General features: G+C 44.3%; 55 protein-coding genes, 2 tRNA genes and 4 pseudogenes (1 of these 61 running past the window's edge). 52 read left to right on the top strand and 9 right to left on the bottom strand.

Annotated elements, in window-relative coordinates:
* Both ACESON_RS04350 and ACESON_RS04345 read left to right on the top strand, forming a co-directional pair.
* On the top strand, nt 1-884 hold the 3' portion of the coding sequence (locus ACESON_RS04350; RefSeq protein ID WP_373108674.1) for a MarR family transcriptional regulator. 76 nt of this gene lie to the left of the window's left edge; the window shows 884 of its 960 coding nt (coding positions 77-960); the start codon falls outside the window, past its left edge; it ends in the stop codon at nt 882-884.
* The gene (locus ACESON_RS04345) at nt 868-1,056 is read left to right on the top strand and encodes a hypothetical protein (protein WP_373108672.1); all 189 of its coding nucleotides are present in this window, start codon (nt 868-870) and stop codon (nt 1,054-1,056) included. The genes ACESON_RS04350 and ACESON_RS04345 overlap by 17 nt, the downstream gene beginning before the upstream one ends.
* Nucleotides 1,057-1,145: 89 nt before the next feature.
* Here the strand turns inward: ACESON_RS04345 and ACESON_RS04340 are convergent, their stop codons facing one another.
* On the bottom strand, nt 1,146-1,484 hold the full coding sequence (locus ACESON_RS04340; protein WP_373108875.1) for a hypothetical protein: 339 nt from the start codon (nt 1,482-1,484) through the stop codon (nt 1,146-1,148).
* Between ACESON_RS04340 and ACESON_RS04335 the strand changes: the two are divergent.
* Nucleotides 1,479-2,099: pseudogene (locus ACESON_RS04335) on the top strand (HAD-IC family P-type ATPase); the annotation flags it as partial. The gene ACESON_RS04340 and the pseudogene ACESON_RS04335 overlap by 6 nt on opposite strands.
* A 37-nt stretch (nt 2,100-2,136) precedes the next feature.
* Nucleotides 2,137-2,379: a hypothetical protein gene (locus tag ACESON_RS04330; RefSeq protein WP_373108671.1), complete on the top strand. Its 243-nt coding sequence runs from the start codon at nt 2,137-2,139 to the stop codon at nt 2,377-2,379.
* On the opposite strand, the gene ACESON_RS04325 is transcribed toward ACESON_RS04330, so the two are convergent.
* The 4 genes from ACESON_RS04325 to ACESON_RS04310 all read right to left on the bottom strand — a co-directional run bounded on the left by ACESON_RS04325 (nt 2,371) and on the right by ACESON_RS04310 (nt 6,576).
* A complete protein-coding gene (locus ACESON_RS04325) occupies nt 2,371-2,688 on the bottom strand; it encodes a helix-turn-helix transcriptional regulator (protein ID WP_373108670.1) in 318 nt (105 codons plus the stop codon). The genes ACESON_RS04330 and ACESON_RS04325 overlap by 9 nt on opposite strands.
* 100 nt (nt 2,689-2,788) lie before the next feature.
* Nucleotides 2,789-4,768, bottom strand: coding sequence for an FAD-dependent oxidoreductase (locus ACESON_RS04320; protein ID WP_373108669.1), 1,980 nt, complete (start codon nt 4,766-4,768; stop codon nt 2,789-2,791).
* 66 nt (nt 4,769-4,834) lie between these two features.
* Entirely contained in the window at nt 4,835-5,383 is a 549-nt protein-coding gene (locus ACESON_RS04315; RefSeq protein WP_373108668.1) for a peroxiredoxin-like family protein, read from the bottom strand.
* 2 nt (nt 5,384-5,385) lie between these two features.
* On the bottom strand, nt 5,386-6,576 hold the full coding sequence (locus ACESON_RS04310; protein ID WP_373108667.1) for a MalY/PatB family protein: 1,191 nt from the start codon (nt 6,574-6,576) through the stop codon (nt 5,386-5,388).
* 298 nt (nt 6,577-6,874) lie between these two features.
* On the opposite strand from ACESON_RS04310, the gene ACESON_RS04305 reads away from it, so the two are divergent.
* Both ACESON_RS04305 and ACESON_RS04300 read left to right on the top strand, forming a co-directional pair.
* On the top strand, nt 6,875-7,990 hold the full coding sequence (locus tag ACESON_RS04305) for a hypothetical protein (RefSeq protein WP_373108666.1): 1,116 nt from the start codon (nt 6,875-6,877) through the stop codon (nt 7,988-7,990).
* A gap of 120 nt (nt 7,991-8,110) precedes the next feature.
* Complete coding sequence (locus tag ACESON_RS04300; RefSeq protein WP_373108665.1) at nt 8,111-8,611, top strand: MarR family winged helix-turn-helix transcriptional regulator; 501 nt, start codon at nt 8,111-8,113, stop codon at nt 8,609-8,611.
* Between the two features lie 631 nt (nt 8,612-9,242).
* Here ACESON_RS04300 and ACESON_RS04295 read toward each other — a convergent pair.
* Nucleotides 9,243-9,444, bottom strand: a pseudogene (locus ACESON_RS04295) (ATP-binding protein); the annotation flags it as partial.
* A gap of 193 nt (nt 9,445-9,637) precedes the next feature.
* On the opposite strand from ACESON_RS04295, the gene ACESON_RS04290 reads away from it, so the two are divergent.
* From ACESON_RS04290 to greA, 20 genes and pseudogenes are all read left to right on the top strand, one after another.
* On the top strand, nt 9,638-9,991 hold the full coding sequence (locus tag ACESON_RS04290; protein WP_373108664.1) for a hypothetical protein: 354 nt from the start codon (nt 9,638-9,640) through the stop codon (nt 9,989-9,991).
* Nucleotides 9,992-10,447 carry an AAA family ATPase gene (locus ACESON_RS04285; protein WP_373108662.1) on the top strand — a complete coding sequence of 152 codons (456 nt, stop codon included), beginning with the start codon at nt 9,992-9,994 and terminating at the stop codon, nt 10,445-10,447.
* Nucleotides 10,448-10,452: 5 nt separating this feature from the next.
* On the top strand, nt 10,453-11,109 hold the full coding sequence (locus tag ACESON_RS04280; RefSeq protein ID WP_373108661.1) for an HNH endonuclease: 657 nt from the start codon (nt 10,453-10,455) through the stop codon (nt 11,107-11,109).
* Nucleotides 11,110-11,886: 777 nt separating this feature from the next.
* Nucleotides 11,887-14,832, top strand: a complete 2,946-nt coding sequence (locus ACESON_RS04275; protein ID WP_373108660.1) for an ATP-dependent helicase — start codon at nt 11,887-11,889, stop codon at nt 14,830-14,832.
* A gap of 317 nt (nt 14,833-15,149) precedes the next feature.
* Nucleotides 15,150-15,839: a GntR family transcriptional regulator gene (locus ACESON_RS04270; protein ID WP_373108659.1), complete on the top strand. Its 690-nt coding sequence runs from the start codon at nt 15,150-15,152 to the stop codon at nt 15,837-15,839.
* 295 nt (nt 15,840-16,134) lie between these two features.
* Complete coding sequence (locus tag ACESON_RS04265; RefSeq protein ID WP_373108658.1) at nt 16,135-16,929, top strand: acyl-CoA dehydratase activase; 795 nt, start codon at nt 16,135-16,137, stop codon at nt 16,927-16,929.
* A gap of 30 nt (nt 16,930-16,959) precedes the next feature.
* The gene (locus ACESON_RS04260; protein ID WP_373108657.1) at nt 16,960-18,195 is read left to right on the top strand and encodes a 2-hydroxyacyl-CoA dehydratase subunit D; all 1,236 of its coding nucleotides are present in this window, start codon (nt 16,960-16,962) and stop codon (nt 18,193-18,195) included.
* Between the two features lies 1 nt (nt 18,196).
* The gene (locus tag ACESON_RS04255) at nt 18,197-19,309 is read left to right on the top strand and encodes a 2-hydroxyacyl-CoA dehydratase subunit D (protein WP_373108656.1); all 1,113 of its coding nucleotides are present in this window, start codon (nt 18,197-18,199) and stop codon (nt 19,307-19,309) included.
* Nucleotides 19,310-19,474: 165 nt separating this feature from the next.
* Entirely contained in the window at nt 19,475-20,596 is a 1,122-nt protein-coding gene (locus ACESON_RS04250; protein ID WP_373108654.1) for a hypothetical protein, read from the top strand.
* A gap of 38 nt (nt 20,597-20,634) precedes the next feature.
* Complete coding sequence (locus ACESON_RS04245; RefSeq protein ID WP_373108653.1) at nt 20,635-21,927, top strand: GntP family permease; 1,293 nt, start codon at nt 20,635-20,637, stop codon at nt 21,925-21,927.
* Between the two features lie 26 nt (nt 21,928-21,953).
* Nucleotides 21,954-23,237: a hypothetical protein gene (locus ACESON_RS04240; RefSeq protein WP_373108652.1), complete on the top strand. Its 1,284-nt coding sequence runs from the start codon at nt 21,954-21,956 to the stop codon at nt 23,235-23,237.
* Nucleotides 23,238-23,323: 86 nt separating this feature from the next.
* Entirely contained in the window at nt 23,324-24,958 is a 1,635-nt protein-coding gene (locus tag ACESON_RS04235; RefSeq protein WP_373108651.1) for an AMP-binding protein, read from the top strand.
* A gap of 12 nt (nt 24,959-24,970) precedes the next feature.
* Nucleotides 24,971-26,110 (top strand): acyl-CoA dehydrogenase family protein, encoded by a 1,140-nt coding sequence (locus tag ACESON_RS04230; protein WP_177959715.1) that lies wholly within the window; start codon nt 24,971-24,973, stop codon nt 26,108-26,110.
* Nucleotides 26,111-26,124: 14 nt separating this feature from the next.
* Complete coding sequence (gene etfB / locus ACESON_RS04225; protein ID WP_373108650.1) at nt 26,125-26,910, top strand: electron transfer flavoprotein subunit beta; 786 nt, start codon at nt 26,125-26,127, stop codon at nt 26,908-26,910.
* Between the two features lie 20 nt (nt 26,911-26,930).
* Nucleotides 26,931-28,112 carry an FAD-binding protein gene (locus ACESON_RS04220; RefSeq protein ID WP_177994284.1) on the top strand — a complete coding sequence of 394 codons (1,182 nt, stop codon included), beginning with the start codon at nt 26,931-26,933 and terminating at the stop codon, nt 28,110-28,112.
* Nucleotides 28,113-28,159: 47 nt separating this feature from the next.
* Nucleotides 28,160-29,401, top strand: coding sequence for a CoA transferase (locus ACESON_RS04215; protein WP_177959718.1), 1,242 nt, complete (start codon nt 28,160-28,162; stop codon nt 29,399-29,401).
* An 8-nt stretch (nt 29,402-29,409) separates the two neighbouring features.
* Complete coding sequence (locus ACESON_RS04210; RefSeq protein ID WP_373108649.1) at nt 29,410-30,384, top strand: MBL fold metallo-hydrolase; 975 nt, start codon at nt 29,410-29,412, stop codon at nt 30,382-30,384.
* A 121-nt stretch (nt 30,385-30,505) separates the two neighbouring features.
* Nucleotides 30,506-30,882, top strand: a pseudogene (locus tag ACESON_RS04205) (IS1182 family transposase); the annotation flags it as partial.
* A gap of 329 nt (nt 30,883-31,211) precedes the next feature.
* Entirely contained in the window at nt 31,212-32,567 is a 1,356-nt protein-coding gene (locus ACESON_RS04200; RefSeq protein WP_373108648.1) for an MATE family efflux transporter, read from the top strand.
* 54 nt (nt 32,568-32,621) lie between these two features.
* A complete protein-coding gene (greA, locus tag ACESON_RS04195; RefSeq protein WP_373108647.1) occupies nt 32,622-33,122 on the top strand; it encodes a transcription elongation factor GreA in 501 nt (166 codons plus the stop codon).
* Between the two features lie 84 nt (nt 33,123-33,206).
* Here greA and ymfI read toward each other — a convergent pair whose 3' ends face one another.
* The gene (gene ymfI / locus ACESON_RS04190) at nt 33,207-33,938 is read right to left on the bottom strand and encodes an elongation factor P 5-aminopentanone reductase (protein WP_373108646.1); all 732 of its coding nucleotides are present in this window, start codon (nt 33,936-33,938) and stop codon (nt 33,207-33,209) included.
* 152 nt (nt 33,939-34,090) lie between these two features.
* Here ymfI and ACESON_RS04185 point away from each other — a divergent pair, with 152 nt between their 5' ends.
* Genes ACESON_RS04185 through ACESON_RS04175 form a run of 3 tightly spaced genes read left to right on the top strand, consistent with a single transcriptional unit; the run spans nt 34,091 to nt 37,770 of the window.
* Nucleotides 34,091-35,113, top strand: a complete 1,023-nt coding sequence (locus ACESON_RS04185) for an NAD(P)/FAD-dependent oxidoreductase (RefSeq protein ID WP_373108645.1) — start codon at nt 34,091-34,093, stop codon at nt 35,111-35,113.
* Nucleotides 35,114-35,128: 15 nt separating this feature from the next.
* A complete protein-coding gene (locus ACESON_RS04180; RefSeq protein WP_373108644.1) occupies nt 35,129-36,568 on the top strand; it encodes an NlpC/P60 family protein in 1,440 nt (479 codons plus the stop codon).
* A 14-nt stretch (nt 36,569-36,582) separates the two neighbouring features.
* Complete coding sequence (locus ACESON_RS04175) at nt 36,583-37,770, top strand: acyltransferase family protein (protein WP_373108643.1); 1,188 nt, start codon at nt 36,583-36,585, stop codon at nt 37,768-37,770.
* 56 nt (nt 37,771-37,826) lie between these two features.
* On the opposite strand, the gene hpf is transcribed toward ACESON_RS04175, so the two are convergent.
* On the bottom strand, nt 37,827-38,354 hold the full coding sequence (gene hpf, locus ACESON_RS04170) for a ribosome hibernation-promoting factor, HPF/YfiA family (RefSeq protein WP_373108864.1): 528 nt from the start codon (nt 38,352-38,354) through the stop codon (nt 37,827-37,829).
* 664 nt (nt 38,355-39,018) lie between these two features.
* Here hpf and secA point away from each other — a divergent pair.
* From secA to ACESON_RS04145, 5 genes are all read left to right on the top strand, one after another.
* Nucleotides 39,019-41,589, top strand: coding sequence for a preprotein translocase subunit SecA (gene secA, locus ACESON_RS04165; RefSeq protein WP_373108642.1), 2,571 nt, complete (start codon nt 39,019-39,021; stop codon nt 41,587-41,589).
* A gap of 227 nt (nt 41,590-41,816) precedes the next feature.
* Nucleotides 41,817-42,954 (top strand): peptide chain release factor 2 gene (prfB, locus tag ACESON_RS04160; protein ID WP_373108863.1). Its coding sequence is split into 2 segments (ribosomal slippage): nt 41,817-41,891 and nt 41,893-42,954, totalling 1,137 coding nucleotides; the frame shifts between segments, so codons are not numbered across the junction.
* Between the two features lie 204 nt (nt 42,955-43,158).
* Nucleotides 43,159-43,605, top strand: coding sequence for an ACT domain-containing protein (locus tag ACESON_RS04155; RefSeq protein ID WP_373108641.1), 447 nt, complete (start codon nt 43,159-43,161; stop codon nt 43,603-43,605).
* A gap of 38 nt (nt 43,606-43,643) precedes the next feature.
* Nucleotides 43,644-44,885, top strand: a complete 1,242-nt coding sequence (locus tag ACESON_RS04150; protein ID WP_373108640.1) for a homoserine dehydrogenase — start codon at nt 43,644-43,646, stop codon at nt 44,883-44,885.
* A gap of 12 nt (nt 44,886-44,897) precedes the next feature.
* Nucleotides 44,898-45,254: a DUF2752 domain-containing protein gene (locus ACESON_RS04145; protein WP_373108639.1), complete on the top strand. Its 357-nt coding sequence runs from the start codon at nt 44,898-44,900 to the stop codon at nt 45,252-45,254.
* Between the two features lie 16 nt (nt 45,255-45,270).
* Here ACESON_RS04145 and ACESON_RS04140 read toward each other — a convergent pair whose 3' ends face one another.
* Complete coding sequence (locus ACESON_RS04140; RefSeq protein WP_373108638.1) at nt 45,271-45,621, bottom strand: hypothetical protein; 351 nt, start codon at nt 45,619-45,621, stop codon at nt 45,271-45,273.
* Between the two features lie 219 nt (nt 45,622-45,840).
* On the opposite strand from ACESON_RS04140, the gene ACESON_RS04135 reads away from it, so the two are divergent.
* The 18 genes and pseudogenes from ACESON_RS04135 to ACESON_RS04050 all read left to right on the top strand — a co-directional run bounded on the left by ACESON_RS04135 (nt 45,841) and on the right by ACESON_RS04050 (nt 57,341).
* Nucleotides 45,841-47,982, top strand: coding sequence for a Tex family protein (locus ACESON_RS04135; protein WP_373108637.1), 2,142 nt, complete (start codon nt 45,841-45,843; stop codon nt 47,980-47,982).
* Nucleotides 47,983-48,000: 18 nt separating this feature from the next.
* Nucleotides 48,001-48,585, top strand: coding sequence for a YcxB family protein (locus ACESON_RS04130; RefSeq protein WP_373108636.1), 585 nt, complete (start codon nt 48,001-48,003; stop codon nt 48,583-48,585).
* Nucleotides 48,586-48,750: 165 nt separating this feature from the next.
* A complete protein-coding gene (gene tsaE / locus ACESON_RS04125) occupies nt 48,751-49,182 on the top strand; it encodes a tRNA (adenosine(37)-N6)-threonylcarbamoyltransferase complex ATPase subunit type 1 TsaE (RefSeq protein WP_373108635.1) in 432 nt (143 codons plus the stop codon).
* The gene (tsaB, locus tag ACESON_RS04120; RefSeq protein WP_373108634.1) at nt 49,179-50,036 is read left to right on the top strand and encodes a tRNA (adenosine(37)-N6)-threonylcarbamoyltransferase complex dimerization subunit type 1 TsaB; all 858 of its coding nucleotides are present in this window, start codon (nt 49,179-49,181) and stop codon (nt 50,034-50,036) included. The genes tsaE and tsaB overlap by 4 nt, the downstream gene beginning before the upstream one ends.
* Nucleotides 50,033-50,467, top strand: coding sequence for a ribosomal protein S18-alanine N-acetyltransferase (gene rimI, locus ACESON_RS04115; protein ID WP_373108633.1), 435 nt, complete (start codon nt 50,033-50,035; stop codon nt 50,465-50,467). The genes tsaB and rimI overlap by 4 nt, the downstream gene beginning before the upstream one ends.
* A gap of 162 nt (nt 50,468-50,629) precedes the next feature.
* Nucleotides 50,630-50,785, top strand: a complete 156-nt coding sequence (locus ACESON_RS04110; RefSeq protein WP_373108632.1) for a hypothetical protein — start codon at nt 50,630-50,632, stop codon at nt 50,783-50,785.
* Nucleotides 50,766-51,008 carry a hypothetical protein gene (locus tag ACESON_RS04105; protein WP_373108631.1) on the top strand — a complete coding sequence of 81 codons (243 nt, stop codon included), beginning with the start codon at nt 50,766-50,768 and terminating at the stop codon, nt 51,006-51,008. The genes ACESON_RS04110 and ACESON_RS04105 overlap by 20 nt, the downstream gene beginning before the upstream one ends.
* A gap of 51 nt (nt 51,009-51,059) precedes the next feature.
* A complete protein-coding gene (locus tag ACESON_RS04100; RefSeq protein ID WP_373108630.1) occupies nt 51,060-51,971 on the top strand; it encodes a ribonuclease Z in 912 nt (303 codons plus the stop codon).
* A 46-nt stretch (nt 51,972-52,017) separates the two neighbouring features.
* Nucleotides 52,018-53,052: a tRNA (adenosine(37)-N6)-threonylcarbamoyltransferase complex transferase subunit TsaD gene (gene tsaD, locus ACESON_RS04095; RefSeq protein WP_373108629.1), complete on the top strand. Its 1,035-nt coding sequence runs from the start codon at nt 52,018-52,020 to the stop codon at nt 53,050-53,052.
* Nucleotides 53,053-53,086: 34 nt separating this feature from the next.
* Nucleotides 53,087-53,806 (top strand): 2-C-methyl-D-erythritol 4-phosphate cytidylyltransferase, encoded by a 720-nt coding sequence (gene ispD, locus ACESON_RS04090; protein ID WP_373108628.1) that lies wholly within the window; start codon nt 53,087-53,089, stop codon nt 53,804-53,806.
* Between the two features lie 355 nt (nt 53,807-54,161).
* Entirely contained in the window at nt 54,162-54,908 is a 747-nt protein-coding gene (locus tag ACESON_RS04085) for a copper homeostasis protein CutC (protein ID WP_373108862.1), read from the top strand.
* Nucleotides 54,909-54,916: 8 nt separating this feature from the next.
* Nucleotides 54,917-55,530: pseudogene (locus ACESON_RS04080) on the top strand (YitT family protein); the annotation flags it as partial.
* 326 nt (nt 55,531-55,856) lie between these two features.
* Nucleotides 55,857-55,942: transfer RNA gene (locus tag ACESON_RS04075), tRNA-Ser, on the top strand.
* A 68-nt stretch (nt 55,943-56,010) separates the two neighbouring features.
* Nucleotides 56,011-56,099: transfer RNA gene (locus ACESON_RS04070), tRNA-Ser, on the top strand.
* Nucleotides 56,100-56,171: 72 nt separating this feature from the next.
* Complete coding sequence (locus tag ACESON_RS04065) at nt 56,172-56,417, top strand: hypothetical protein (RefSeq protein ID WP_373108627.1); 246 nt, start codon at nt 56,172-56,174, stop codon at nt 56,415-56,417.
* A gap of 117 nt (nt 56,418-56,534) precedes the next feature.
* A complete protein-coding gene (locus tag ACESON_RS04060; protein ID WP_373108626.1) occupies nt 56,535-56,816 on the top strand; it encodes a helix-turn-helix domain-containing protein in 282 nt (93 codons plus the stop codon).
* A 25-nt stretch (nt 56,817-56,841) separates the two neighbouring features.
* Nucleotides 56,842-57,126, top strand: coding sequence for a hypothetical protein (locus tag ACESON_RS04055; protein ID WP_373108625.1), 285 nt, complete (start codon nt 56,842-56,844; stop codon nt 57,124-57,126).
* A gap of 5 nt (nt 57,127-57,131) precedes the next feature.
* The gene (locus tag ACESON_RS04050) at nt 57,132-57,341 is read left to right on the top strand and encodes a hypothetical protein (protein WP_373108624.1); all 210 of its coding nucleotides are present in this window, start codon (nt 57,132-57,134) and stop codon (nt 57,339-57,341) included.
* Nucleotides 57,342-57,671 lie beyond the last annotated feature (330 nt).

The following is a 57,671-nucleotide window of genomic DNA, read 5'->3' as shown; positions in this document are numbered from 1 at the left end:
TAGCCACAAGATACCGTTTACAGATGGTGTCAATGAATGAACAGAAGATGATTTTTCTTTATCCTAAGACAGAACTGGAGCAGATTGAAGTACTGAAAAAACATATTGCTCGGATACAGAAAAATGAGAACTTGCCTGTTGTGCTGGTGCTAAAAGAACTTAGCTTTCGCCAGAAAGAATATTTGATTCGTGAGAAGATTCCATTTATTGTAGATGGAAAGCAAATTTATTTGCCCTTTATGGCAGTGTATTTGCAGGAACGGTGCAGCGCCGAAAAAAAGACAAGGGAAGAAATACTTCCATCGGCGCAGATGCTTCTACTGCATTTCATTTATGGAGGCGTACAGGAACTATCTACAAGTCAAGCTGCGAAAGACTTGGAACTGACGCCTACTTCTATATCAAGGGCATCAAGACAGCTTGAAGAAATGGGATTGCTGCATATCAGAAAAGTCGGTGTGCAGAGGATCATGCAATCTGAGGATTCTCCGAAAACACTGTTCCAAAAAGCAGGAGACAAGTTGCTGAATCCAATAAAACGAACGGTTTATATTCCGAAAGAATTGGTGGGAACAGAGCTGTTGGAAAGTGGATATTCGGCGTTGGCAGAGTATTCCATGCTGAACACACCGAATGTCAGATGTTATGCGGCAGAAAGAATCTCTCAATGGAAAGATGTTATGACCAATAGCTTGCAGAATTCGCAGGTGCAAGTGGCCGTAGAGATGTGGAGATACAATCCACGAAAATTGTCCACGCGAAATATTGTAGATGAGCTTTCGCTGGCATTGGCATTGAGAGAAGATGCAGATGAACGGGTTGAAGAAGCAGTAGAAGAAATGTTGAATGAACTGTGGAGGAAAATAGATGGTTACAGGAATTGATAGCTTTAAGGAATGGTTCAAGGGCAGTGAAGAACAAGGAGTTTATGCCGATATTCAAGAGTTTGTCCAGCGTATGAAAAATGAAAACGTGGATATTAAACAGTTGGGGCTGGTTGGCAGAACAAAGGAGAAGATTCTGGAAGAATTAAAAGCAATGTACGAGACACTTTAGTATAGATACTCAAACTTCGCACATAAATTTAATCTATGCACCTTGAAAATTCAATATCTGGCAGTTGTTCAGTTGTCAATGTTCAGCCTTTATGCAGCTTGCAGTCGTATTTTCATCATAGCAGGAAGTGCATCCATAAATGCATTCGTCAATTCATTGATTTTTTCGTCTGAAAGTTCAGTATTATCTGAAAGCATTGTTCTGAACATTTGGAGCAGCATTTGAAAAGCCTGTATCCATGTGATATCAGACATTTTGTCAGAAAAGTATAAAAAGAGCTCCCCAAGTGACCGGTTATCATTGGATTCCCGGCTTTCAAGTGACAGCATCATATATCGGGTGAAAACAACTGCGGTATGCGCAGTCATTGCATCATAGGACAGAGAATTGCATTCTCTGCTCAAGTTAAGATAGCTTTTCCATGCCATAGTGTGGGGACGATCATTCACATGGCGATTGACGGGAAATATGCCGGACACATTGTTATTTCCGACATCATGAAGCCTCACTCCAAGGAAGCCATCCAGGCATTAAAGTCGGTTGGGGTTCGCAAGACTGTGATGCTTACTGGTGACGCCAAGAAGGTGGCTGACAGTGTGGCCTCCGCTTTGGAGTTGGATGAGGTTTACAGTGAACTGCGTCCTGCTGACAAGGTGGAGAAAGTGGAGCAGTTGATTCAGAACAAACCAGAGAAAGAAAAACTGGCTTTTGTGGGAGATGGCATCAACGACGCCCCGGTGCTTCGCCGGGCAGACATCGGCATCGCCATGTGTGCCATGGGTTCTGACGCCGCCATTGAGGCTGCTGATGTGGTTCTAATGGATGATGACCCCTTGCAGATCTCCAAAGCAATTAAAATCTCCCGCAAGTGCCTTGGCATCGTTTATCAGAATATCGTGGTGGCCATCGGCGTAAAACTGGCCTGCCTCGTGCTGGTCGCTCTGGGCTTTGCCAATATGTGGCTGGCCGTGTTTGCAGATGTGGGCGTGATGATTATAGCCGTCCTCAACGCTATCCGGGCACTGTTTGTGAAAAATCTTTAAAGTTCAGAAATAAACGAAAACAGAAAGGGGGTCCTTGATGAATGATTCTTGGCCTCGTGAACCGCAAGAGATGACCATTGCACATAATAAAAAAGCGAATGATACAGTGGAAATATTCAGCCCGCTTTCCTATACGAATGTGAATGTGCTTCCATTTACTGAAGTGAGTGCCGGACGCATAGACGCAGGGCCGATAATCCGCAAGCCAATAGGCTGCGCGGGTTATCGGCCTTTTTTTCGTTTCTATGTAGCAGTTTTTAACATGCGAATTTTATTGTAGCTTTTCCGCACTTCGACATAAATCTATGTATTTCTGTGCATCTGCCTCGCTTTTGTTAGCAAAGAAATCCACTACGCATTTAGGAACTGTTTGAGACACTTTATCGTGAAAAACAATACCGTCAAGACTGATATTCATTTCTTCAGCAATTAACGCGACAGTTTCAAATCTTGGGTTGCTCTTGCAGTTTTCGATTTCAATGATGGTGCGGGAACACATATTAAGTCGATCTGCTAACTCGCGTTGAGTTATTTTTCCCTGCTCCCGTTTTTCCCGGAGTTTATGGGCAAAACCTTCAAGAAAGTTCATTAGAAATCACCCCTACTATATTGTAGAGTGAGTCATAATTCACATAAATATTGTATTTATGCTAGAAAGAATTTAACACAAAGTAACAATCCTGTGCATGTTACAGATATAATGCCGCATCGTATGCCTGGCGGACTGCAGTACGGATCAGTCCAGGCTGGTAGCAGTCACCGATTGGTGTGAAATCAATCACTGTATCACGGAGCGTTTCCACGGTATCTACGTTGGCTGCAATACCGGTTGCCACAATGACTTTATCAGCTTTCAGTTCGATGCGGTTGCCGTCTTTATCCTCGCAGATCATGCCGTCATCGGTGATCTCCACACATTTGGTGTTCAGCATGACATTGACATGATGTTTGTCGATGTTGGTTTGGAGGGCATCCAGTTGAATGGCTCCGGTTCCCGGGTAAGGGGTGTTCGGACCGGAAGCGAGAGCATCAGACATTTCAACGACAGTGGCTTTTTTGCCGGCAATTGCCAGTCCGATGGCACATTCTGCACCTGCAAATCCGCCGCCCAGTACCAGAACATTTTCTCCGATTTCCGGTTCGTCTCTGTAATAATCAACAATCTGAATGGCTTTTTCAATTCCTTTGATCGGAGGAAGAATCGGGTGGCCGCCCACAGCGGCAAAGACTACATCCGGCTGGAGCTGTTCAATCAGTTCCGGGGTAACTTCGGTATTCAGGCGTACATCTACGGCGCTCTTTCCAAGCTGATAGATCAGGTAATTCTTATATTTGCCGATCCGTTCTTTGAAGGACTCCTTTTCTACCACATTCAGCAGTCCACCCAGTTTGTCTTCCTTCTCGCAGAGGATGACGTCATGGCCACGCTTGGAGGCAATAATGGCGGCTTCCATACCGGCAGGACCGCCACCGGCGATCAGCAGACGCTGTTTTTCTGTCGGTAACGGCATGAATTTGTAATCGCTGTCCCGGCCAATCTGAGGATTGACGGAGCAGTGCATCGGCAGGTTGAAATATCCTCCGGTCATGCAGGCGAGGCAGCGCAGGCAGGGGCGGATATCTTTCAGTTTCCCGTGCATGGCTTTTTTCGGGAAATCCGGATCTGCGATCAGGGCACGTGTCATAACGACATAGTCGATCTTTCCCTCTTCCAGCCATTGCTCGACCAGAGTCGGATCGGTCACAGCACCTACGGTTCCGACCGGTATCTTAACCACTTTTTTGATCTCTACGGCAGCAGCAAGGTTGTGGCCTTCGTTGGTATCGAACCAGGATGGCAGCGAAAGGATGGTAGAATCATGGAAATGAAGGGAACCGCAGGAGACTTGGATCATATCGACTCCGTGGGCTTCCAGCATTTTGCAGAATTCGATGCTGTCTTCCAACTGATAACCGTCATACATTCCTTCTTTCCAGGAAATTCGGGCTTCAATGATGAAGTTCGGGCCACAGTATTCACGGATCTTGTCTACCACCATCATGGTGAAACGGGCGCGGTTTTCCAGACTGCCGCCAAATTCATCGGTACGGGTATTTAAGATCGGGGATAAGAACTGTGCCGGGAGCCAGCCGTGTCCGGCATGGAGCAGGACCGATTCAAATCCACAGTGTTTTGCACGGAGGGCTGCTTTTCCGTAGCTGTCCGCGATCTTTTCGATGATTTCCAGCGGCATGGCAGTGATTTTATGACGGCGGATTCCGTAACCGTCTTTTTGGTCAAATTCATCGATCATATCGCTAGGGCCGTAGTTGATCCGGTTTTCTTCGTGGAAATGCATACCACAGTGAATCAGTTCCATGGAAGCGTGAGCACCGTGTGCCTGAATGACACCTGCCATGTCATAAAATCCTGGCTCATTTTCTTTATCCCAGGCGCGAACCTTTGGATTCCAGGAAATGTCACCGGTTTCATCTACCTGCACATCACCCAGACATACCATGGCAGCTCCGCCCTGGGCTTTGCGGCGCAGGTAATCCAGATTCTTAATTACCAGATGACGGTTGTCCGTCAGTTCTTTTAATCCGGTAGGACCGGCAAAGATCCGGTTACGGAAGGTGGTTTTTTTGACTTTTAATGGGCTGAATAATAATGGAAAATATGGATTCATAGTGTTTTCTCCTTTCTACTGTTGAAGCATAAGTTCTATATCATTGGATTAGATAATGGTTTCGATTTACAACAGTTCTAAGACGTCATCGATGGTCGGCATGTCAGCCAGTTCTGTGGCATAGTGGACATACAGGATTTTCCGGTTTTCATCTACGAGAAACATAGCCGGGAGCTGCAGTTCATTGCCTTCATAATCTCCGTGGGTAAATCCGTACTGCTCGGCAAGGCCACCTTTGGTCTGGAGTTTGTCGGTCATGGTTCCGGCCAGTGCATCCAGAGAAGCAGCAGGACGGATCATCAAGGTTTTATAAAAGGTCTGATCTGAATCGCAGACAATCTCAAAAGGAAGGTCTGTGGGACTTATGGAATTTCGCAGGTGCTCTTTGTCACTTTGCATGACTACGAAAACCTGTGATCCTTTTTGGACAAATTCACGGTAGCGTTGCGCGATCAGCGTTACATCCAGCCGACAGACCGGGCAACCGATATAACGGAGCACCCAGAAAATGGTTTTTCCGTGCAGAACGTCTGAGACCTTGCGGTCTTCATGAAAAGCAGTTTTGATCGTGAGATCAGGAAAAAGCTCTCCGATATGGTATTTTTTTGATTCCATGTTTAAAATCCCCGTTTCTGATAGGCAGCAGCCAACCGGTCAAGTCCCTGTTTTAACAATGATCTGGAGCATCCGATATTCAGACGCATAAAGCCGGATCCGTCTCCGCCAAACCAGGCACCGACATCTAAGGCTATATTGCCTTCCTGCAGACAGAATTTCTGCAATTCTTCATCAGAAAGTCCGAGTTCACGGAAATCTAACCACAACAGATAGGTGGCATCCGGTTTCTGGCATTTGATCTTGGGCATATGTTCTTTCAGGTACTGATCCAGGAACAGATAATTGTCCCAGAGATAATCAATCAGTTGCTCTAAATATTCTTCACATTCCGGATCAGAATAAGCAGCCTGAAATGCGGTGGCTCCGAACAGATTAGCAATGTAAAGGACACGTTTCGCCGTTTCTTTTTCAAATGCTTTCAGTAAATTTTTATTTGGAATCAGGATCGCAGATAACTGCAGTCCTGCGATATTAAAGGTCTTGGATGGCGAAGTTGCGACAATACAGTTCTGTTCGATCTCTTTACTCAGAGCGGCTATGGAGTGGAAGGTGCAGTGGCGGTAGATTAAGTCAGAATGAATTTCATCCACTGCCAGGATCACATGGTGGCGGACGCAGATCTCACCCACACGGCGAAGTTCCTCTTCTGATAAAACACGGGAAACTGGATTTAAAGGATGGCAGAAAAGCAAGAGCTTGTTTTCTGGTTTCGCAGCCAGTTCTTCCAGTTCCTCAAAATTAATGGTCCATTTTTCCCCATCAAAGATCAGGTCATTGTTTACGACGGTTCGATCATTGTTTATTACGGAGTCCAGAAACGGATAATAGACCGGTGGCTGGATGATCACACCGTCGCCCGGTTCAGTAAATGCGGCGACAATTGCACTGAGCGCCGGAACGATTCCGTTGGTAAAGGTAACCCATTCCGGTTTGGCATCCCAGCCGTTTCGTTTCTTTTCCCAGGCAGCGATAAGAGCTTTGGAGTCATCCGAGACTTTGGAATAGCCGTAGATTGGATGAGCTGCCCGTTCCTGAACGGCTTTTACGATCGGTCGCGGACATGGAAAATCGGTATCTGCAATCCAGAACGGAAGCGCCTCGGGATTATCAGGATAATCAATAGAACGTCCATCCCATTTATAACTGAGAGTTCCGTTTCGATCGAGCATTTCATCAAAATTATATTTCATAGTACAGATTCCTTTCTATATAACTTTGCAAAGTGAAGCATATTAATTGTTAATGTGCTTAAATAATAGTTGATTTTTTTCGGAAAATCAATATAAGATTTTATCAAAAAATAAGCAAAGTTTTTGGTGATTATTTTTGCTACATCATTATAACCCCCAAAAATAAAACGCGGCAAATTTTGGTGTTGACAAACGGAAACGAATATATTACTATACAGACAAGCATATTAACTGTTAATTATCTAAACTATTAATTTCTGAGTTATCATTCCGCAATGGAATGAGAAAGGGTAAAATTATGAGCGAAAAAAAGACAAAAGAATTTTCAGTTAAAACGCTGTTGATCCTTGCCGGGTCGTATGTATCTTTCGGAATCGGAGCGGGATTCGCAACCGGAGCAGAACTGTTACAGTTCTGGGCATCTCATGGAGCATCAGCCATTTTCGGACTGATTATGTCCTCGGCGCTGATACTGTTGTGTATTGCAGTTGTTTCCAGAGACTGTAGAAAATATAAACTTGCAAATATGGAAATGATGTACAAACATTATTGTGGAAAATATATCGGAACTGCGATTCAGTGGTTTAATACGCTGACCTTTTTCCTGATGGTCGGAAGTATGATCGCCGGAGGAGCAGCTTCTTTACATCAGGCTTTTAATCTCCCGGTATTTGCGGGAACGGTCATCATGTTGGCGGCTGTGCTTGGAACCAGTATGCTGGGTATGAAGAGACTGACAGATATTCTGGGAAATATTGCACCGATCATTATGCTTGCCGTTGTGATCATCTGTATCTACAGCTACATTAATGGAACCGACGCATTTACAGTAGGTGACCAATTGATCCGTGCAAAGAGCGGATTGTCCATGTCCGGGAACCTGTTCTTCAGTGCGATTTTGAATTTCACATATGTGGTACTGAATATGAGTGCTTACAGCGCGAATGTATCTACAAGAGCAGAACATCAGAAAGAGCTGGTATGGGGAAATGTACTTGGCCAAGGCGTGACAGTACTGTCCCAGATCTTTATCTTTATCGCATTTATATTAAATGCTTCGATTGTTGCGGGAGCAGACATTCCGCTTCTGATGCTGGCACAGAGACTGGGAACCGCATTCTATGCATTTTACGGAATCATCGTAGTGCTGGCAACTTATACGACGGCAACCGGAATGGCATGGGTGGCTGCATCTAATATTCAGCCGGAATCTAGCAAATGGTATAAACTGACGGTTGCAGCGGTATGTATCGGAGCTTTTGTATTTTCAAACTTCGGATCTTTCGGAGTTTTAATGAACTTTGTAATGAAATTTGTATCTTATCTGGGTGTCGTATTTTCTGTTTGCGTGATCGTGTCCAAGATTTACCGTGCAATCAAAGAGTCCAAAGAAAGTGCGGCAAATCAGGAATAAGTCTGGTATAATAAGTTCAATGGCAGGAAGAGAAAGATTGCGACACCGTCAGAAATGACCGGGAAAATCAGAAATGAAATTGGATTCAGAAAAATCAGCAGAATAAGTAGGAGAACTGAAATGTGGAATCAGTGTGAAACATATGGAGAATTGCTCCAGAGCTTTGATGAAGGATATGAATTGTGCTATCAGTATGATTCCATGCCACACCAATATGGAAAGGAAATTCTGTATCAGTCGGAGATGCATTTCCTTCAGGCAGTCGGAGATAACCCATCGGTAACCATCACAGTGATTGCCCAGCAGTTGGGAAAAACCAAGAGTGCATGTTCACAGATGGTGCGCAAGCTGGTAAAGAAAGAACTTCTGATCCAGGAGCGAAATGAAAAAAATAACCGGGAATATTATCTCAACCTGACGAAGCGCGGAAGGGAAATTTACGAAGCACATAAAGAATTTGATGAAAAATGTATGCAGAGAACTTACGAAAGTCTGACAGATTTTACAGAGGAAGAGCTTCGGAATTATATCTCCGTCCAGAAAGCACTGAATCAGGTGTTTCAGAAGGATGTGGATGAGAACGGAGTCCTGGAAGTCGCCGGAAAAAAGAAGAAAAAATAAGAGCGAAACAAGAGGCAGCATCGGTCGAAAAAACCGGTGCTGTTTTTTCCAGGCATACAACAAAAAGGTTCAGTGCCCCTTTTTAGTTCATGACAATAGAATGTTCTCGGAACGTGTATTCTATTGTTTGGTGAAAGAACATTGAAACCGCGTCAGGACCGCCTCATATATAGAAGAGATCCTGCGAAAGTGGGAACAATCCGTGAAAGGGAATTCTGAATTTATAAAGAATTGTTGAAAAATCAGACGATACGGAGTACGGAAAGGTTGGCTTCTGCAAGGGCTGTCTTGCCTGCCTGAAGTTGGGGCACTGCGTCATCCAGGACGATGCCGTGGAAATTGCCGCCAAAAGGTGTTCCCAAAAAGCGACAAGGTGGATCACAAGAAAGTAACCTTTCACAACCGCTACGGCATCACATTGGCGGCGGATTCTGAGCAGGCACGCTTTGAAAAGCGAAAAGCGCTGAACACGCAGCGCACAGAAGATTGTGCAGGAAATCCTGAAAGAGGACGAACAGAAGAAAGAGCAGCTGCATGAGCGGAAGTGCAGCAGGAAGAAGAAAATAGACAGAGCAGTTGATGATGGAATGTCCGGAGATTTATCTTGCTCACTAACTAAGTTTTTTTGACTAAGTTGGTAATTTGCATTTTTCAAGATGACCCTGAAATCTGTTGCTGTTGAGGAAATTTCAGGATTATATACCGCTATATATCCAGGCAACTTTTCGATTTCCCCGTCGATTTTGCGTAGGCCACTTCCAAGGCGCTCCATGTATTTCATGTGGTGGAACAGGTCAGCAATCACAAGGCTTTCGCTGTGTTGAACGGATACTTCGTAGTGTCAAAAACAATTTGGAAAATAAAAACGAAAAAACTGTTTTTAGATGAGAACTACCTATGAAAATACTCCGCACACCGCACAAGGACTCCCATTATTCAAGCATCACAAGCCTCGTTGGGAAACCAACGGGGTATTTTTTTTTGCCCCAATCCAACTGCATAGGACACTAAAAAAGTCAAAATCAAGTGGAAGAATACAAAAATATTGAAAAAATAGAATTTCAGGACAAATATAGTATTGCTGAAAATCCAGGTATAAAATTCACAAAGTATCTTGTAGATTTGAAAGCTACCCAGGCTTTTACAAAGGATAAGGAAAAATCCGATAAGATAAATAAATGGTTTCATGCATTCGAGGATATTTTAAAGAAAGTTTTTGAAGATAAAAATCTCCAGTTACATTTCAATGATGAAACATTTCAGTTTTCTATCTATGCGACAGATAGAGAGCCTTTTGATTTTAATACAATGTCCAGTGGTTATGCAGCAATTTTTGAGATTATTAATGATCTGATTATAAGAATGGAGGCAAAGTCATGATTGCGGACAGAATTTGATATGGAAGGTGTCGTTCTAGTAGATGAAATTGAGACCCATCTGCATTTAGAGCTGCAGAAAAAGATACTTCCTATTCTAACAACTCTTTTTCCTAATATTCAATTTATTATTACAACACATGCTCCATTTATTTTAAGTTCCTTAGATAATACGGTTATTTATGATTTACAGAGCAGAACTTTGGTAGAAAATGGTTTGGAAAATTTACCCTATGAAGGAATTGTGGAAGGATATTTTAAGGCTGATACATTATCAGCAGAGTTAAGAGGAAAATTTGAGAGATATAAAGATTTAGTTGCTAAGGAAAAGTTATCAGATAAAGAATATGAAGAAATCGATAAACTGGAATTCTATTTAGATGAAATCCCGGATTATCTTGCAAAAGAATTGACATCAGAATATAGCCGATTGAAATTAGAATTTTCAAATAGGGGGTAAGGTCAGTGATTAAGATAGAGAGAAATCCTGTTCCGCCTCCATTGTTGGCTATTGAAGAACAAAAGACGAAAGGGATTTATAATAAGCCAGATGTCATACAGAGATTAAAAGAAGATTCACATGATAAGTGTTATATTTGTGAATTGGGAGGGTTATCAGATCCGGAAGTAGAACATTTAAAGCCCCATCATGGACGGACAATCCCAGAGAGAATTTTTGATTGGAATAATTTATTTTATGTGTGTCCTCACTGTAACAAGATTAAAAAAGAATCAAAATATGACGATAAAATCATAGATTGTTGTAAAGAAGATCCAGAAAAGATGTTAGAGCAGTGCTATGAAGAGGGACATGTAAATGTACATAATATTGTGGATGAAGAGCGGGCGATTATGACTGCAGATCTTATACAGGAATGTTTTGAAAAACGCAATACAGGGATTTGGGAAGCAGCTTGTCAACACAGAATTGATCGCTTGGCAGAAGAGATGAATATTCTATATAAAACATTGGAAAAGCATAAGAGAAATCCAGAATTATTGAGGTATAAAAGAAGTTTAAGATCTACATTAAGTAGAAATAGTATATTTGCGGCTTTTAAAAGAAATTATGTGAGAAAACATATTTCAGATTATCCGGATTTAGAGGAATTCTTAGTGTAATTTGAGGTGTTCTGAGGAGTAATGAGAAGCCATGTATTTGTAACGTGTTTGCAAATACCACATTCCAGAAATCTAGTAAAATTAAGTCTTCAGTAAAATCAAGACTCCCCAGTTACCTAAATGTTAATTTCAGTTCTCCAAGATATAATTTCTTGTCTCGGGACAATTTAATACGAGTTACGACTCCTCAGGACTTTGATTCTGGGGAGTTTTTTCGTTGTGGCAGTTGACAAAATTTTTTATAAGCAGGAAGAATGATATGGGGAGCTAACAGAAGAATCTGTTCGAACTGTGGTAGAAAAATGAAATAGCGGTTTACTGGAAAAGGGATGGAGACTTTTTTGAAAGAACATCAAACAAGGTTTTTGCACTGGAAAGGAAAACGAACGGCAATAAGTCTCTGCCATAAGATGCAAAATTAAAGAAATCCAATAGATTTTCTTATAGGTTAACGAAAGATAACATTGCGAGATTAAAATCTGAAAGATACTGTATGGTTGCTCAATTAACGGAGTGTGCAGGAGTTGGTTTTGGAAAGATATATCGTATAAGAGATAGAACCGTAGAGAAAATAAAACATGGAATGAAAAGAATCTTGGAATGATGCGTGTTTGAAAAAGAATTTGCGGTTTTGCAAATGATTAAAGAGGCAAGATATTTATTTAGTCTGTATTCAACAGGTCTTATGATTATTTAAATATGAAATCCTTGTAATGGTAATATGTAGTAGAGTATAATGCTAGAAAGCGGTTATGTGAAAAGAGGAAGTTTACTATTTTGATAAATGAGAAGGATGTAAATAAAATGGAATTTGATTTCGGAAATGCGAATGAACAGCAAAAGGAAGCGATTAGAACGATGGAAGGTCCACTTCTTGTTATAGCTGGTCCAGGTACAGGTAAAACATTTACATTAGTAAAACGGATAGCATACATGATAACTGTTGCCAATGTCAAGCCGGAAGAAATAATGGTGGCTACATTTACCGAAAAGGCGGCTAAGGAGCTTGTAACGAGGCTCACAAATGAATTATGTGAGATAGGCAGAAATATCAATTTAAACGAAATGTACGTTGGAACATTTCACTCTATTTGTCTGCGTATAATAAAAGAAAATTTGGAATATACACGATTCAAAAAAAATTATAGGGTGTTAGATCAGTTTGAACAAATATATACGATATTTCAGCATATAGATCGTTTTTATAGATTGCCTCATTATGATGATTTATTTGCAAACAATAAAAGGGCATGGTTACAGGCAAAAGAAATAGCAATGTATGCTAGTAAATTATTAGAAGAAGGAGTTGATATTGGTGCGATGCTCCAAGATAAAGATTTGAAGATAGTAGCTATTGCAAATATTTTAAAGGAGTATACATCTATTCTTTATGAAGAAAATCTCATGGATTTTACAAGTATTCAAACAAGTGCATATCAATTGCTAAAAGAAAATAGTGAGATTTTAGAGAAAGTTAAAAGAAAAGTTAAATACATAATGGTAGATGAATATCAAGATAGTAATTCTATACAGGAAAAATTGATTTTTCTTTTAGAGGAAAAGAATATTTGTGTTGTTGGAGATGATGATCAAGCGCTATACCGATTTCGTGGGGCTACTATTAGAAATATTCTAGAATTCCCAAATTATTTTAAAAAAAACGAATGCAAGAAAATAACTCTTGAGATTAATTATCGTTCGGAAAAGCAAATTATTGATTTTTATAATGGATGGATGCGTAATACAGAAGGTTTTTCATGGAAGAAAAAATTTCGATTTGAAAAAGAAATTTCGCCTGGAAAAAAGAAATATTCTACTGATGCTACAGTAGTTAAATGCATTGGGATTGAAGATGAGAAAGATTGGTACGATAATGTTTATAAGTTTATAAGTGAACTGAAAAGAAGCGGTGCTATAAAGAATTATAATCAGATTGCATTTCTTTGCAGGTCAGTTAGAAATTCGGAGGTAGTTAAACTTATTCGATATCTGGAAGAAAAAGATATTCCCGTCTATTCACCACGTTCACAATTGTTTTTTGAGAGAACAGAAATTAAGGAATTGCTAGGAATGTTAATTATGTGCTTTCCAGATTACTATTCACGTTTTAAGATGGATACTATTGTAATTGAGAGTGATCCATATATAGAACTTTATAAATATTATAAAAAGTGTATTGAATCAGCGAAAAAAATTTTATATAAGAATGCAGAAATGAAAGCTTGGCATGAGAATATTCAAAAGAGGCATAGTAGTTTGTCAGAGAATACAAATTATGGATTTTGTGGTCTTTTATATCAACTATTGCAGTTTGAACCGTTTAAATCCTATATGAATGTAAATATTGGAACGGATACGAGCAAAGAACGTGTTGTACGAAATATATCCATTTTGTCTGCGATATTAGGTAAATTTGAGTTTTTGCATTTTGTTGATGTATTTACAGTAAATAATATTATTGATGTCTCAGAACGTTTTTTTAATAAGTATTTGAAAATACTGCTAGAAGAAGGTGTTACCGAGTACGAAGATAATTTAGAATATGCACCAAGAGGATGCGTGTCTTTTATGACGATTCATCAGTCAAAAGGAATGGAATTTCCAGTTGTTATGGTAGATTCTCTTTATGAAAAGCCGACAGGAAATAATGAAGGGGTTCTTAGCATAATAGAGAAGAAATATTTAAAAAAAAGGGATATATTCGAAAATAATAATGATATTAAGTATTTTGATTTTTGGAGATTGTATTATACAGCCTTTTCGAGAGCTCAAAATTTATTAGTTCTTACATGTACAGAATGTTATACGTCTGCAGGAAAGCTAAAGACACCAAGTAGATCTTTTGAAAAAATGTATATCAAACTTAAAAATTATGACGAGGTGGATTTTTCAAATTTTGCTTTTGAAGAGGTTAAATCAGCAAATTTAAAACGTACTTTTTCATTTACTTCACATGTTGAACTTTATGAAAACTGCTCTCTTCAGTATAAATTTTTTAAAGAATTGGGGTTTACAAAAGTTCGTGTAGGAACAGCATTGTTTGGAAGTTTAATACATGAAACACTGAAAGATATAAATCGAGCAGCTATGAGGCATGAAGAAGCGATGCTTACACCTTTAAAATTGCGCCAATGGATTGAAAGAAATTATATAACTCTGTCAAATCATGAACATGCGTATTTGGGGAAGAAACAAATTGATGCTGCATATAATCAGATTCAAGCATATGTAAATCGCATAAATAATGGGAAATTAGTTTATGGTACAAAGGGAAGCTTTTGGAATTATATACAGGATACAGAGGTGGATGTTAGTATAATAAGACCCAATAATTATATTCTAAAAGGGACTGTGGATTTAATATGTGGTGATGGTGATTCCTTAGAAATTTATGATTTTAAGTCTGAGAGTAAACCGGATTTAGAGAAAAATATTAGAATGATCAATAGATATAAGCGTCAACTGGAGGTTTATTCATATTTACTGGAAGAACGCACTGGAAAACATGTTAGTAAGATGCATTTGTACTATACAGGGGAAGAGAAGGGGGATCCTATAGTAACTTTTGAAAAATCTAATGAATCTATTAATGATACAATAAAAGAATTCGATGAAGTGGTCGAAAAAATTCAAAAGCATGAATTCATTACAAAAGCAAATGATAAAAAATTATGTGAAAATTGTGATATGAGATATTTGTGTGGAAAATTAATGAAAAAATAAAAACAGAAATTAATAGCAAGAGAAATAATTTTTTCAAAAAGAGACTAGATTTTTATTTGAAATTTTTGAAAATAGAAATTAAACACATTAGTGGGAATTAGTTACAGAATATGTAATAGGTAACACTATATCTCCGGCGGTGGCTGTTGAATATTACGTTATATTACCTGATAAATGTGGATTTATCAACTCAGTAAAAGATGTATTTATTTAGATACTTTTCTTTTTTCTGTACAGAATTTTATACTAGGAAACTGTCTCAATATAGTGTATAATGAAAAGATAGCAAAGCAAAGGCGAGGAGCGGAGGGAAGAGAATGACGATATACAGCAGCCAGCGTCCGGCAACGGCTGAAGAAGTTTATCAGGATATCTGTGACCGGATTACTAATCTTCAGCTGAAGCCAGGGCAGAAGATCAGTGAAAATCAGATGAGTGAGGAATATGGAGTTTCCCGTTCCGTGATTCGGACGGTGTTCACGCGTCTGAGCCAGCGAAAGCTGATTGAGGTGTATCCGCAGCGAGGAACGTATGTCAGCAAAATCGATCTTGATTTTATTGCGGATTTGCTGCTTTTGAGAACAGCGATTGAAAAAGAGGTCTTGTATGAGATCTTTGAAACTATGGATGAGAGCCAGAGGCAGGGGTTGATGGCAGATCTGAGGAAAAATCTGGATAAGCAGAAGGAGTTCTACAATTCCAGCGGTTATGATTCGGATTTTAAAACTCTGGATTCAGAGTTTCACAAGATGCTGGTAGACAGTGTGCATAGACACAATTTGATGGAGCTGATGGCAGAGCATATGATTCACATTGCCAGATGGAGGAATTTTGATGTTACCTTTGCACATCGGGTTCCAGAATTGATAGAGGAGCATGAGGCGATTTATCAGGCGATTGAAGTGAACAGAGGCGGGAGAGCCATGAAAGCTATGTCAGCTCATCTGGAGACGATTTCCAAGATTTCTGAAACAGCCAGAGCGGAGTATCCGGAGTATTTTTTATAGAGATTGTGCATTCTGCTTAATTTCTAAAAAAAATATAAAATACCTATTTACATTTCAGCTAATATTTGATAATATATTATCAGTAAGAGTGATTGTTCATGTTTCGATGGTAAATATGAACAATTTTTTCAGAGCACATTGTATACTAGAATTCAAGAGTACAATGTGTTAAAATTTTTTCGAAAACTTGTATACTAGTATGTAAAATAAAAGAATGTAGTTGTAGATATATGCTAGGATGCAAGATATTATTTTTTCTTCGAATTGTTAAAAAATAGACAAAGAGGTTGAAGCTATGTACACACTTGGAATTGATATTGGATCCACCACTTCAAAATGTATTATTTTGAAGGATGGAACGGAAATTGCAGGAAAATCCATTGTTGTGGCAGGGACAGGAACAGATGGCCCTCATTTGGCGCTGGAAGAGGTGCTGAAGGACGCAGGGCTGACCAGAGATGATATTGCCTGTACTATTGCCACCGGATACGGCAGAAAATTATTTGAGGAGGCGGAAGGCGAGGTCAGCGAGTTAAGCTGCCATGCCAGAGGCGTCCATTTCGTTTTTCCGGATGTTCACACGGTGATTGATATCGGAGGACAGGATGCCAAGGTGCTTTCTCTGAATGAAAAAGGCCGTATGATGAATTTTGTTATGAATGACAAGTGTGCGGCAGGAACAGGAAGGTTTCTGGATGTTATGGCAAACATCCTGAAGCTGGATATTTCGCAGCTGGAGGTAGAGGCGGCCAAATCAGAGAATCCGGCCAGTATTTCCAGTACCTGTACGGTGTTTGCTGAGTCAGAGGTGATTTCTCAGCTGGCGGCAGGAACAAATCTTCCGGATCTGGTGGCAGGCATTTGCCAGTCCGTAGCAACAAGAGTGGCTTCCCTGGTCAGAAGAGCAGGAGTCAGAGAAAAGGTATGCATGAGCGGCGGCGTAGCCAGAAATGCCGGCGTGAGAAATGCTATGGCGAAGGAGCTTGGGGTTGAGATTGCATACAATGACATGGCCCAACTCATGGGTGCGCTGGGAGCTTCCCTGTACGCTTATGATAAAATAAAGAGTGGCGAAAACACTGCTCAATAAAAGGAATGAAACATAAAGGAGGTTTTCATTATGGGTGAAGAAGTAAAGAAAAGCAGACCTGCACCAGATCCGAATTCAGCGAAATTCAAACTGGGACAGATTGCAGCGAAGGCTTACAGCGACGCCATAGAGGCAAAGGCCAGAGGCGAAATGGTAGGTTGGTGCGCCAGTAACTTCCCGGTAGAGATTCCGGAAACACTGGGACTGTATGTCTGCTATCCGGAGAACCAGGCAGCAGCAATTGCAGCCAGAGGCGGCGGCGAGAGAATGTGTAATATCAGTGAAGGCGAGGGCTATTCCAATGATATCTGCGCATATGCAAGAACTTCTCTTGCATACATGAAGGTAAAGGATGCTCCGGAACAGAACATGCCTCTTCCTGATTTCGTTCTGTGCTGCAACAACATCTGTAACTGTATGATTAAATGGTATGAGAATATTTCTAAGGAACTGAATATTCCCATGATTATGATTGATATTCCGTTTAATCCGGATTATGAAGTATCTGATGCAGAGGTTGAGTACATAAAGGCTCAGTTCTGGGATGCGATTCACCAGCTGGAGGAGTACACCGGAAAGAAATGGAGCGATGAGCGCTTCAAAGAGGTTATGGAGATTTCCGGACGTTCCAGCCGTGCATGGCTGGAGGCAACAGAGCAGGCAAAATATACACCGTCTCCGTTCAATGGCTTCGACCTGTTAAACCACATGGCAGTTATGGTTACTGCCCGCGGTAAGAAAGAAGCTGCTGACGCAATGGAAACCCTGTTAAAGGAATACAAAGAGAATCATGAAAAAGGAACCTCCACATTCCGCGCAGAGGAAAAATACCGCATCATGTTTGAAGGTATTGCCTGCTGGCCGTGGCTGAGAGTAACCTCCACCGGTTTAAAGAGCAGAGGCATTAACATGGTAACCACCATTTATGCAGATGCATTCGGATTTATCTATGATGACTTTGACGGAATGTGCCGGGCTTACGCAAACGTACCGAATGCCATGAACCTGGAACACGCAAGAGATAAACGAATCAAGCTTTGTAAGGATAACCATGTAGAGGGACTTCTGGTTCATACCAACCGTTCCTGTAAGCTGTGGTCCGGATTTATGCCGGAGATGAGCAGACAGATTGGTGAGGCCTGCGATATTCCGGTAGCTTCCTTCGACGGCGATCAGGCAGACCCGAGAAACTTCTCCGAGGCTCAGTATGATACCCGCGTTCAGGGCCTGATGGAAATTATGGAAGCAAACAAAGGAGGTAATTAAAATGGCAGTAAAGGAATTATTTGCGCAGCTTCATGAGGTTGCCGCAGCTCCGAAAAAGCAGCTGGAAAAATATCTGGCTGAGGGCAAAAAGGTTGTAGCTGTTGCTCCCGTTTACACTCCTCAGGAAATTATTCATTCTATGGGAATGGTTCCCATGGGCGTATGGGGCGCCGACATGGAACTGAATGAGTCCAAGAAGTATTATCCGGCTTTCATCTGCTCCATTATGCAGTCTATTCTGGAGCTGGGACTGAAGGGCGAGTATGACGGAGTTTCCGCCATCATCATTCCTTCTCTGTGCGACTCCTTAAAGACCCTGGGACAGAACTGGAAATATGCAGTAAAGGATATTCCGTTTATTCCCATGACTTATCCGCAGAACCGGAAACCGGCTTACGGCGTAAAGTTTACAAGAGACGGTTATATAAGAGTTATCCGTGATTTAGAGGCAGCAACCGGCGCTCATTTTTCTGAATTTGCACTGGCTGAGTCTAACCGGATTTACAACGAGCACAATGCAGTTATGAGAGAGTTTGCAGAGCTTGCTTCAGAGGCAGAGATTACTGCTGCTGAGAGAAGCGATGTATTCAAGAGTGCATGGTTTATGCTTCCGGAAGAGCATACGGCTGTTGTTAAGCAGATTAATGAGGAACTGAAGAAGGGGCCGAAGGCAGAGGGCAAGGTTCGTGTTCTGGTAAGCGGAATTCTTGCAGATTCTCCGAACCTGTTAAAGATTTTTGATGACAACGGCATTAAGGTTGTTTTTGATGATGTGGCTCATGAATCCAGACAGTACAAGACCGATATTCCGGAGATGGATAATCCGATTGATGCACTGGCTCAGAAATTTGCAGATATGGACAACTGCACACTGCTTTATGATAAGGATAAAAAGCGTGTGGACTACATTGTAGAGCAGGCAAAGAAACACGATGCCAAGGGTGTGATTGTTCTGATGACCAAATTCTGTGATCCGGAAGAGTTTGACTATGTTCCGATTAAGAGAGCATGTGATGCAGCCGGTCTCATGAACCTGAATATTGAAGTTGACCGTCAGATGGTAAACTACGAGCAGGCCAATACGATGATTCAGGCGTTTAAGGAAATGTTCTGATTGTCTTCAAAAATAAAAAATGTTTGGTTGAGTACTGGATAAAAGAAAAGCCGGTTATAGATAAGATGCAGAAATATAACGACTAGTGCATATCATCTGTAGCCAGCTCTTCTTTCTATAAAAGAGATATACTCAATGCACAGAAAAGAAAAAGAGGAACTAATTATGATTAGTAAAGATAAAATGTCGGTTACAGTTGGTGTAGCTTTTGTATGGTTTACTACACAGTTCGGAGGTGGTTTTGCATCAGGTAACCAGTTAAGACAGTACTTTGTACAGTTTGGCGTATGGGCATTTGCAACCTGTATTTTAGCACAGTTTATTGGCGCTTTTTATCAGTGGTACGGACTGCGCTATGCAAAGAAGCACAACGTATATGACTACAGAAGCTTTAATAACAGCTTTTACGGCAAATATTCGCCGATTTTTTCCAATCTGTATGAGCTGGTGTATATTGTAACGATCTGTGTTGCTCCGGCAGCTGCCTTTGCAACCGGTGTAAGTACTATGGAAAGTGCATTCGGCATTAACCATTGGGTAGGAACTGCTTTTGTAGGCGTGTTTATCTTCATAGTTGCCGTTTACGGTACCAACGTTGTACGTAAGGTGGCATCCACTCTTTCGGTTCTGATTGTTGCAGGATTGCTTATTGTATATATCCCCAACATTATTGCTCAGTGGGGCGATATTTCTGCAAATATTGCAGCAAGTGCAGCAAATCCAGCTCCTGCAGGAAAGGCTTTATGGACCAGCATCGTGTATGCTGCATTCCAGCTTGCTGCTATTGGACTGCTGTTCCAGCATGCAAAGCCTTTTGAAAGTCCAGATGATGCAAAGACTTCTATGGTTTATGGATTCTTCGTAAATAGCATTACCTGTCTGATGGCAGTTCTTGGTCTGATGGCAATTACCAATGATCCGAACTTTGCAACTGAGAGTATTCCGCTGCTGATTCTGGTAAACAGAGGCGTTGCACCGTCTATATTAAGACCGATTATCTCTATCTTGATCGTTCTTGGTTCTGTTTCTACAGCAGTAAATATGATTGCAGGTATGTCTAATCGTGTATGTACTTCTCTGGATAAGAACTTTGATCCGACTGCAAAACCAGGAAAAAACGTTATTATTGTTACCCTGGTATGTACTATTTTAGCATTCCTGATTGCTCAGCTCGGTCTGAACAAGATCGTAGCAGTTGGTTATGCTTATCTTGGGTACCTGACGATTCCGGTTATTATGATTCCATATGTAGTACATATGATTGCTACAAAGTTTGATACAAAATAAAACAAATGGTATAGGGTATAGTAAAAAGGAGTTGGAGTATGGAAATATTATTTGTCATCCTAAGTTTAGTGTTACTTATATTTTTATGCTTTAAAGGGGTTCCGATTTTCTTTTCAGCCATGATTTCTGGTATATTCTTGCTACTTACAGCAGGAATGAATCCGGTAGAGCAAATGACAACTACTTATGTTAATGGATTAGCTGGATACTTTGGAAAGTTTTTCTTTATCTTTGTACTGGGTTCATTATTTGGAAAGCTAACCGATATTAGTGGGGCTGCTGATGCCATCGCGAAGACAATTATAGATAAGTTGGGGGATAAATTTATCATTCCGTCTATCGTTATTGCAGGTGCAGTGTTAACATACGGTGGTGTTTCTGTTTTCGTTTGTATGTTTACATTATATCCTCTTATGGTTTCCCTGTTTAAGAGAGGAGATATTTCCAGAACTTTAATTCCAGCAGTTTATTTTGCAGGAGCAGGAACCTTTACGGGAATGATGCCAGGATCTCCACAGATTCAGAACTTGATGCCAGGACAGATTCTTGGTACCCCAGCAACAGCAGCAATGCTTCCGGGTATGCTTGCAGCTGCTTTTGAAGCAGTCCTCGTTTTTGTATTCATTATTTGGTATACAAATCGAAGCAAGAAAAAAGGTATGCATTTTGAAATGACGGAAAAGGATAGAGCAATGCTGGAACTGAAGGCAAGTAAGGAATTGCCAGGATTTTTTATTGCATTACTCCCGATGCTGATTCTTCTGGTTGCATTGAATGTTCTTAAGTTAAGTGCAGAGTTAGCATTGTTTGTAGGTTTTATTTCTGGATTAATTTGCTACAGTAAATTTATTCCGTGGAAAGATATTTGGAAACACCTGAGTGATGGTACAAAGGATGGAACTGGCTCTTTGTTCAATACATCTGCAGTAGTTGGTTTTGGATCTTTGGTACAGGCAACTCCGGCATTTGCAACATTGATTTCTTCTGTTACCAACATTGGCGGAAGCCCATTAATCGCATCTGGATTAGCTGTTACCATGTTAGCTGGTGTTTGCGGTTCTGGTTCAGGCGGATTGGGAATTGCGTTACCTATTATAAAAGATTATTTTGTACCGATGGGAGTGAATGTAGAAGCTCTTCACAGAGTATCTGCACTGGCAAGTTTAGGACTGGATTCTCTTCCTCATAATGGATTGGTAGTTTCTGTTCTTAATGTAACAGAAAATAACCATAAGCAGTCTTATTTCCCGATTTTTGTTACTACATGTGTAATTCCGTTATTAACATTAGTCTTTTTAATTGCTTTATTCTATGCATTTGGAATGGCATAAAATTTGTGGAGAAAGGAGGACATAATATGTTTATAGATTTTCCGGAAATACATACTCCTATTCAAGGAATAGATTTGGTTCCTATCCCTAATATGGTGACAATTAGACAAAGCTATGATCCTACAAAAATAGAAGACATTAAAGGACATATGCAGAAAGAACTCGAGGAGGTCGAAAATAAAGAATCTTATAAAGGAAAGAGAATTTGTTTAACAGCTGGAAGTCGAGGAATTCCTGATTTAGATTTGATGTTAAGAACGATTTGTGATACACTGAAATCATGGGGAGCAGATCCATTTATCATTCCGTCGATGGGAAGCCATGGTGGTGCTACTGCTGAGGGACAGCTGGAAATGTTGGCTGGATATAATATTACAGAAGAAACGATGGGTGTCCCGATTTTATCTTCTATGGAAGTAATTCAATATGGTGAATTAAATGGAATTCCACTGTATTGTGATAAGTATGCTTACGAATCGGATGGTATTGTTATTTTTAACAAAGTGAAACCACATACAGATTTCAGAGGTCCACATGAAAGTGGTCTGGCAAAGATGATTGCTATCGGAATTGCAAAGCATAAAGGTGCATCAATGTTCCATAGTTTTGGCTTTCATCGCTTTACAGAGCTGATACCACCTGTTGCAGAAATATTTTTAAATAAATGTCCATTTGCATTCGGTGTAGGCGTAGTGCAAAATGCATATGATGATATTTGTAATATTGAGGTATGCAATCGGGATAATTTTATGGATGTCGATGCAAGGCTTTTAAAAATTGCAAAAGAAAAAATGGCTAAATTTAAGTTTGATGATATTGATGTTCTGATTATTGATGAGATAGGTAAGAATATCAGTGGAAATGGCCATGATCCAAACGTGACTGGCAGAAACATTACGCATACGTTTGGCGATACATTGAACTTAAAGAAATTGTTTATAAGAGGAATTACGCCAGAAGCACATCATAATGGATGTGGCCTTGGTTCTGCAGATGTAACGACAAGAAGATGCCTTAATTCTGTTGATTGGGAAGTTACCTGGACAAATGTATTAACCACAGGCTTGATGGATGCATGTCCAATCCCGCTATATGTGAATACAGATAAGGAAGCAGTTTTAATGTGCATTCGATGTTGCCACAATTTGGATTATAGTAAGGCAAGAGTGGTTCACATTAAGAATACGTTATGTTTAGATGAAATACAGGTTTCTGAGCCTCTTTATGAAGCAATAAAGGATATTGATGGAATATCCTATGTAGATGGTCCCAAACCAATGTATTTCGATGAAAATGGAATGATGGATTAATTACGGGGGCTCTTTTGAGCCCTCTGGATCTTACCAAAACTAGTATACAAGTATACGTTGATGCCTCAACGACAGGGGAGCAGATTATGAGTCTAGTTTCTAAAACAATCGGAACAATCCTGCGAGAGCGGGCCGAAAAAACTCCGGACTGTCCGGGAATCGGATATCGGGATTATCTGTATTCCTGGAAAGAAATGGATGAAATTTCTGATTTTCTGGCAGTCAGATATCTGGAACTGGGAATCAGAAAAGGAAGCCATGCAGCCATATGGAGCGTCAACAGCCCCAACTGGGTGTTTTGCTTTTTTGCCTTGCTGAAGATAGGTGCAGCGGCAGTGTTGGTCAACACCTGTTATAAGGAAAATGAGCTGGAGGGAATTTTACGGGATAATGATATAGAGTATCTGTTTCACGGATATGGCTGTAAAAGCACTGTATATGAAGATCTTCTAAAGAAGATTCCTGTAGAAACCCTTCCATACCTGAAAAAAATTGTTCCTCTGGAGGAGGATCCGGCAAATAAATGGTATCAGAGAGCCGGATTTCCTCTGGAACTCTCCGGTCGGGAAAAGAAGAAGCTTGACGAAAGAAAAGCTGAGGTAATGCCGGAGGATACGGCCTGTATTATGTTTACGTCAGGCACAACCAGCAGACCGAAAGGGGTAATGCTGTCTCATTTCAGCCTGGTGAATAACTCGGCAGAGATTGCCAGACAGATGCGCTGGAGTCAGAAGGACAAGCTGTGTATTTCCGTACCGTTGTTTCACTGCTTTGGAATAACAGCGGGAATTCTCTGCTGTATTCACAGCGGGGCTCAGGCTCATCTTCTGAAATACTATAAAACAATAGATGTACTGGAACAGGTGCAGAAGTACCGGTGTACAGTGCTCAATGGTGTCCCTACCATGTTTCTGGCAATTCTTCATAACCAGAACCGTCCACAGTATGATCTTTCTTCTCTGGAAAGCGGTATTATTGCAGGTTCTCCTGTGCTTCCGGTGGAATACGAGGAAATCTGCCGGGAACTGGGAATGAAGCATTTGCAGGTGTCCTATGGGCAGACAGAGGCTTCTCCCTGTATTGCAATTTCAGACTATGAAGATTCTCTGGAGTTAAAATCCCACACATCAGGGCGTCCGATTCCAGATATTGAGTTTGCGATACAGCAGTCCGATGCCACCCGGAATGAGTCGGTGGAGGGCTGCCGTAAAGATGTTTGTGGACGGTATGCGGGAATCTGCGGAGAGATTGTGGTCCGGGGATATAATGTGATGCAGGGCTATTATAAACGGCCGGAGGAAACAAAGGCGGCTGTGGATCCGGATGGATGGCTGCACACAGGGGATCTTGGTTATGTGGATGAGAATGGATGTCTTCATGTAACCGGAAGAATGAAAGAAATGATTATTCGAAGCGGGGAAAATATTTCTCCCGCAGAAATAGAAAACTGTATTATTGAAATGCCGGAAGTGGAAGAGGTAAAGGTAATCGGCATTCCTGCAAAGGTTCTGCAGGAAGAGATTGCAGCCTGTATTATTCCAAAGAACGGAGCTGTGATTGATGAGGAAAAGGTAAGGTCTTATGTAAAATCCCGCCTTTCTGATTACAAGGTTCCAAAGTACGTTCTGACATTTCAAAACTTTCCAATCAACGCCAGCGGAAAAGTCCTTTCCAGGGAACTTCGAGTTCAGGCAGGCGAAATGATAAACCTAAAACATTAAGGAGGAACAAGCATGTATTTTACAGAACAGCATGAGTTAGTGAGGAAATTGGCCAGAGAATTTGCTGAGACAGAGCTGACCAAGGAAATCCTTGACGAGGTAGAGGAATCCGAGGTATTCCCGGAAGAAATTCTAGACAAAATGGCAAAGGCCGGATTTTTTGGAATTAAGGTTCCGAAGGAGTATGGCGGCCAGGGCGCAGACGCACGCTCCTATGTAATCGTTATGGAAGAGATGGCAAGAGTCAGCGGTGTAGCAAGCATTTATGTTTCTTCTCCCAACTCCTTATCCGGCGGCCCGTTCCTGCTTTCTGGAACAGAAGAGCAGAAGGCAAAATATCTGACACCGGTTGTAAAGGGTGAAAAGAAAGTCTGCTTTGCACTGACAGAGCCGGGCGCCGGTTCCGATGCAGGCGGCATGACTACAACAGCAGTAAAGGATGGAGATTACTATATTTTAAATGGTCGTAAGACCTTTATTACCATGGCTCCTCTGGCAGACTGGGCAGTTGTTTATGCAAAAACCGATATGACCAAAGGAACCAGAGGAATTTCTGCTTTCGTAGTAGACATGAAGCTTCCGGGCGTTTCCTGCGGAAAGCCGGAGAACAAGATGGGTGTAATCGGATGTGCTACCAGTGATATTATTCTGGATAACGTAAGAGTACATAAGAGCGATCTGCTGGGCGAAGAAGGAAAAGGCTTTATCAATGCAATGAAGACTCTGGATACAGGTCGTCTGGGTGTTGCAGCTCAGGCTATCGGCGTAGCTCAGGGCGCTTTGGACGAGGCAATTAAATACGCAAAAGAGAGAAAACAGTTTGGCAGAAGAATTGCAGATTTCCAGGCTATCAGTTTCATGATTGCAGATATGGCAACCAAGCTGGAGGCAGCAAAGAATCTGGTATATAAGACTGCTTACTTAATGGATACTCACCAGGATGCGTCTATGGCAGCATCTATGGCCAAATATTATGCAGCAGAGGTCTGCAATGAAATTGCTGCAAAGGCAGTACAGATTCACGGCGGATACGGCTTCATCAAGGATTACAAGGTAGAAAGAATGTATCGTGACTGCCGCGTATTTACGATTTATGAAGGTACCAGCCAGGTACAGCAGATGGTAATCGCAGGAAAATTGCTGAAGAAATAGGAGGAGCTGAGAGAATGAAGATATTAGTATGTGTAAAGCAGGTGCCAGATACCAATGAAGTAAAAATTGATCCGGTAAAGGGAACCCTGATTCGTGACGGCGTGCCCAGTATCTTAAACCCGGATGATGCCAATGCACTGGAGGCAGCTCTTCAGATTAAGGATCAGAATCCGGATGCCACGGTTGCTGTTCTGACCATGGGACCGCCACAGGCAACCTACATGCTGAGAGAGTGCCTTGCTATGGGCGCTGATGAGGCATATCTGTTAAGTGACCGGGCATTCGGCGGCGCAGATACCTGCGCAACCTCTACCACCATTGCGGCAGGTATCCGCAAGGTTGGAGATGTAGATGTTATTTTTGCCGGACGTCAGGCAATCGACGGAGATACTGCTCAGGTTGGCCCGCAGGTGGCACAGAGACTGGGTCTTCCGGTTGTAACCTACGTTCAGGATATTCAGATGGGCGATGGCAAGGCTGTTGTTCAGAGACAGCTGGAGGATGGATATGAGATCATCGAGGTACAGACTCCCTGCCTGCTGACTGCAGTAAAAGAGCTGAACCAGCCCAGATACATGAGCATCGGCGGCATCGTTGATGCATATAAGAAAGAAATTACTGTTTGGGATCACAATGCAGTAGAGCTGGATCCGAAGGACTGCGGCCTTAATGCATCCCCGACCCAGGTGTTCCGTTCCTTTACACCGCCGCAGAAGGGCAAAGGCGAGATGTTAAGCGGAACCATTCAGGAAATGAGTGCGGTACTTGTTGACAAGCTGAGAGAGAAACACTATATCTAAAGGGAAAGGATGTATAGAAAATGGCAGTAAATGTAATCAAAGAAAAATGTAAAGGCTGTTCCATCTGCGTAAAGAACTGTCCTTTTGAAGCAATTACCATGGAAAACAAGATCGCAGTCATTGGCGCTGCCTGTACTGGATGCGGTGTCTGCGTAGAGAAATGTCCTTTCAAGGCTATTGAGAAAACAGAGGAAGAGCGGGAAGTAAAGGATTTAAGCGCATATAAGGATGTATGGGTATTTGCAGAGCAGAGAGACGGCGTGATTATGCCGGTTGTTATCGAGCTGCTGGGCGAGGGAAAGAAGCTGGCAAACGAAGTAGGATGTAATCTCTGCGCAGTTCTCTGCGGACATCATGTAGAAGGTCTGGCAGATCAGCTGTTTGAGTATGGCGCAGATAAGGTATATGTGGCAGATCATGAAGAGCTGGCAACCTATCGTACCGATGCATACACCAAGGTAATCAACGATGCCATTGAGGAATATAAGCCGGAGATCGTGCTGTTAGGCGCAACTCATATCGGACGTGATCTGGGTCCCTGTCTGGCAGTTAAGGCAAATACCGGTCTGACTGCAGACTGCACCAAGCTGGAGATTGATCCGGAAGATAAGAAGATCAAACAGACCCGTCCGGCATTCGGCGGAAACTTAATGGCTACCATCGTATGCCCGAACCATCGTCCGCAGATGTCTACTGTCAGACCGGGCGTTATGGAAAAAGCAGCATTTGAGGAAGGCCGCAAGGGCGAGCTGATTAAGCTGAACGTAGAGTTTAAGGAAGGCGACATTCGTACCAAGGTTCTTGAAATTGTGAAGACCATGAAGGATACCGTATCCCTGACTGACGCTGAGATTATTGTATCTGGCGGTATGGGTCTTGGAAAGCCTGAAGGCTTTGAGCTGTTAAAGCAGCTGGCTGACAAGCTGGGCGGAATTGTTGCAGCTTCCAGAGCAGCAGTTGATGCAGGCTGGATTGACCATGCATATCAGGTTGGTCAGACAGGAACCACAGTAAAACCGAAAATTTATATTGCCTGCGGTATTTCCGGCGCGATTCAGCATGTAGCAGGTATGCAGAATTCCGAGCAGATTATTGCAATCAATACCAATGAGAATGCTCCTATCTTTGAAATTGCAGACTACGGCATTGTAGGAGATCTGTATAAAGTAATTCCGGCTATTATGGAAGCACTGGATAAATAAGCTGGAAAAAACGGGAAACAAAGCAGAGTATAAAGGAGGATATAGCAATGAGTAAAAAGTTACTGGAAGGTGTAAAAGTTGTAGAGCTTGCTACCTTTATTGCAGCAGCAGGCGCAGGCCGTTTTATGGCAGACTGCGGTGCAGACGTTATTAAAATTGAGTCTGCAAAGGGTGATCCGCTGAGACATACCGCTCCCTCCGAGGGAAGACCTCTGGATATGTATGAGAATACAACCTGGGATTTGGAGAACGGAAATAAGAGATGTATTTCTCTGAACATGAAAACTCCGGAAGGTAAAGAGGCTTTCTTTAAACTGCTGGAGGATGCAGACGTTCTGATTACCAACTGGAGAATACAGGCTCTGCAGAGAGCAGGTCTTGACTATGAGACTCTGAAGGTAAGATTCCCGAAGCTGGTTTACGCAATCGTTACCGGTTACGGTGAGTATGGTCCGGATAAGGATCTTCCGGGATTTGACTTTACCGCATTCTTTGCAAGAGGCGGATATCTGGATTCCCTGCGTCAGAGAGGAACCGTTCCCTTTAACGTTGTTCCCGGCGTTGGCGATCACAACGTAGCAATGAACCTGGCTGCTGGTATCCTGGCTGCTCTGTATCATGCAAAGCTGACCGGCGAAGGCGAGAAGGTTGAAACCTCTCTGTTTGAGACTGCTGTATACAACATGGGTATGATGGTTCAGGCTGCAAACTACGAAGGTATTGCACAGCAGTATCCAATCAATATCCGTGAGGGTGCAAACCCCTTCAACTCTGCATGGAGAACTGCAGATGACAGATTTATTCAGACCTGTATGCCAGATTACAACATGTACTATAAGCAGTTTATGAAAGCTCTGGGAAGAGAAGATCTGATTGACGATGAGAGATACTTCCCGATTCAGAATCTGCAGGCAAAGGGCCTTGGTACTGAGATGTACGATATCTGTATGGAAGCTATGAGCAAAAAGACAGCAGCTGAGTGGCAGCCAATTCTGAAAGAAGCAGACGTGGCATTCAGCCTGGCACAGTCCTGGAGCGAGATTCTGGAAGACGAGCAGGCATGGGCCAACAACTGTCTGTACAAGATGCAGTATGACAACGGCAATACCAGAACCCTGGTAAGACCGCCGGTAAAATTCCAGGAGATGGGTGTTCCGGAATACAAGGGCGGCCCGCTGATTGGTGAGCAGGGTCCGGAGATTCTGAAGGATCTGGGATACACCGATGAGCAGATTCAGGAATATCAGGAAAAGGGCATTCTGTTTGTCTGGAAGGATGACAGAAAGTAATAAACAAAGTGAAGCAGGTTGCGGAAGATATTTATGAAGTAAAGTTGCCTCTTGCAGGTTCTTCTTTGAAGGAGCTGAGCAGCTATATCATAAAGGGCCAAGAAAAAAACTGTATCATTGATGTGGGATTTGAGACAGAGGAATGTACGAGAATTCTTCAGGAAGCAGTTGACGCGTTGGCTTTGGATCGAAGTAAAACAGATATCCTCCTTACTCATTCCCATCGAGATCACTGCGGCAATCTGCCGAATCTGTATCAGCAGTTCGGCAGAATCCGCTGCAGTGCCTGGGATGCCATGGAGATTACAGGACAGGATCCTGTATCCAGAGAGGCATATATGGAAAATAGCTTTCTAAAATGTGGGATTCCAGGAAAGCTTCTGGAGTATATGCCTCCGCAGAGTGATATTTCTGTTCCTGTTCCGCCGGAAAAGATTTCCGTGGCAGAGGAGCAGGATGTGTTTTCTTATGGAAGGTATCGCTTTCGCGTACTTGATTTGAAGGGGCATATGCCCGGGATGATTGGATTCTACGATGAAGGCGCGGGGATTTTCTTTTGCGGCGATCATGTACTGAATAAAATAACGCCTAATATTGGCTATTATAAGGAAGGCGATCATTCGCTGGCCAATTATATTAACAATCTGAAAAAAATCAGAAACCTTCCGGTAACTCATGTGTTTCCGGCTCATCGAGGGGAAATTTCCTGTCTTTCTGAGCGGGTGGATGAGATTTTGGAGCATCACAGAGAACGTCTGGATGAAATAACAGGTGTTCTTTCTGCAAAGCCCATGTGTGCCTTTGAGGCAGCCGGAAAAATGACCTGGTATTATAAAGAAGGGAATTTTCAAAACTATCCTCTGGTGATGAAATGGATGGCTACTTCTGAGATTCTTGCACATTTGCAGTATTTATGGGAGCAGGGAGAGGTCAGCCGTTTTGGCGGTCCGGGAGAAACATATATTTACCGATATGGAAGCTGATAGAGAGAAAGCAGGCCGCAGCAGGAGGCGGTTTGTATGGGGCTATCGGGAAATAGATAGTTCTAAATAAGGGCAGATGTGACTCATGCGAGTCACATCTGCCCTTAAAACTTTTCCATAAAAGAAACATAAAATCTCCAGTTATATAAAGCTGCAGGATCATGAAAAACGGAAATCACGTGCGTGCACAGAAGAAATTGGAAAGTATTACAACATGAAAACGCAGATATTTGAGGTGTATGGACGTTCCGATTGCAGTGGCTGCGGACATAAAGCAAAATATTTTTATAAATATGATGATGAAAAAGATGCAGAGAAAAATAAGGTCATGAAGATCAAGAAAATGACGGTTTTCGACGTTTCAATTACCGGACATCCGAAAAAGTATATAAAGAATTCATGCTGTATGCGATTGGAAGAAATATAGATAAATATCATCGTTTTCTTCATGATGAGATCAAGAAATTTGAAGGAAAAACCGAAGAAAAGACTGCTTAGAAAAAGAGTGCTTTTAAAAATGCAGTTGAGGGGTTTTTGTGCCCTAAAATACATACAGAAAAGAAAAAACAAGAAATTCCCATAGAAGATCAGATATAAAAAACACTGATTTTTACAGGAGATTCTTATTTTAAGAGTTAGAAGATAAAAAACGGTATTTACCGATAGCCCCCTTTGGCATTTTGGCCAGGAAATGAGAGATTTTTCAGAAAGGTATTGCAATATTACAGCCGTTTTATATAATAAGGTGTTGGGGAAAATGTCTTTTGCCCCCGTTTGCTGTCGGAGTGATTTGTACGATATGCAAAATATGTACCAGGAGTAAAAGGATGCAGAAAGTAAGAAATACACGGGTCATGGATATGACAGAGGGAAGTGCGGCGAAACTTTTGTTTGCTTTTGCTCTTCCGATTTTTCTGGGGAATCTGTTTCAGCAGTTTTATAATCTGGCAGACACTGCCATTGCCGGTCATCTGCTGGGAGATGGAGCGCTTGCACAGATTGGTGCGACAGCAGCGCTTTACAGCACAATTACAGGATTTGCCTTTGGCCTGAATACAGGCTTTGCTCTGGTGGTAAGCCGGTTTTTCGGCGCAGGTGATGAGTGGGGAGTCCGCCGGGCATCTGGATGGATGGTGGTGCTGGCTGCCATCTGGGCTGTGGTTTTGACGGGAGGTTTTCTGGCGCTGCGGCATCCTCTGCTGTCTGCTTTGAATACGCCGGATACTGTAATGGAAGGCGCTTTAAGCTATATTACGGTAATCCTGGCAGGAATTCCGCTGACGATGGCCTATAATCTGGAGGCGGGGCTTTTGCGGTCTGTGGGAAACAGTATGACGCCTCTGTATTTCCTGATGTTCAGCTGTGGATTGAATGTGGGACTGGATTATTTATTTATGGGGCCTTTGGGCATGGGAGTGCGGGGCGCGGCGGCAGCGACAGTCATCTCCCAGGGAATCAGCGCAGCAATGGGCTTTGTCTATATTGTGCGCAATTATGCCCAGATGCGTTTTAGACTGGAGGATTTAAAAGCAGCGCCGGAGCTTTCCGGAGAAATGTTTGTGACTGGCCTTAGTATGGCGATGATGAGTACGATTTACAGCATTGGAAGCGTGATTCTGCAGAGCAGTATCAATGCGCTGGGAAGCGTTTATATTGCGGCCCAGGTAGGTGGACGGCGTCTGGTGGAGTTGTTTATGATGCCGGGCGGAGCTTTGTCTTCCAGCTGCGCTACCTTTGCCAGTCAGAACTTTGGAGCTGGAAAGAGAGGAAGGATTGCCAAAGGAGTAAAGGCGGCTTTTTTCATGTATCTGGCCTGGTGGATTTTTGCTCTGTTTTTTGCGGCTTTTCTTGCACCAGCGGCAGTGGAGCTGATTACAGGAAGCCAGAGCAGGGATGTGATTGCCAATGCGGCTTTGTATATTCGTGTAAGTATTCCTATGTTTCCGCCTATGGGTTTTCTTGTGATTATGAGAAATGCTCTGCAGGGAATGCGGCACAGAATTGCTCCGCTTTTATGCAGCAGCCTGGAGCTGATTGGAAAGGTGATTTTTGGATACTGGATTGTTCCGGTAATGGGCTATCCGGCAGTCTGTGCCTGCGAGCCTGTGACATGGGTAATCTGCTTTCTTTTTATTGCAGGGGCAGCTTTTTGGTGGAGAGAGGAATTTCGTGATTTGGCGTAGCAATTCAGGTAGGCGGGAGAAAGCTTTTGACAGTAGAGAAAGGCAGGGGAAAATATGCGGGAAAAATTGACCAAAACAGATGTGGAAAAAATTCAGGCGGAAATCGAGCACAGAAAACTGGTTGTTCGTCCGGAGTGTTTAGAGGCAGTAAAGGAAGCGCGGGCCCATGGAGATCTCAGTGAAAATTTTGAATACCATGCAGCAAAGCGGGAGAAGAATCAGAATGAAAGCCGGATCCGCTATCTGGAAAATATGTTAAAAAATGCCATTCTTATTTCGGATACATCCAGAGAGGATGAGGTGGGAATCAATAATACGGTGACCCTTTACATGGAGGATGATGACGAGGAGGAGGTATACAAGCTGGTCACCAGCATCCGGGGCAATTCCATGCACAATATGATCAGCACAGAGTCTCCCTTGGGGAAGGCAATTCTGCGGCATAAGGTGGGGGAGCGTGTTCTGGTTAAGGCCAGCGATACCTATAGTTATTATGTGGTGATAAAGAAGATTGAAAACACCTCTGATTTTGGGGATGAGATCAGAAAATTTTAGAAAATCTGTGGATAACAGGACTGATACGGAAAGCGACCGCGCCGGGCACAGGAAGATGCCGCGGCGCGGTTTGTGATCAGAGAATTATGTCCAGCCGCCGTCCATACTGATAATCTGACCGGTCAGATAGGTGCCCTTGTAGCCCAGATGGTAAACGAAGTCGGCAACCTCTTCTGCCTGGCCCAGCCGTCCGGCTGGAATTTCTTCTACCAGCTGGATCAGTTCATCTTCCTCCAGCCACTGGTTCATTTCTGTGTCAATGGCTCCGCAGGCCACGGCATTGACCTGGATATTGCTGGGAGCCAGTTCCTTGGCAAGAGCCTTGGTGAAAGCGTTGATTCCGCCTTTTGTGGCAGAGTAAGCAACCTCACAGGATGCTCCTACATTGCCCCAGACAGAAGAAATATTGATGATTTTTCCCTTTTCTGCTGACAACATCATGGGAATGGCCAGCTTACAGCAGTTAAATACAGAGGTCAGGTTGGTTCGGACAATTCGATCCCAGTCATCGGAGGTCATATCCTGCAGCAGTCCAATATAAGATATTCCTGCATTGTTTACCAGGACATCCAGAGTTCCGAATTGTTTTTTAATCTGCTGAAACATCGTTTCGCAGGTGCTCATGTCTCCCATATCGCCCAGAAAGGCAAGACAGGAAACCTGATAGCCTTCGATTTCTTTTTTTGCCTGCATCAGCTCCGCCTCTCTGTGAGCACAGCTGATCACTACATTATATCCTTTTTTGGCAAATTTAACCGCTATGGCTTTTCCGATTCCGCGGGAAGCGCCAGTAACAAGAACAACTTTTTTCGCCATAAAATCACTCTCCTTTATGGGTATTATAGCATAAAAAAGGTTACAATTCATTTACATTTTTAAGAAGAGCCTGTATCTTTAAAATAACTTGTGTTATACTTATTTTTGCAGTTATTTTATGTCAAATGAATTATAAGAGGTGAGACGGACATATGGAAAAACAGTATGATTTGGTTATTATCGGATCTGGACCGGCAGGACTGGCAGCGGCAATTTATGCCCAGAGAGCAAGGTTAAATACGCTGGTTATTGAAAAAGAAATGATGAGCGGCGGACAGGTTTTGAGTACCTATGAGGTAGACAATTATCCGGGATTTCCCGGGATCAATGGTTTTGATCTGGGAATGAAGCTGCGTCAGCATGCAGACCAGCTGGAGGCTGTATTCTGTGAGGATGAGGTAGAGGGGATCGAGCTGGTAAAGACAGAGGAGCAGCAGGGAGAGGAACAGCTGCAGGCAGCCGAGCTTCGTGAAATTTCTGATTCCATGATGTCCAAAAGTGCGGCAGAGAAAACTGGAAATTCTGCTGTGATGAAGCGAATCATCGGAAAAAAGGATACCTATTATGCAAAAACGGTAATTATTGCTTCCGGAGCCATGCACAGCAAGCTGGGAGTTCCCGGTGAGGAGGAATTCGGCGGTATGGGCGTCAGCTACTGTGCCACCTGTGACGGAGCATTTTTCCGGAAGAAGGTAACGGCTGTTGTAGGCGGCGGAGATGTGGCGATTGAAGATGCGATTTTTCTGGCCCGGATGTGCGAGCAGGTTTATCTGATTCACCGCAGAGATCAGCTGAGAGGGGCAAGATCTCTTCAGGAAAAGCTGTTTGCTCTGGACAATGTGACTGTGCTCTGGGATACTGTAGTAGAGGAGATTCGCGGAGATGGAAAAGTGAATTCCCTTGCTGTGAAGAATGTAAAAACACAGGAGCAGTCCGAGCTTTCGGTGGACGGTGTGTTTGTAGCAGTTGGAATTACTCCGAACAGCCAGCCGTTTTCCCAGCTGCTTACCCTGGATCATGGATATGTTGCAGCTGATGAAACCTGTGAGACAGGAGTTCCAGGTGTTTTTGCAGCAGGAGATGTGAGAAAGAAGCAGCTGCGTCAGATTGTAACCGCAGTAGCGGACGGCGCAAATGCAGTTACCAGTGCAGAACGATATCTGACAGAACATTAGAGAGGCAGGCAACCAATGAGAACGATTGTAAAAGCACTGGCAGCAGGCTGTATGTGTGTGGCATTTGCAGGGACGATTTCAATGCATGTGTATGCAGATGCGGCAAAGTCTGTCCATCCGGTGACGCTGGTTGCAGCCCCGGCAGATTATGAGAATATTGCAGTTTCCCAGGTGACAGATTATGTGAATATCCGGAAGGAAGCGAATACAGACAGTGATATTGTAGGAAAGATTTACAATAACTGTGCTGCTACGATTTTGGAGACTGTGGAAGGAGAGGGCGGTAAATGGTACCGGATTCAGTCTGGTACTGTGAATGGATTTATCAAAGCTCAGTATTTTATTACCGGGGCAGAGGCGGAGACCCTGGCCCAGTCTATTGGGCGGGAATTTGTTACCATTAATACAGAAAGTCTCCGCCTGCGGGAGGAGCCGAACCTGACCAGTAATACTTTGACGCTGTTGTCTCAGGGCGCCCGCTATGTGGTAAAGGCAGATGCCGGAGAGTTTTTTCAGGTGGAGATTGACTCAGACCTGGTAGGATATGTATCTAAGGATTACTGTAAGGCAGAGGTGGAATTTGATCAGGCTGTTTCTCTTGAGGAGGAAACGGCAAAGAAAGAAGAAGAAGCCAGAAGAAAGCAGGAGGCAGACGCGGCGATTGCAGCTTTGCAGCAGGTGATTCTGGTAGAGGCAAAGCAGGAAAGCACAGATTCTTCAAATACTTCCGGCCAGGCTGCGGCCAGACCGGGAGAGGGACAGCTGATCATCGAGGCAAATCCGGGAGTATCCGGCAGTCAGACGGGGTCCGGCCAGACGGAGGCTGGACAGGACTCCAAGCCGGCAGCTGATGTGAAGCCAGGAAGCAGTCAGCCAGGCAGTAGTACGGGAACAGATTCCGGCTCAAATCCGCCTCAGGCGGCAGTGATTCAGGGCGCTGCGCCTGGAGGCAGCTCCAGCAGCAGTTCTGGCAGTCAGGCTCCAGGAAGTCAGCCGCAGAGCAGTTCAAAGCCCGCAGGAAATTCCCAGGGCGAAAAGCCGAGTGCATCTGTAGTTCTCGCTGGCGGAGGTCCAGGCTCTGCTGCAGTGGCTTCTGCTACACGAACAGCGATTGTAGCCTATGCAAAGCAGTTTTTGGGCAATCCATATGTTTATGGAGGAACCAGTCTGACAAATGGCGCTGACTGCTCTGGATTTACGCAGAGTATTTTCAAGAATTTTGGAATTGAGATAGGAAGAAGCTCCAGAGATCAGGCGGCTAATGGAAAAGAGATCTCCATATCAGCTGTTCAGCCGGGAGATCTGCTGTTTTACGGCAGCGGCAGCTATATTAACCACGTAGCTCTTTACATAGGAGGCGGACAGGTTATCCACTCCAGCAATGAAAGAACAGGAATTCTGATTGCACCGGCCAATTATCGAACGCCATGTAAGGCTGTTACCTTCCTGGATTAGTGGGAGCACAGAATATGGAAAAAAGAAAGATGTATTATGGGCTGGATCTTCTGAAATTTGCATTGGCGATTTTAGTAGCAGCCCGCCATATGATTCAGGTTTTTTATGCAGGAGACAGCCGGTGGCGCCTTCTTATAGGCAGCTGGCTGTCAAATCTGGCCGTGCCGGTATTTTTTATTATCGCAGGATTTCTCTTGTTTCGTAAGGTGCCGGAGTGCCAGACAGGGACCCAAAGGAGCCGGACATTGGAACTGTCCGAGAGAACGGGGAAGCAGAGAAGAAGCCGCAGAAGGGGCGCAGCAGACTGTGGGGAAGAGGAAAACAGCGGACTGGCAGAAAGCGCGGCAGCAGGCACCAGGGGAAGAAGCCGCAGGATGACAGGCAGCGGAACCGGAACGGTATTTACCTACTGCCTGCGCATTTTCAGGCTGTATCTGCTCTGGTGCGTGCTGTACTGGCCGATTGATATTTATAATTGGTATCACGGAACAGAAAGCATCAGGGACTTTGTCAGACATTATATCTGGTCCTTTTTCTTTTCTAGCACCATTGCCCAGCTGTGGTATCTTCCGGCGCTGATTACAGCAGTGCTGATTGTGTGGGCCATGAAAAAGGCAGGTCTGAAGACCTGGCAGATTCTTGTGGCAACGGGAATTTTGTTTATGATTGGATGTCTGGGAGACAACTGGTATTTTACACAGAAGATGCCCATGAAATTTCAGGAATGGGTTATGTGGTATGCGCCCAGGTTTATGACCATGCGAAACGGCCTTTTTTACGGATGCTTTTATCTTGCTTTGGGAATGCATTTTGCAGAAAAAAAGACCCGAATGCCATTTCCGGCGGCTGCCGTTTTCGGGCTTGTTTTTGTGTATCTGATGTATAAGGAAGTAAGCCGGTGCAGCAACACCAATATGGTCTTTACAGCTGCTCCTGCCGCTTATTTTCTGACAGAGGCGGCTATGGGGCTTTCCTGTTCCTCATGGAAGCTGTTTCCAAGAATGCGAAGCATGAGTGAGTGGATTTATTTTTCTCACTTTTATTTCTTCTATCTGTTCTCCTGGACGGCGCCTTACAATCCGGTTCCTTTGACAGAACGGAATATTGCTTTGTTTATCTTTATTCCCATGATTGCTTTTGCGTGGGCAGTGGCAGTATTGTCGGAAAAGAATGGATTTTTGTGGCTGAAAAAGATGATATAGACATAAGACGAGGCAAAAAACAGGGCCGGCTTAAAAGCCGGCCCTGAATCATTGCATTAAAACTCTGGTTCAATCAGTCCGTAGGTATTGCCCTTTCTCTTATAAACTACATTAACCTGTTCGGTCTCTGCATTCAGGAATACGTAAAAATTGTGGCCCAGAAGCTCCATCTGTACACAGGCTTCTTCCGGATCCATAGGCTTCATGGCAAAGCGTTTTGCTTTGACAATCTGGATCTCTTCATCAGCAGGAACCTCTTCGTTCAGGAAGAGAGCGGAGAAGGCCTGAGCTGACTGTTTCTTGTCGATGAGTTTGTTTTTATATTTTTTCATCTGACGTTCGATAATCTCTTCCACCAGATCGATGGATACATACATATCGCTGCTGGATTCTTCAGCGCGGATAATATTGCCTTTGACTGGGATGGTTACCTCTATTTTCTGTCTGTCTTTCTGAACACTGAGTGTCACAATTACCTCGGTATCCGGATTGAAATAACGATCCAGCTTTCCAATTTTTTCTTCAATGGCGGCCCGAAGCCCCGGAGTCACATTCACATTTCTTCCAGTAATCGTATAACGCATTCTCATCAGCTCCTTCTTTTGGGATGTTTTCAGTATACCACACATGTTCGAAAAATTCAATCAGAATGACCAAAATGTTCCGACAATTATTTGTAATTTTGCTCAAAAAAGGATAGCTTGGAAGTCCATGATAAATTGCATTTCTATCTGTGAAACACAGAAAAAGTCAAGAGTTTTGGATGTATTTTTTTCTGTAAAAAACAAGTTTATGAGAAGTATACAAAATGTAAAAGAAAAAAATCCCCTTTTGAAAAAAAGGGAATCGTGGATAAAAAATGTGGATAATGTGGATAAGTTGGTGTATAAGTCGATTTTGGCTGAAAAACGTTGCTTGTGGATAAAAAAAGATATCCACAGGTTTTGTTGTGGACAATGTGGATAATGTGCATAAGTTAAAAATCGAACATAGTTTTTGTGCAATTTGACAGGTTTACCATAATTTTTGTTTTATGTTATCTGTTTTTTCAGAGGGAATGAATACGGCAGAAAGAAAAGGGGAAATTTGTAAATGGAAAGTTAATTTTTTATGAACAGACAGGGAAAACTTGAATAAATCAGGGGTTGGTGTTACAATATAAAAGATTGACTTGAAAGAGAAGAGCCTGTAAAAGGGACGGACAGAAGGAAGAACACAAAGAAACGATTGAAAACAGGAGAACGGACTATGAATTTCATAGAAAAGCTATTTGGTACTCACAGTGAGCGTGAATTGAAAATGATTTATCCCATTGTGGAAAAGATTGAAGCACTGAGACCAAAGATGATAGAGATGACGGATGAAGAGCTGCGGGACAATACCCGTATTTTTAAAGAGCGTTTATCCAATGGGGAAACTCTGGACGATATTCTTCCGGAGGCATTTGCGACTGTCCGGGAGGCAGCAAGAAGAACCTTGAATATGGAGCATTATCCGGTACAGCTGATCGGCGGTATTGTACTGCATCAGGGCCGTATTGCAGAGATGAGAACTGGTGAAGGTAAGACTCTGGTTTCTACTGCTCCGGCTTATCTGAATGCGCTGACAGGAAAGGGCGTTCATATTGTTACGGTAAACGACTATCTGGCAAAGCGAGATGCTGAGTGGATGGGACGTGTCCATGAGTTCCTGGGTCTGACAGTAGGTGTGGTTTTAAACCCCATGACCTCTGAGGAGCGTAAAGCAGCATATAACTGTGATATTACTTATGTAACCAACAATGAGCTGGGCTTTGACTACCTGCGCGATAACATGGCTATTTATAAGGAACAGATGGTTCTGCGCGATCTGGAATATGCCATTATCGACGAGGTGGACTCTGTACTGATTGACGAGGCGAGAACGCCTCTGATTATTTCCGGTCAGAGCGGCAAATCTACCAAGCTGTACGAGGTCTGCGATGTGCTGGCTCATCAGCTGGTGCGCGGTGAGGCTTCCGGTGAATTTACCAAGATGAACGCCATTATGGGGGAGGACATTGAGGAAACAGGAGACTTTATTGTAAATGAAAAGGATAAGGTCGTAAACCTGACAGAGGATGGTGTCCGCAAGGTTGAGGAATTCTTCCATATTGAAAACCTGGCAGATCCGGAGAATCTGGAGATTCAGCACAATATTATTCTTGCTCTTCGGGCAAACAACCTGATGTTCCGTGATAAGGACTATGTAGTAAAGGACGATGAGATTCTGATTGTTGATGAGTTTACCGGACGTATTATGCCGGGCCGTCGTTATTCTGACGGACTGCATCAGGCGATTGAGGCAAAGGAGCATGTAAATGTGCGTCGGGAGAGCAAGACTCTGGCTACGATTACCTTCCAGAACTTCTTCAACAAGTTCCACAAGAAGGCTGGTATGACTGGTACGGCTCTGACTGAGGAGAAGGAGTTCCGCAATACCTACGCTATGGATGCGATTGCTATTCCGACCAACAGACCCATTGCCCGTATTGACCATGAGGATGCTGTTTATAAGACCAAACGGGAGAAATTCAATGCAGTTGTAGATGAGGTGGCTGCTGCCCATGAAAAGGGACAGCCGGTTCTGGTTGGTACCATTACGATTGAAACCTCTGAGATGCTCAGCAAGATGTTAAAGAAGCGGGGCATTCCTCATAAGGTTCTGAATGCAAAGTATCATGAGCTGGAGGCTGAGATTGTAGCAGATGCAGGTGTTCACGGAGCAGTTACTATCGCTACCAATATGGCAGGCCGTGGTACGGATATTAAGCTGGATGAGGAGTCCAGAGCTCTGGGCGGCTTAAAGATCATTGGTACAGAGCGTCACGAGTCCAGGCGTATTGACAATCAGCTGCGCGGACGTTCCGGACGTCAGGGAGATCCGGGTGAATCCCGTTTCTACATCTCTCTGGAGGATGATCTGATGCGTCTGTTCGGCTCTGAGCGTCTGATGAAGATGTTTGAGGCTCTGGGTGTGCCGGACGGCGAGCAGATTGAGCATAAGATGCTTTCCAATGCTATTGAGAAGGCACAGATGAAGATTGAGAACAACAACTACGGAATTCGTGAGAACCTGCTGCGGTATGATGAGGTAAACAACGAGCAGCGTGAGATTATCTACGCAGAGCGCCGGAAGGTTCTGGACGGCGACAATATGCGGGATGTAATTCTGAAGATGATTACGGATATTGTGGAAAATGCAGTTGATCTGTCTCTTTCTGACGAACAGAATCCTGATGAGTGGGATCTGAGCGAGTTAAACAGCCTGCTGCTTCCCGTGATTCCGCTGCAGACGATTACAAAGGAAAACCATGAGGTCTCCAAGAAGAATGAACTGAAGCATATGCTGAAGGAAGAGGCTATTAAGCTGTATGAGGCTAAGGAAGCTGAATTCCCGGATGCAGAGCAGATCCGTGAGATTGAGCGTGTAGTTCTTTTGAAGGTAATTGATAATAAGTGGATGAGCCATATTGATGATATGGATCAGCTTCGTCAGGGTATCGGCCTTCAGGCTTACGGCCAGAGAGATCCGGTTGTTGAGTATAAGATGAGCGCCTTTGAGATGTTTGAGGCTATGACAGCGGCAATTACGGAGGAGACTGTTCGTATTCTGTTCCACATTCGCGTGGAGCAGAAGGTTGAGAGAGAGCCGGCTGCGAAAGTAACTGGTACGAATCGTGATGACACTGCACTTCGGGCTCCGAAGAAGCGCGAAGTGCAGAAGGTTTACCCCAATGATCCCTGTCCCTGCGGCAGCGGTAAGAAGTATAAGCAGTGTTGCGGACGGAAGAGAATTTAATGCAAGGCTGAACGGCTACAATTTAACCCGTCTGAGGCAAATGATAGAAAGCGAGTGAAAACCCCCTGAGGCAGTTCCTTTTGAAGGAGCTGCCTCAGGGGGCTTTTCAGTGGTTGGGGGAAACCGATAGAACTAAGCGCCGGATTGACGGCAGCCTGATAAGATGATATGATAGTTGAGTCAAAGAAGTTGAAAATGGCGATTATTATATGAAAGAAGGTGACACAGTGGTAGAATTAGATCAGTTCAAGTATACGTTATCGACCTTTGAAAAACCATTAGTGGAAGTGAGGGATTCACTTTGACCTGGATAACAAGGTCAGACGAATCGATGAATTAGACAAATCCATGGAGGAGCCAGGGTTCTGGGATGATGCAGAGAAGTCTACCAAGCTGGTGCAGGAGGCGAAGCATCTGAAGGATACCGTTGAGCTTTACCGTGGTCTGGAGCAGGAGTACGAGGATATTCAGGTGATGATTGAGATGGGATATGAAGAAAATGATCCGTCTCTGATTCCGGAAATTGAGGAAATGCTTCAGGAGTTTGAGAAGAATCTGGAGAAGCTGCGTCTGGAAACGCTGCTGTCCGGAGAATATGACAAGTACAATGCGATTCTCCGTCTGAATGCAGGAGCCGGAGGAACAGAGTCCTGTGACTGGTGCAGCATGCTGTACCGGATGTACTGCAGGTGGGCAGATAAAATGGGATTTAAAACAGAGGTTCTGGATTATCTGGACGGAGATGAAGCAGGAATTAAGTCTGTTACGATTCAGATTAACGGGGAGAATGCCTTCGGATATCTGAAATCAGAGCGGGGCGTACATCGTCTGGTTCGGATTTCGCCCTTTAATGCGGCAGGCAAACGGCAGACCTCCTTTGTTTCCTGTGATGTTATGCCGGATATTGAGGAGGATCTGGATGTGGAGATCAATCAGGATGATTTGCGGATTGATACCTATCGTTCCAGCGGAGCCGGCGGTCAGCATATTAACAAGACCTCTTCGGCAATCCGAATTACTCATATTCCTACAGGAATTGTGGTACAGTGCCAGAATGAGCGTTCTCAGTTCCAGAATAAGGATAAGGCAATGCAGATGCTGAAGGCAAAGCTGTATATGTTAAAGCAGCAGGAAAATGCAGAGAAGCTTTCTGATATTCGCGGCGACGTAAAGGAGATCGGATGGGGAAACCAGATCCGTTCCTATGTGCTGCAGCCGTATACAATGGTAAAGGATCTGCGTACCGGTGAAGAAACGGGAAATGTGGCTAATGTGCTGGACGGAGGACTGGATCCCTTTATCAGCGCCTACTTACGGTGGCTGAGTCTGGGATGTCCGGATCGAAAGGCCAGTGCTGAAGATTAAAGGCCGTAAGGATTGGTTGTAAATGCAGACTCCAGGGGCTGAAAAACACAAGAAAACGTGAAAAAAGAAGAAAACAGGATGCAAACAGAAAAAATGCTTGCATCCTGTTATTTTTTGTGATAATATCTTCGAAGTGAATACAAATGTTTTTGCCGTACGAACAAATGCGGTTTTACAGTATAAACAGGAAGCGAAGGACCGGGGATGGCAGAGGAAAAAAGTAAGTATTTTGTGGTGAAAAAGAAAGCGGTTCCAGAAGTACTTCTGAAGGTTGTGGAAGCCAAAAAGCTATTGGAATCAGAACGTGCTCTGACGGTACAGGATGCAACGGAGCGTGTGGGAATCAGCCGCAGTTCTTTTTATAAGTATAAGGATGATATTTTCCCATTTTATGATAATACCAAGGGGAAAACAGTAACATTTGTAGTACAGATGGATGACGAACAGGGGCTTTTGTCAGATCTGCTTCATGTTGTGGCGGTATACAAGGCCAATATCCTGACGATCCACCAGAGTATTCCAGTAAATGGAGTGGCAACTCTGACTCTTTCTGTGGAGGTAAAAGCCAACACAGGAAATGTGTCGCGGATGGTGGAGGAAATTGAGGAGCATCAGGGGATTCACTATGTGAAGATTTTGGCAAGGGAGTAAGAGGAGTTATAAATAAAATATAAAGTGAGGGAATGGATATGATACATGCAGCGGTAATGGGATATGGCACAATCGGTTCCGGTGTAGCCGAGATTCTGGATAGAAACAGCGTTCAGATTACGGAGGCAGCCGGTGAAGAGGTTGCTTTAAAATATGTTCTGGATTTGAGAGATTTTCCAGGAAGTCCTGTGGAGGATAAGATTGTTCATGATTTTTCTGTGATTGAGCAGGATGCGGATGTTTCCGTGGTGGTAGAAGCTATGGGAGGATTGAATCCGGCATATCCCTTTGTAAAGGCCTGTCTGATGGCGGGAAAGCATGTAGTCACTTCTAATAAGGCTCTGGTAGCGGCTCATGGCACGGAGCTTCTGGCGATTGCCAGAGAGCATCAGGTAAATTTCCTGTTTGAAGCCAGCGTAGGCGGCGGAATTCCCATTATCCGTCCTCTCTATCGCTGTTTGAAGGGAGAGGTCATTGAGGAGATAACCGGTATTTTAAACGGAACTACCAATTATATTCTGACCAGAATGGATCGGGCGGGAGTTTCCTTTGAAGCTGCTTTAAAGGAAGCTCAGGACATGGGCTATGCGGAACGCAATCCGGAGGCTGATGTTGAGGGACACGATACTTGCCGCAAGATTGCGATTCTGACAGCAATGGCAACCGGCAAAGAGGTCAATTATGAGGATATCTACACGGAAGGAATTACAAGAATTACAGATGTAGATTTTCAGTATGCAGAAAAGCTTGGGGCCTCCGTGAAACTGTTTGGTTCCAGCCGGATAGACGGGGAGCAGGTACATGCCTGGGTTGCTCCGGTTATGATTGGACGGGATCATGTGCTTTATTCTGTAAGCGATGTGTTTAACGGAGTCATGGTAAAGGGCAATATGGTAGGAACGACGATGTTTTATGGAAGCGGCGCAGGAAAGCTGCCGACAGCCAGCGCTGTTGTTGCTGATATCATTGCTGCAGTCCGCCATAAGAATATGAATATTGCCATTGGCTGGAGCGAGGAGCGTCAGACCATTGCGCCCATGGATACTTCCAGTTATCGGTATTTTGTCCGTGTAGACGGAAACTGTGAGGAAAACCGGAGCAGAGTAGAAGCGGTCTTTGGAAAGGCAGAGCTTACGGTTCTGGACGGTCTGGACGAGTTTGCATTTGTAACAGAGAAAATGACGGAGGCTGCTTTTAAAGAAAAGGCAGTGGAGTTTGACAGCGCTTGTCAGGCTTTTGGAAAGAAGGGCATCCTTCAGATGATCCGTGCGGAGTTGTAAAAGGAGAAAATCATGAGCATAAAGTCTCTGCTTGTCAGCCTGTTTCGTATGCCGTGTCTCTTCCATCTGATGACAGGACTGTACTGTCCCGGATGCGGAGGAACGAGAGCAGTGAAATATCTGCTGCAGGGTGATTGGAAAAACAGTCTGATTTATCATCCCTTTGTGCTTTATAGTGTAATTGCAGCGGCCCTGTGGGCCGCTGATGCCATTTATGGGAAAGTATGTTCCGGGCGCAGAAGGCGCGCTTCGAAAAAGAGAGAGTCTCTGTTTTTGATCTTAGGAACAGCGATTATTCTGATAAACTGGATTGCGAAAAATCTGCTGCTTGTATGCTGGGGAATCGATCTTCTGGCAGTCCCTCTCTAAAGGGGACTGCCTGGGATTACTGGGCAGCAGGTGCCATGCTTTCCAGCATTTCCTGAGTTTGTCTGTAAATTTCTTTGATTATGCCGGCATTGGCCGGATCTTCCATAATATTCATTGCCCACATATACTGAAAGAAAATAAAAAAGCTGAACAGGATACAGATGCAGCCCAGAATAATGCCAACAATGGCCTGAGGTTTTAAGGGCTGTTCCTTTTTGGAGAGCCAGGCTAAAATCAGGGCTGTGGAACCACAGATTAGCTGTAGGGGCGGATTGCAGCAGGCTAAAAATCCCAGAATACCTGCGAGAATACTGAAAAAGGGCAGCCGGTCGTAAATGGGCCGCTCCTGAGATTGCTGTTGATTCATAAATCATCCTCCGGTGTATATAAAATGTCTGACAGCGGTGCTTTTGGTCTGCCAGATGGCAGCGCTCCACAGAATCAGCGGACTAAAGAAGATAATACCATGAAATCCTGTGAGGGACAAGGTGGAACTTGCCGATAAGGCCAATATGAATTATAATGGTAGCATGTCCTGACGGCTGCAGAGAGCCGACAGAAAAAAACAGACAAGGATGGAGACAGAATGGACATTATTAAGGTTCTGCAGGAGGAACTGCAGATTGGATATAAACAGGCGGAGGCGGCAGTGAGCCTGATTGATGAGGGAAATACCATTCCTTTTATTGCCCGTTACCGGAAAGAGGCTACAGGATCTCTAAATGATGAGGTGCTGCGGAATCTGGATGAACGGCTGAAATATCTGCGGAATCTGGAAGAGAAAAAGGAGCAGGTGATTTCCTCAATCAGGGAGCAGGAAAAGCTGACCCCGGAGCTGGAAAAACAGATTCTGGAGGCTATGACTATGGTGGCGGTAGAGGACTTGTACCGTCCCTACCGGCCGAAACGGCGTACCAGAGCCATGATTGCAAAGGAGAAGGGGTTAGAGACTCTGGCAGATCTGATCTGGCTTCAGCAGATAAAGGAGCCTGTAGAAGGGCTGGCACGGGCATACGTTTCAGAGGAAAAGCAGGTTGCCTCAGAGGCGGAGGCTGTTGCAGGAGCCAGAGATATTCTCGCAGAGCGGATTTCCGATCAGGCAGATTACCGCAGCTATATCCGGAAGATTACCATGGATCGGGGAATGATTGCCTCGTCTGCAAAGGATGGGGAGATCCAGTCAGTATATGAGATGTATTACCAGTACGAGGAGCTGATTAAACGGTGCGCAGGACACCGGATTCTGGCCTTAAACCGGGGAGAAAAGGAGAAAGTTCTGACAGTAAAAATCCAGGCGCCGGAGGAGGATATTATCCGGTATCTGGAAAAGCAGGTGATTACCCGAAACAATCCTTTTACGGTTCCGATTCTGCAGGAGACCATTCGGGACAGCTATGATCGCCTGATTGGACCAGCTATTGAGCGGGAAGTGCGCAGCGCGCTGACAGAGAATGCAGAAGCGGGAGCAATTAAGGTTTTTGGAAAGAATCTGCAGCAGCTTCTGATGCAGCCGCCGATTGCAGGACAGGTAGTGCTTGGCTGGGATCCGGCATTTCGAACAGGATGCAAGCTGGCTGTGGTGGATCCTACGGGAAAGGTGCTGGATACGGCGGTGATTTATCCAACGGCTCCTCAGAACAAGGTGGAGGAATCGAAGCGGACTTTAAAGCAGATGATCAAAAAATACCATATTTCCCTGATTTCTGTAGGAAACGGAACGGCTTCCAGAGAATCAGAGCGGATCATTGTGGAGCTGCTGAAGGAGATTCCTGAGCATGTGCAGTATGTGATTGTCAATGAGGCAGGGGCCTCTGTTTACTCAGCCAGCAAGCTGGCTACAGAGGAGTTTCCGGAATTTGATGTAGGACAGAGAAGCGCGGCTTCGATTGCAAGACGTCTTCAGGATCCTCTGGCAGAGCTGGTAAAAATTGATCCCAAGTCCATTGGCGTAGGGCAGTATCAGCACGATATGAACCAGAAGAATTTAAGCGAGGCCCTTCAGGGCGTAGTGGAGGACTGTGTAAACCGGGTCGGCGTGGATCTGAATACAGCTTCTGCTTCTCTTCTGGAATATATTGCAGGAATCACGAAAACCATTGCCAAAAATATTGTGGCCTACCGGGAGGAAAACGGTGCATTTACAGACAGAAAGCAGCTGCTGAAGGTTGCCAAGCTGGGGCCCAAGGCATTTGAACAGTGTGCCGGTTTTATGAGAATTACAGGAGGAAAGAATCCTCTGGATACGACCTCTGTTCATCCGGAAAGCTACCATGCAGCCCAGGCGCTTCTTGTCAGACTGGGATACCGTCCAGAGGATATTACAGGAGGGGGACTGCGGGATCTGGGACGAAAGATTTCCGATTATAAAAAGCTGGCAGAGGAGCTGGAGATTGGGGAACTGACTTTGAGAGATATTGTAAAAGAATTTGAAAAGCCAGCAAGAGATCCCAGAGAGGAAATGCCAAGGCCTGTGCTCAGAACCGATGTGCTGGAGATGAAGGATCTGACGCCGGGGATGATTTTGAAGGGAACGGTCCGCAATGTCATTGACTTTGGAGCATTTGTGGATATTGGCGTTCACCAGGACGGGCTGGTTCATATTTCCCAGATGACAGACCGGTATATTAAGCATCCTATGGAAGCGGTCAGTGTGGGCGATATTGTGGAAGTAAAGGTTCTCAGTGTGGACATGGCAAAGAAACGGATTGCTCTGACTATGAAGCTGTAACAGAAAGAGAGGAAAATAATGGAAACTGGAACTGCAGAAAAAAATAAAGAAGAAAAAACAGAAATTCCAGAAAAGAAAGAGGAAGCCGGGAAAAAGAAACCGGGAGGAAAGCGCATGGAGTTTACTGTACAGCTTTCCGCCAAGGAACTGTGGATGTTTTCTCTTTACCATGCAAATGGGGGGATGCTGGGGATTTTTAATATTCTGTTTACGGCAGCAGCCCTGTTTTTGCTGGTGACAAAATGGAGCAGTGTGACAACGATGTATCGGATTCTGCTGATTGTATGTGTGCTTCTGTTTACTGTGTGGCAGCCTTTGCTGCTTTATAACAAAGCCAGGAAACAGGCGAAGAGTCCGGCGGTAAAGAATCCCATGGTTCTTTCCTTTGGCGAAGAAGGTCTCTGGGTAAGCCAGAATGGACAGGAGGCAGGATTTTCCTGGGAACAGATGGGACGGATGGATAAAGCCTGGGGACTGACTGTTCTTTATATGGATCGGGTTCATGCGTATTTGCTGCCCAATCGTGTGTTAGGAGAACAGGCAGAGGCCTTTTATGACATGGCTCGTAAACATTTGCCCAAAGGGCAGCGCAGGAGAATCTGATGTGACCGTTCCGCCATGTGAAGATTCGGACAAATGTATGGCTGAACGAGTAAATTTGATGACAGGTTTTTAGGCAGCAGTGCCTTAAAAAGTGTTTTTCAGGCTGACAGGCGGTCTGGAAAGCAGCTTGGGGCAGTGATTGAGTAATTGGAGGAAAAAGAAAGAATGGAAATCATAACCAACAGCCCGGAGGAAACCCGCGATCTGGGACTTAGCCTGGGAAGGCAGGCATGTCCCGGCCAGGTTTATTGTCTGGATGGGGATCTGGGAACGGGGAAAACCGTTTTTACCCAGGGGTTTGCAGAAGGGCTTGGAATTCAGGAGCCGGTAAACAGCCCTACGTTTACGATTGTGCAGCAGTATGAAGAGGGACGGATGCCCTTGTATCATTTTGATGTGTACCGGATTGGTGATGTCAGCGAAATGGACGAGATTGGCTATGAGGATTGCTTCTACGGAGAGGGAGTCTGTCTGATTGAGTGGTCACAGCTGATTCCGGAAATTCTGCCGGAGCATGTGATACGAATTCGGATTGAGAAGGATTTAAGCCAGGGCTTTGATTACAGGAAAATTACAGTGGAGGGACTGGAAAAATGAAAATACTGGCAATAGAAAGCTCTTCTCTGGTAGCATCGGTAGCGGTGACAGAGGATGGCGTAACAGTGGCAGAGTATACGGTAAATTTTAAAAAGACGCATTCCCAGACGCTTCTGCCGATGATTGATCAGATTGCAGCTATGACAGAGCTGGATATGGATTCAGTGGATGCCATTGCAGTTTCGGGAGGACCGGGATCCTTTACCGGGCTGAGAATTGGCTCTGCAACAGCCAAAGGGCTGGGGCTGGCTCTGAAAAAGCCGTTGATTCATGTTCCTACGCTGGATGCGATGGCATGGAATCTTTATGGGGCATCAGGGCTGATTTGTCCTGTTATGGATGCGCGGAGAAATCAGGTTTATACAGGATTGTACCGGTTTGAAAAGGATTTTCAGATTGTTATGGAATCCTGTGCTATGGACATTCATGATCTGATTCAGCGACTGAATGAGATGGGAGAACGGGTTATTTTCCTGGGAGATGGAATGCCGGTGTGCCGGAAGTTTTTGGAAGAGGAAATGACAGTTTCCTGGGATTTTGCGCCGGCGCAGTGCAACCGTCAGAGGGCAGCCAGTGTAGCGGCTCTGGGAGCACGTTATCTGGAAGCGGGAAAGGTGGAAAGCGCAAAAGAACACAGGCCGGACTATCTGCGGAAGGCCCAGGCTGAGCGGGAACTGGAGGAAGCAAAGCGGCAGGGCAAGGTAAAGGAGCTGGCTGCAGGACACAGCGTTGGAACTGGTGAGTCCGATATGGTGTCCGGAGGCCTAAAGACCGGAGAGAGAATGGAAGGTCAGAAAGCTGGAACCGGAGCGGAGGCTGGGAAGGGAAACGCGCCAGAGGAGGAGAATCGATGATTCGCAAAATGGAATCCAGAGATTTGGAACAGGTAGCAGAGCTTGAAAAGGTTTGTTTTTCGGAAGCCTGGTCCTGGAAGCTTTTGGAGGCAGGAATCCACAGTCCTTATGATGTTTATTATGTTTTTGAACAGGATGAGCAAATTCTTGGCTACTGCAATCTTCGGATTCTGGCCGGAGAGGGGGAGATCCAGCGGATTGCTGTGCTTCCCCCTTTCCGCCGCCTTGGAGTGGCAAGGAAACTGATGGATGCTATGGTAGATTTTGCAGTAGAAAACAAAGCGGCGGCTGTCACGCTGGAGGTAAGAGAGAGCAACCGTCCAGCCAGAAACCTGTATGAATCCTATGGTTTTACGGCAGAGGCAGTCCGGAAGGGGTATTACAGAAATCCTTCTGAGGACGCGGTAATCATGTGGAAAAGGAATCTGTGAGACGGCATATACAGGATTTACCACTTAAAACTTCACACATTTCCGATTATAATGTAGGGGTATCCGCCTTGGCGGATGCCTCGTTTTTTTTCTATCATGGAAAGTTCGTCCTATGATAGAAACGTCATGCTCCGCGGGATCGCTATGCGGCGGAAGAAAAGGTTGTCACAGAAATTCTTCCGCCGGAAAGCGGCTGCTGATGCAGCTCTGGGAAGCATTGCCGGTGCAGGGCTGAATCCTGCGGCGGAAAAACGGATCAAGGAGAAAACAGCTGATAATAAGAAAGGTGAAGATAAGGATGAGAAAGTACAAGAGTGATCAGACGCTGGATCGGGTAATCTGCAATGGATGCGGAAGGAAGCTGGTGGTTGAGGACGGGATCCTGAGGGAAGGGGCCTTTTCGACAGAATATTCCTGGGATTATTTTTCAGAAAAGGACGGAGAGATTCACCGATGGGATTTGTGTGAGGAGTGCTATGACCGGATGACAGGACAGTTTCGGATCCGTCCGGATGTAGAGGAACTGGTTGAATTCATCTGACGGGTGTGTTATAGTTAGCTTACGCTTAAAAGAAGTGAGGAACACACATTTATGTTAGATATTTGTTTACTGGGAACCGGAGGAATGATGCCGCTTCCTTATCGCTGGCTTACGGCTATGATGGCCAGATGCGACGGAAGCAGTCTGCTGATTGACTGCGGAGAAGGAACTCAGGTTGCTTTAAAGGAAAAAGGATGGAGCCCGAAGCCCATTGATGTGATTTGCTTTACTCATTATCATGCAGATCATATCAGCGGTCTTCCGGGGCTTCTTTTAACCATGGGAAATGCGGAACGGACAGAACCATTGACGCTGGTTGGGCCTAAGGGTCTGGAACGGGTAGTGACAGCTCTCAGAACCATTGCGCCGGAGCTTCCCTTTCCTCTGAGATTTGTGGAGCTTCAGGAGAATCGGCAGCAGCTGAAGCTGGGCCCCTATGTGATTGATGCTTACCGGGTGAACCACAATGTGGTGTGCTATGGATATACCATTTCCATTCCGCGGGCAGGAAAGTTTGATTTGGAACGGGCGAAGGCACAGAATGTACCTATGAAGGCATGGAGCCGCCTGCAGAAGGGAGAAACCGTGGAGATGGACGGAGCGGTTTATACACCGGATATGGTGCTGGGGCCTTCAAGAAGAGGACTGAAGGTGGCCTACTGTACGGATACCAGGCCGGTTCCTGTTATCGCTGAGTATGCAGAGGGAGCAGATCTGTTTATTTGTGAGGGAATGTACGGCGAGGACGGAAAAGAGGCAAAGGCCAGAGAGTATAAGCATATGACCATGTATGAGGCGGCAGCTCTGGCAGACAAGGCACAGCCGGAGGAAATGTGGCTTACCCATTATAGTCCTTCCCTGACCAGACCGGAGGAGTTTATGGATAAGGTTCGGGGGATTTTTCCCCGGGCGAAGGCGGCCAGAGACGGCTGGACCAAGGAATTGGTTTTTGACGAGGATTAGCAGCAAAATTTAGATGGATGAGAAAAGAGAACCGGAGAGAAGAAGGATGGAAGTATCAGAAGAAAAGGACGTGTTGATTCTTGCTATTGAGAGCTCCTGTGATGAGACAGCGGCATCGGTGGTAAAAAACGGAAGGGAAGTTTTATCCAATGTGATTTCTTCCCAGATTGCCCTTCACACCCAGTTCGGCGGTGTGGTTCCGGAGATTGCATCACGAAAGCATATTGAAAAGATTAATCAGGTGATTGAACAGGCACTTGCAGATGCAGGAGTGACCCTGGAGGACATTACAGCGATTGGAGTTACCTATGGACCAGGGCTGGTAGGAGCGCTTTTAGTAGGCGTGGCAGAGGCAAAGGCCATTGCCTGGGCGGCAAAGAAGCCGTTGGTAGGCGTACATCATATCGAAGGCCATGTTTCAGCCAACTATATTGAACATCCGGATTTGGAGCCGCCCTTTGTATGTTTGATTGTATCGGGAGGACATACGCATCTGGTGGTGGTGAAGGACTACGGAGAATTTGAAATTCTGGGGCGAACCAGAGACGATGCTGCGGGCGAGGCCTTTGACAAGGTGGCCCGGGCTGTGGGACTGGGATATCCCGGCGGCCCCAAAGTGGATAAGGCGGCAAAGGAGGGGAATCCCCATGCAGTGGAATTCCCCAGAGCGAAGGTGGAGGGCTCTCCCTACGATTTCAGCTTCAGCGGCCTGAAATCAGCAGTGCTGAATTATATCAATAAGGCTCATATGACAGGGCAGGAGATTCCGGTAGCAGATTTGGCGGCATCCTTCCAGAATGCGGTGGTAGAGGCCTTGGTAAGCCGAGGTGTGGCGGCAGCAAAGGAGTATGGATATGACAAGCTGGCTATCGCCGGCGGAGTAGCTTCTAACAGCGGTCTTCGCACAGCCATGGAAGAGGCCTGTAAAAAAGAAGGAATCCGTTTTTACCGTCCGTCCCCTATTTTCTGCACAGACAATGCGGCAATGATAGGTGTGGCAGCGTATTACGAATATAAAAAAGGAGTACGCCACGGATGGGATCTGAATGCGGTGCCCAATCTGAAGCTGGGAGAGCGATAGTCCAGGAAACCATTCAGAAAGGATGGCTGACGGTATGAAAAAGGGGAAAGTCGGAGTTGTGATTCTGGCAGGCGGCCGGGGCAGCAGGATGCAGAGCCAGATACAAAAGCAGTATATGAGCTTAGGGGGCAGGCCTTTGATCTGCCATGCCCTGGAAGTATTTGAAAACAGCTGTGCAGATGAAATTGTGTTGGTGACAGGAGCCGGTGAGGAGGAGTATGTCCGCCGGGAGATTTTGTCATCTATGAATTTGAAAAAGCCGGTGACAGTGACAGCGGGAGGAAAAGAACGGTATCATTCCGTGTATGAAGGCTTAAAGGCTTTGAAGGACTGCAGCTATGTGCTGATTCATGATGGAGCCAGACCGTTGGTAACAGAAGAGATAATTGAACGGGCTGTGGCAGGAGCGCAGGAATTTTCCGCCTGTGTGGCAGCTATGCCTGTGAAGGATACCATTCGTATTGTGGATGAGGATGGCTTTGCGTCTGGAACGCCGGAGCGATCCAGGCTGTGGCAGGTTCAGACGCCGCAGGCATTTTCCTATGAACTGGTAAGAGGCGCTTATGATCAGCTTATGGAAGCTGAGGCTCTGCAGCAGGGAGTTACCGATGACGCTATGGTAGTGGAGCGATGCGGCGGAGTGAGGGTCAGAATGATTTACGGAAGCTATGAGAATCTTAAAGTAACAACGCCGGAGGATCTGATTCTTGCGGAGGCGCTTTTGTCAGCTCGCAGAGGCGGAGAGAAACTGTAGTTTTTGGCAGACTGACAGGCTGAGGCAACTGTTGCTGCGGAATTTGCAAATTGATTGAGCAGTGTCTGTAGCGTCAAAAGGCGAGAAAAGGAAGAAGAGGAAAAATAAAAAAGCACTAATATAAAGGCAGAAAAGAATGTAGGCCCGTTTCCTAATTGTTAGGAAACGGGCCTGCTGTATCAATGGCAAAGATAAGTACTGCGTGCTGGAGGAACATAGCTGCGAAATCAGCTGTGCTTCGGCGCGCTGGCCCTTTATTATCTGGGAATGCTATAATATAAGATGAGCTGTCGGGAATCACTGCAGATTGAGACGGCTCAGAACGGAAGAAAGTGAGGAGCAGTATATGAGACCCATAGTAGAGATTTGCTGTGGAAGCTATTATGATGCAAAGCAGGCGGCTCTTGGAGGGGCAGAGCGGATTGAATTAAACAGTGCCCTGATGCTGGGGGGATTGACACCGACAACGGCCACTCTGCGGATGGTGAAAAGAGATTTTCCAAAGCTGAAGGTAATTACCATGGTACGTCCCAGGGGAGCGGGATTCTGTTATTCTCCTGAGGATTTTGAGGTAATGGAGGCAGAGTGCAGGGAGCTTCTGGAAAATGGCGCAGATGGGATTGCCTTTGGATGTTTGAGAGAGGATGCGTCTCTGGATCAGGAAAAGATGAGGCGGATGACAGATTTGATTAAATCTATGGGCAGGGAGGCTGTGTTCCACAGAGCCTTTGACTGCAGCGCAGATCCTTTTGCAGCAACAGAACAGTTGATTTCCATGGGGATTGACCGGATTCTGACTAGTGGTTTAAAACCGAAGGCCATGGAGGGAGCAGAGCTGCTGAAAAAGCTGCAGCAGGAGTTTGGCAGCAGAATTCAGTTTCTGGCAGGAAGCGGTGTCAATGCCTCGAATGCAAGAGAACTGCTGGAGAAAACAGGTCTGAGTCAGGTACACAGCTCCTGTAAAGACTGGCTGGAGGATCCGACAACAGAGCAAAACGGCGTATCCTATAGCATTGCGTCAGGAGAACAGGCACTTTGCTATGATGTTGTGTCAGCAGAGCTGGTAAGAAAAATAATAGAAAGCGTGGCAGCGGGCCGGTAGGCCCGCTGATGTATGGAGGAAGCTTTTCTACTTCTCTGGGTATGCTGGCATTAAATATTCCGGTGGCAATTCTCAGCCTTTATTTGGTGCTGTGATGCTGAATGTAATTTTCAGTGGATTTCTTTATGGACTGTTTATTGCCATTGCTTTAAGAGGAAATGCATCGACAGGCGGAACGGATTTTATTGCCCTTTATGTATCTAATAAAACTGGCAGATCCATCTGGGAGTATGTGTTTGCAGGAAATGTGGTGATTCTCTGTATATTTGGCTATATGTTCGGATGGCTGTATGCAGGATATTCTATTTTGTTTCAGTTTATTTCCACCAAGACGATTTCTGCCTTCCATCACCGCTATGAAAGAGTGACTCTGCAGATTACCACAGCTCATGCAGAGGAAATAATGAAAGCGTATATTGGAAGCTATCGTCACGGGATTTCCTGTGTAGATGCTGTTGGGGGATACAGCCATAAGAAAATGAATTTGCTTCATACAGTGGTTTCCTTCTATGAAGTTTCTGATATTGTTCATCTGATGCGGCAGCAGGAGCCTCGTGTAATTATTAATATGGTGAAGACAGAGAACTTCTTTGGGGGATTTTACCAGGCGCCGATTGAGTAATGAAATAGGGATGGCAGTTTGCGAAGGATTTACGCAGAAGAAGCGTTTGGCGTCTGTCCTATGAAGATTCAGACAGGAAAATCATATGAAAACAAGCTTTCGACGTTTTTGTGTCTGAATCTTCGCTTGGCTGAACTGATAATACCGAAACTTAATACAAATAAAATACGGAAACGGGCTTGACAGAATGAGAAACAAGTGGTAAACTTCTAAAGTCGCATGTCACTGAAGGATTGAAAAACAGTTCCGACAGAAAAAACGACAAAAATTAAAAAAACCGCTTGACAAACAAAAAACTTTTTGGTATTATTGAAAAGCACGTTTGAGGAGAGGTATCGAAGTGGTCATAACGAGGCGGTCTTGAAAACCGTTTGTCCGCAAGGGCGCGTGGGTTCGAATCCCACCCTCTCCGTTGGACAGATTTTAGATCTGCCGATGACAATTATATAGTTTTGCTGATGTTCAGGCATCGGTACTTATGCAGAAGTACCCAAGAGGCTGAAGGGACACCCCTGGAAAGGGTGCAGGTCGTTAATAGCGGCGCGAGGGTTCAAATCCCTCCTTCTGCGTTGAAGGCAGATATCATACGGAGAATCCGGATGGTATCTGTCTTTTTTTGTTTTCATAAGAAATTGTGTCCTATGAAACAAAAACGCTTCGCGAGGATCGCCATGGGTTGGAAGAGAATTTTGCCGCAGAAGCGACCCGCCGCAGGCAGAGAAGCCTGCGAGCGAATATCTTTTTTGGTGTTAGGAAGTGCGTCTTGGGAAAGAAGGGCTTGCAGAGAAGTGTTCTTTTTTGTTTGCGGAAAAGAATTTATAGAAGAAATTTTTGGAGATTTTTGCGGGAGCAACTGGAAAAAGGCTGTTGAGAGCTTTTTCTCGTGAGAATTAGCAGGAATGGAAAAGAAAGTGAGAAAAGAGAGCGGTAAAATACAGTTATCTTAGAAACGGAAGGGGAGGTTAATACGGGTGAGATAACGAACCGGATTTTTGATTATATCGATGAGCAATATTGAAGAAGAGCTGACGACGGCAAGAGTTGCTGGTGAGGCAGGATATTCTCCGTTTTATTTTTCGTGGATTTTTAAAAATGAAATGGGGATAACGCTGAAAGATTATGTTACACGGAGGAAACTGGTAAAGGCTTCGGAAAAAATTGTATCTGGATATAGAGTGATTGATGCAGCGCTTCAGTATGGGTGGGAAACACATGCTGGATTTACAAAAGCTTTTAAAAAAGGAGTTTGGCTTCAGTCCATCTTTTTTGAAGTTTATGTTAAATGAAATTCGATATATAGGAGGGGAAGATATGAATGACTCATGTGCTCTGGGAACCACAAAACAAGGAATGAGTAAGGAAGTGTTGTACAATGTTTTGGTTGGAAAAATGTGTGAAAATGAGATACCTTATAATTCGTCAGAGTTGGAGCGGGTTTATTTGTGCGCGGACAGAGCTTATGCGGGAGTGAAACGGTATTCCGGCGAAGAATATGTAACGCATCCCATGAATGTGGCTATTCTGTTGACGGATATGGGAGCGGAATTAGATACGATATATGCAGGAATGTTTTGTGATGCAGCAAAAAAGGGGTAATGTCGTTGGAACAGCTGAAAGAACAGCTTCCAGAAGAGGTTGTGAAGGTTATTATAGAGCTGGAAGCTTTTGACTTCAAACAGGCAGAAGAAAACTCAGAGCAGATTGTTCTTATAAAACTTGCAGAACGCCTTCACAATATGCGTACGATGGAGTTTATGGAAAAGGCAGAATGGAAAAGGCAGAATGGAAAAGACGGGCAAAGGAAACGATAAGGTTATTTTTACCTATGGCAAGAAGAATTGAAAATAAGAAATTGATAGATGAGTTGTATGATTTGAGTTTAAAATATTTGTGACGGAGGGAACGGGGGGCAGGGATGAACTGCCCTCTGGATTGGGGGTGAGTTGATGGGAAAAACAGAGTAAAATGACCCTAATATATTTTTTGAAAAAAGTTGAAAAAAGTTGTTGACATTTGTTGGAAGGTTTGATATTATATAACTCGCCGCTGAAAACGGCGGCAACGAACTTCAAAAAGTTCAAAAGAAAAATAAAAAAGTTGTTGACAAACAAAAGCAACTGTGATATACTTAAAAAGTTGCT

The sequence above is a fragment of the Lachnoclostridium sp. Marseille-P6806 genome (assembly GCF_964238185.1).
GTDB lineage: Bacteria > Bacillota > Clostridia > Lachnospirales > Lachnospiraceae > Brotaphodocola.
The sequence above is the reverse complement of the archived record's forward strand: the minus strand, read 5'-3'. Positions and strand labels throughout refer to the sequence as shown.

Excerpts from the sequence above, each read along its gene's own strand:
- ACESON_RS04255 (WP_373108656.1), top strand. The coding sequence starts at position 18,197 with ATGGCAGTAAAGGAATTATTTGCGCAGCTTCATGAGGTTGCCGCAGCT.
- ACESON_RS04330 (WP_373108671.1), top strand. The coding sequence starts at position 2,137 with ATGAATGATTCTTGGCCTCGTGAACCGCAAGAGATGACCATTGCACAT.
- ACESON_RS04245 (WP_373108653.1), top strand. The coding sequence starts at position 20,635 with ATGGAAATATTATTTGTCATCCTAAGTTTAGTGTTACTTATATTTTTA.
- etfB (WP_373108650.1), top strand. The coding sequence starts at position 26,125 with ATGAAGATATTAGTATGTGTAAAGCAGGTGCCAGATACCAATGAAGTA.
- ACESON_RS04185 (WP_373108645.1), top strand. The coding sequence starts at position 34,091 with ATGGAAAAACAGTATGATTTGGTTATTATCGGATCTGGACCGGCAGGA.
- hpf (WP_373108864.1), bottom strand. The coding sequence starts at position 38,354 with ATGCGTTATACGATTACTGGAAGAAATGTGAATGTGACTCCGGGGCTT.
- ACESON_RS04310 (WP_373108667.1), bottom strand. The coding sequence starts at position 6,576 with ATGAAATATAATTTTGATGAAATGCTCGATCGAAACGGAACTCTCAGT.
- ACESON_RS04315 (WP_373108668.1), bottom strand. The coding sequence starts at position 5,383 with ATGGAATCAAAAAAATACCATATCGGAGAGCTTTTTCCTGATCTCACG.
- ACESON_RS04060 (WP_373108626.1), top strand. The coding sequence starts at position 56,535 with ATGAGCAATATTGAAGAAGAGCTGACGACGGCAAGAGTTGCTGGTGAG.
- tsaE (WP_373108635.1), top strand. The coding sequence starts at position 48,751 with ATGGAAATCATAACCAACAGCCCGGAGGAAACCCGCGATCTGGGACTT.
- ACESON_RS04325 (WP_373108670.1), bottom strand. The coding sequence starts at position 2,688 with ATGAACTTTCTTGAAGGTTTTGCCCATAAACTCCGGGAAAAACGGGAG.
- ACESON_RS04300 (WP_373108665.1), top strand. The coding sequence starts at position 8,111 with ATGTGGAATCAGTGTGAAACATATGGAGAATTGCTCCAGAGCTTTGAT.
- ACESON_RS04320 (WP_373108669.1), bottom strand. The coding sequence starts at position 4,768 with ATGAATCCATATTTTCCATTATTATTCAGCCCATTAAAAGTCAAAAAA.
- ACESON_RS04055 (WP_373108625.1), top strand. The coding sequence starts at position 56,842 with ATGAATGACTCATGTGCTCTGGGAACCACAAAACAAGGAATGAGTAAG.
- ACESON_RS04175 (WP_373108643.1), top strand. The coding sequence starts at position 36,583 with ATGGAAAAAAGAAAGATGTATTATGGGCTGGATCTTCTGAAATTTGCA.
- ispD (WP_373108628.1), top strand. The coding sequence starts at position 53,087 with ATGAAAAAGGGGAAAGTCGGAGTTGTGATTCTGGCAGGCGGCCGGGGC.
- ACESON_RS04305 (WP_373108666.1), top strand. The coding sequence starts at position 6,875 with ATGAGCGAAAAAAAGACAAAAGAATTTTCAGTTAAAACGCTGTTGATC.
- ACESON_RS04250 (WP_373108654.1), top strand. The coding sequence starts at position 19,475 with ATGATTAGTAAAGATAAAATGTCGGTTACAGTTGGTGTAGCTTTTGTA.
- ACESON_RS04155 (WP_373108641.1), top strand. The coding sequence starts at position 43,159 with ATGGCAGAGGAAAAAAGTAAGTATTTTGTGGTGAAAAAGAAAGCGGTT.
- ACESON_RS04200 (WP_373108648.1), top strand. The coding sequence starts at position 31,212 with ATGCAGAAAGTAAGAAATACACGGGTCATGGATATGACAGAGGGAAGT.
- ACESON_RS04230 (WP_177959715.1), top strand. The coding sequence starts at position 24,971 with ATGTATTTTACAGAACAGCATGAGTTAGTGAGGAAATTGGCCAGAGAA.
- ACESON_RS04345 (WP_373108672.1), top strand. The coding sequence starts at position 868 with ATGGTTACAGGAATTGATAGCTTTAAGGAATGGTTCAAGGGCAGTGAA.
- ACESON_RS04215 (WP_177959718.1), top strand. The coding sequence starts at position 28,160 with ATGAGTAAAAAGTTACTGGAAGGTGTAAAAGTTGTAGAGCTTGCTACC.
- ACESON_RS04140 (WP_373108638.1), bottom strand. The coding sequence starts at position 45,621 with ATGAATCAACAGCAATCTCAGGAGCGGCCCATTTACGACCGGCTGCCC.
- ACESON_RS04180 (WP_373108644.1), top strand. The coding sequence starts at position 35,129 with ATGAGAACGATTGTAAAAGCACTGGCAGCAGGCTGTATGTGTGTGGCA.
- ACESON_RS04270 (WP_373108659.1), top strand. The coding sequence starts at position 15,150 with ATGACGATATACAGCAGCCAGCGTCCGGCAACGGCTGAAGAAGTTTAT.
- ACESON_RS04265 (WP_373108658.1), top strand. The coding sequence starts at position 16,135 with ATGTACACACTTGGAATTGATATTGGATCCACCACTTCAAAATGTATT.
- ACESON_RS04135 (WP_373108637.1), top strand. The coding sequence starts at position 45,841 with ATGGACATTATTAAGGTTCTGCAGGAGGAACTGCAGATTGGATATAAA.
- ACESON_RS04235 (WP_373108651.1), top strand. The coding sequence starts at position 23,324 with ATGAGTCTAGTTTCTAAAACAATCGGAACAATCCTGCGAGAGCGGGCC.
- ACESON_RS04065 (WP_373108627.1), top strand. The coding sequence starts at position 56,172 with ATGAAACAAAAACGCTTCGCGAGGATCGCCATGGGTTGGAAGAGAATT.
- ACESON_RS04130 (WP_373108636.1), top strand. The coding sequence starts at position 48,001 with ATGGAAACTGGAACTGCAGAAAAAAATAAAGAAGAAAAAACAGAAATT.
- ACESON_RS04240 (WP_373108652.1), top strand. The coding sequence starts at position 21,954 with ATGTTTATAGATTTTCCGGAAATACATACTCCTATTCAAGGAATAGAT.
- greA (WP_373108647.1), top strand. The coding sequence starts at position 32,622 with ATGCGGGAAAAATTGACCAAAACAGATGTGGAAAAAATTCAGGCGGAA.
- ACESON_RS04105 (WP_373108631.1), top strand. The coding sequence starts at position 50,766 with ATGAGAAAGTACAAGAGTGATCAGACGCTGGATCGGGTAATCTGCAAT.
- ACESON_RS04340 (WP_373108875.1), bottom strand. The coding sequence starts at position 1,484 with ATGGCATGGAAAAGCTATCTTAACTTGAGCAGAGAATGCAATTCTCTG.
- secA (WP_373108642.1), top strand. The coding sequence starts at position 39,019 with ATGAATTTCATAGAAAAGCTATTTGGTACTCACAGTGAGCGTGAATTG.
- tsaD (WP_373108629.1), top strand. The coding sequence starts at position 52,018 with ATGGAAGTATCAGAAGAAAAGGACGTGTTGATTCTTGCTATTGAGAGC.
- ACESON_RS04145 (WP_373108639.1), top strand. The coding sequence starts at position 44,898 with ATGAGCATAAAGTCTCTGCTTGTCAGCCTGTTTCGTATGCCGTGTCTC.
- ymfI (WP_373108646.1), bottom strand. The coding sequence starts at position 33,938 with ATGGCGAAAAAAGTTGTTCTTGTTACTGGCGCTTCCCGCGGAATCGGA.
- ACESON_RS04220 (WP_177994284.1), top strand. The coding sequence starts at position 26,931 with ATGGCAGTAAATGTAATCAAAGAAAAATGTAAAGGCTGTTCCATCTGC.
- ACESON_RS04260 (WP_373108657.1), top strand. The coding sequence starts at position 16,960 with ATGGGTGAAGAAGTAAAGAAAAGCAGACCTGCACCAGATCCGAATTCA.
- ACESON_RS04100 (WP_373108630.1), top strand. The coding sequence starts at position 51,060 with ATGTTAGATATTTGTTTACTGGGAACCGGAGGAATGATGCCGCTTCCT.
- rimI (WP_373108633.1), top strand. The coding sequence starts at position 50,033 with ATGATTCGCAAAATGGAATCCAGAGATTTGGAACAGGTAGCAGAGCTT.
- ACESON_RS04150 (WP_373108640.1), top strand. The coding sequence starts at position 43,644 with ATGATACATGCAGCGGTAATGGGATATGGCACAATCGGTTCCGGTGTA.
- tsaB (WP_373108634.1), top strand. The coding sequence starts at position 49,179 with ATGAAAATACTGGCAATAGAAAGCTCTTCTCTGGTAGCATCGGTAGCG.